We start from the raw sequence: 57,671 nt of genomic DNA on the forward strand, positions 1-57,671 counted from the left end.
GCTCGCCCGCGTCCCGCGCTTGCACCGCCGAGCGCACCTGGCGCTGGAGGCGCACGACCTCGGCGAAGGCGGCCTGATGGGCCGGGCTTTGGGCGCGCCAGACCTGGAACCGGCCAGCTTCGTCCTCGGTCACCGCGCCGGACAAGAGCCGATTCAGCCACGTCAGCGCTTCAAGCGCCAGCGCGTCAGAGGCGGCGCTTTCGTTCAGATCGCTCATAAGCGGCATGACCCAGGCAAGGAAGCTCGGCCCCAAGGGAGTGGACGACACTCTAGAGACAATCAACGGTGGGAATCGCGACGCGAAGAGCGATCTTTTTCTTTGCAGAACCGCCGAACATGTTCGGCGGCCAGTTCCAGTTCCCGCTGGATGGTCCGCAAGTGGACATTGTGGGTCGCCGCCAGGGCCGCATGCGGCACGCCGCCGCCCCAAGACGCCTCGAAGATCGCCCGGCGACGTGGCGGCAGTTCCTCGAGCGCTCGGATGAGCAGGGCGACCTCAGACCGACTTTCGGCCACCCGCGCCGGATCCGGCGCGTCGTCCGGAATGCCGATCAGCGCTTCGGTCTCCGAGAAGGTCAGGTAGCGGCTTTCGACCTTCCGCCTGTTCTTGGCGATATTGATCGCCGTGCGAAACAGATAGGCGTCGAGGTTGCGAACGGGTTCGGAGGGGTCGGTGCGCTGCAGGCGCAGGAACGTCTCGTGCACGGCCTCGCGCGCGAGATCCGCCGATCCCAGGCGGCGGGTGAGCCTGCGAACGAAATCGTCATACCGGTCGAGCAAGTGCTCTCGCAGACCGGTCCAGCTCGAGTCGGACATCGAACATCGCCCCAACGCATCGGCTCGGCGGAATTCATCCGCCCGCCAAACTGCAACACCGCCCGAAGGCGGCCCCCTATGGATCAGTCCGCACCTTCATGATGGGTTGAATGAAACCGGAAGCTGCACCGCCAACGGCGACGGCAGACCGGCGGGCACATGCGGCATGGGCTGAGCCCGCAACACCGTCGCGACGGCTTCGTTGTCCAGGGCCTCGAAGCCTGAGCTGGCCTTGACCCAGACGCCGATGACCTTGCCGTCCTGGTCGACCATGAACAGGATCTGCGCAACGCCCTTGGCGCCGAGGCCCTGAGCTTGCGCGGGATAGCGCCGGAAGGGCTGGATGTGGGCCAGCAACTGCGCGCGATAGTCCGAGCCCGCCGCCGAAGCGATCGAGGCCGCTGGCCGGGCCTGGACGTCTCCGACGTCCGTGGCGGCGTTCCGGCGATCTCCGTCCTCGCCGCCTTCGACCCGCGGCGAGATCTCCTGGACGGACGTCGCTTGCCAGCTGTCGGGAGACTTCGTCGCGGCCGGGCCGGCGATCGACGCCGCCTCGGCCGCCGACGCGGGAACTTCGGAGACCAAGCTGACCAGGATCGCTCCGGAGTCGTCCGCCTCCATTGCCGGCAAGGCCCGTCCTTCCCACGCGTGCGAAAGAAGGACGGCGGCGAAAAAACCGTGCAGGATCACGGCTCCAGCAAAACCCAAGACATTGAAATGCTGGGGGTAAACACGCAACCGCGACACCAATCCAATTGCTGCCGCGACCGCACGACGGCCAGGCGTTGACGATCAGTCCCATGCCCGCGAGAGAAACGGACTACGACTTCCGCGGCAATCTAGGGCGCCACCGTAAAGGTAGCGTGACAGCCGACCACGCCTAATCCGTGTGGAAATGATGATGAACCCAGGCGACTTCGATGACAGCGTGCCCTCTGCCCACGATCTGAGCCCAGCCTAGCCCGCCGGCCGCGAGGTGATCGTCAGAACCACGGGCTGCGGCAGCCCTTCGGGCGGAGGCGCGCTGATTGTCACGCCCCGGACGGCCTCGGCGATGGCGAGGTCGCGGCGCGCGTCGCCGGACGAGTCGGCCGCGACCATCTCGGTCACCTGGCCGGTCGCGCTGATCCACAACCTCAGTGTCACCCGGTATGAGCCGCCCGTGGTGGAGCGGTGGCTCACCAAGGCCTGGTGCACGGCGCTCCGGACCAGGCCCCCATAGAGCCTGAGGTCGAGCCGCGCCGCCTCTTCGCCGATCGTCGCGGCGCCGCGCACGTCCAGCGTGTCGAGGGGAAGCACCGCCATGCCGACGGGCGGCGGACCGAACGAGGGCGGCGCGGCGACCGGCTTGCGCGGTCGCAGCACGACGCTGTGGCGGCTGGTGAACTCCGGCTCCAGTCCGGTTTCCGCCAGCAGGATGCGCAGGGCGGCCTCGGGCGTGTACAGGCCCGAAACGCCTTGGGATCGCAGCGCCTCGCTGCTCGGCCGGTCGTACAGAACCTGCATGCCGGTGGCGAGCGCATAGGCCTCTATGGCCTCGCTGAGCGTACGGGACGGGATGTCGAAGCGCAGGAGCGACGGTTGCGCCGTCGCCTGGGGTTGGACCTGAACCGCCCCCGCCGGGCAGATCGTCAGGAGCCAGAGGCCCGCCGCCAGCGCGCCACACGCCACGCCGTCGCCACGCGACGTCCGGCGCCGCAAACCTAGCGCGAGCGATCGCATGATAATCGTCGACAGCTCCCCACCCGGACGACCATGACCCCATCGTCTCGCGTCGTACGTATCAGCTTCGCGTCCGTTCAGTCCACGGCGCGGATCCAGAAGGGCGCGGTCCGGTCCCCGGTGAGTTCGGCCACGACGGTTCGCCGAAAGACCCTGCCCCGCCCTTCCCTGGCCGTCAGCCGCACGGTCAGCGCCCGACCGACGTGGCTGGCCGTGGAGGCTTCCAGCGCCGTCCGCTGTCCGGCGATCTCCCGCGCCCGCGCTATGGCGTCCGGCGAATCCGCGCCGACGGCCGTCATGGCCGCGAGGGCCAGGGGATGGGCCGTGCGCGGGCTGAAGGGTCCATCGCCAAAGAACAGCGTGACGGCGGGCCGGATCTCGTCCAGCAGCGTCTGATCCATGCCCTCGATCTCGGCCAGCTCGTCCACCGACCGGATCGGCCCCAGACGGGGGCGAACACCGCGCTGGGCGTTGCGCAGCGACTGTCCGGCCACGCGATCGCCGTTGTCGCGCCAGTCCAGCACGCCATCGACCAGTCGGCTCAGGCGGGGCTCCGGCACGCCGGCCGCCTCGAACAGGCGGCGCAGCTCGGCTTCGCCCATCAGGTTGAGCGGCGCCTTTCCATGCTCGTCCTCGACCGTCACGACGACCTCCACGCCCTGCACATCGAGGCGATGGGGGCGCCCGTCGAGGGACCAACGGCTCGCCGCGTCGCGGGCCGCCAGCCTATGGATCGCCGTCGCCAGGCCGGCGTCGGCCGCGGCCTCCAGGCGCGCGGTCGAGATCTGGGCGTCGAAACTGGCCGTCGCGCCGCGGTCGGCCGCCAGGACGGCGTAGGCGAGATAGGAAAAAATCAGCACACTGATCATGACCGGGACCAGGGCGGATCCCTTCCGCCTCTCCCGGTCTGGACGGTGGGTCACGGCCGGAACTTCGCGGGCTCGGGCGCGATCGAACGGATCTTCTCGCGCAGTTCGTCCGTCACCGCCTGGATCTCGACGCTGTTGCGCAGCACCCGCGGCGTCAGCATCACGAGAAGCTCGGTGCGCTCGCGCCGGTTGTTGCGCGAGCCCGCCAGGGCGCCCAGGACCGGCACCGCGCTTATGAACGGCACGCCGTCGCGCGTCTTGCTGTTTCGGTCGCGGATCAGTCCGCCCAGGGCGACAGTCTGGCCATCCTGCACGGCGATCGAGGTGGCGATCTTCCTGACCGAGATGGTCGGCGAGTCGATCGTCGAGCTCGAGGTCTGAGAGACGTCGCTGACCTCCTGGACGATGTCCAGAAGGACCAGGCCGCCGCTGTTCACGCGGGGCGTCACCTTCAGCAGCACGCCGGTGTCGCGGTAGTCGATGGAGTTGATCACCGAGTCGTTGTTGAGGGCCGACCCGGTCGAAATCGGCACCTGGTCGCCGACCTCCAGCGAGGCCGTGTGATTGTTGAGCACCATCAGGTTGGGCGCCGACAGCACCTCGACGTCCGTGACGCTGGACAGGGCCGTGAGCGTGGCGGCTACCGAGCCGCTGTTGAGCAGATAGGCGAAGCCCGGGAAATTGGGCGCGACGGCCTCGGTCTTGCCCTGGGTGAGGATCGCCTGATCGTTGCCCGACCGGATGAACCACTGGCTGCCGTAGCGCAGCGCGTTGTTGAGGGCGATCTCGGTGATCACCGCTTCGACCACCACCTGCATCGGCGCCACGTCCAGCTTGCGCAGCGCATCCTCGATCAGGGCGTACTCGCGGGGCGTGGCGTAGGCGATCACGGCGTTGTTGGTGTCGTCGCCGGTCAGGACCAACCCGTCGGCGACGCCTCCGCCGCCGGGCGAAACCGGCGCGGGAGACTGCCCCGGCAGCGTCGTCCCAACGGGCGGCGCCAGCAGCGGCGAGGACGATGGCCGCACGCCGGTGCGGTCCTCCGGGCCACCGTCCGCCCCTCGCGCGCCTGACGCCGCGCCCTGACCCCGTCCGAACGCGGCGCTCAACACCTTGGAGAGGTCCGAGGCCCGCCCGTTCTGAACGCGGTAGACGAAGAGACGCCGCTCGCCGGATTGTCCCTCGCGGTCCAGGACCTCCACCCACCGGCGGACGTCGTCCAGGTATTGCGCCTGGGACGATACGGCCAAAACGCCGTTCAGCTTCTCCATGGCGATCAGCCTGACCCGTCCCGCCATCGGCGACTCCGGCGCGTTGATCAGGCGATCGAGTTCCGGCGCGATCAGCCGCGCATCGGTGTTCTTGGGCACGTAGAGGCCAAAGCTCATGCCCTTCAGCCAGTCGACGTCGAACTGCTCGACGAGATCGCGCACCCCGCGCCTCTGGCCGGAGACGCCCGAGAGCACGATCGTGTTGGTGACCGGATCCGCGGCCGCGATCACCCCCGGCGCGATGGGATCGATCAGGGTTTTCAGGGCTGTGGGACTGGCGAATTTCAGCTGGATCGTCTCGGTCCCGAAGCCGGCCTGATCGCCCGTGACGGCTCCGCCCTGGGCGCGGGCCTCGGCCAGGCCGACGACGGTCTGCACGCCGTCGCGGACGACCAGCGCCAGGCCGGCGTTGCGCAAGGCTTCCTCCGCCACGGGCAGCACGTCGGCCCGCGCGATCGGCTGGGGCGTGACCAGGGTCACCACCCCGGCAGCCGAGGGCGCGACGGCGTAGGGCATGCGCAGGATGTCGCCGAACACGGCCTTGGCGAACTCGTTCACCCTCACGCCGGGAAGGTTCAGGGCGATCGGACCCGGACGCGGCCGCCATGGCGAGCGCGGCGCCGAGGATGCTGGATAGGTTTCGGCGCCGCGCAGGATGGTCGAACGCACCCGATCATCGGACAACGGTCGCTCCGGCGCCGGCGGCGCCTCGACCCTTGGCGCCGCGCTCCGCTGCGGGCGCAGCGTCGGCGCGGGAGGAGATGCGCAGCCGGCCAGCGCCAGACCGGCGCAGGAGACGGACAGGAAGGCGCGAACGCGGCGGGTCATGGGCGAACTTCCTGGATGGGCGATGGGGGAATGGAGGTCGATCCGGACGGACCGGTGTCGCCGATCGTGGCGTTGACGCGACCGCCGGGCCCCTCGAAGACGGCGCTCCTTCGGCCGACGGACAGCAGCCGCCAACCCCGCCAGCCTTCGCCCACCCGTACGACCCGCGCCGCGCCGTCGCCGCCGCGGACCACGGCGCTGCCCGCGCGCTGATCGCTGACGACGCCGATCAGGATCGGCCTCTGGGCGTCGGGCGAGGTCGCCTCGCCGACGGCGCCGACCGTGCGACGGTCGGGCGAGAACAGCGGCCTGGCCGTGAGGGCGGCGTAGTTGGGGATGGGCGAGGCCATCGGCGATCGCGGGGCCGGCGCCGAGCCGCGCTCCCGCGGGCGAAAAGCCGTCTCGACCGGCCACGCGACCTGCGCCGCCAGACCGGCGAGCAGGACCGCGCACAACAGCGCCGGCGTGAACGCGCCGCTACCGGGTCTGGGGAGGAAGGACATGGAAGGCCGAGATCTGGAGCCGAACGGCGAGCGGTCCGGGCTGTCCGGTGCGGGCCGCCTGCTCGGCGTTGATGGAGACATAGTCGACGACGACATAGGGCGCCTCGTTCTCGATCCGCCTGAGGCCGGCGTTCAGCTGGTTCAGCGTCAGCGTGGCGTCGGCGCGCACGCTGACCCACCCCGCGGGCGTTGCGGTCCGAACCTCCTCGGCGGCGCCGACCACGGCGCCTTCCTGGGCAAGGCTGCCGGTCAGCCTCTGCTTCAGGGCCTCGATCGCCAGGCCCCGGCTGGGTGCGGTGATCTGGAATGCGCGACTGGTGCGCTTCTGTTCGACCAGGGCGGCGCGCAGGGCGGGCAGGCTCGTCAGCAGCCGCTGGTCGCGCGCGTGGCGGTCCAGCGCCTCTTGCCGCCGCTCATCACGCGCCTGGAAGCCTCCCAGGACGGGGCCGGCCACGGCCAGCCAGGCCAGGCCGACCAGCCCGGCTAACACGCCCAGGGCCAAGATGCGTCGTTCCCGGGCCGTCAGCGTCCTCATTGGCTCCCCTTCGCCGCCGAGTCCGCGATGACGTCGAAGGGCTCGACGCCGCTGGCCGTCTTGACGGGCATGTCCGACAGCAGCGAGCGCGGATTAGTCAGGGCCGGGGTCCGACGGAGGGCCGCAGGGACGTCGAACCCCTGCGTCTTGAAGCCGGCGACACGCACCGCGCGTCCGTTCCATTCCAGCCGATGGACCCACTGGCCGTCCGGCAGGACCTTGCTGACGGCGTCGATGATCCGCAGGGGTTCGTTGCGCGAGCGCCGGGTCAGGAGATCCAGACGCGTCCGCTGGCCTTCCGCGACCGCCTGGCGGAGCCTGGAAGCCGCCATAACCTTGGGCTGCTCGGCCGCGACCGCCGCTTCCAGGCGCCGCACGTCCCGCAGGTCCATGAAGACGGCCATCGCCACGTTGAGCGCCACGAGACCGGCGCAGGCCGACCACCAGAGGGTTCGCCGACGATCATGCGCGTCCCCCTGCCCGGCCCTGATGGCGGCCATGAAGTCGATGTCGACGCCGCCATTCTCGGCCTCGACGCCGAGCCGCTCGACCTCCAGGCCGAGGATCCTCGCCTGTTCCAGAGCGGCCAGGGCCCGCTCCCGCGGGACCACGGCCAGACGCAGCCGCCGGCGCCCGCCGCGATCGGTCGCCTCTTCGGCGAGCGCGTCGAAATAGACCCGATCCGCCGGGAACGGCGTCAGACGGTCCATGTTCTCGGTCAGCATCCGGCGCAGGTCGCGGGAAGACAGGGGCGGAAGATCGATCCGGCGCACCAGCACGGCCTGGGCCGGAAGCAGGATGTCCGCCCGCCGTGCGACCGAGGTCGGCGGAGGCGCGGGCTGGACCAGGCGTCCGTCGCGCCAGAGCTGGATCGCGCCGTCGTCGCCGATCCGCGCCGTCCAGGGCGCATGCCGCCGGCTTCCGGAACGCCACCGGGCGGGGATCACGTCGGCCAGTTCGTCGATCCACCAGACGACGCCGTCGCGGCACCAGCGCGCGATCGTGGCGAGGTCGGCGTTGAGGACCTGCTGAAGAGTCATCGCGCCCTGCATCCGCCGGTCTGCTCGACCAGCACGCATTCGGTGTCGATATCGGCCAGAGGATGAACCACGAGGTCGGGCCAGCGTCGCTGGTTGGGGTCGGCGGGCTCGAGCCGGATCCTCACCAGCGACGGCATCCGGGGCCGTTGCCGCCAGTTGGAGCGCCAGTGCGGATTGGGATCCGGATCCACACGGCCGAAATAGCTGATGTCCAGCGCCCCGACCCCGCGCAGAAGGACGTCGCGCCTGTCCGGCCGGGTTGGGTCCAGGGCCACGTCGCTGACGGACTCCAGGACCAGATCCCCGCCGGCGTCGAGCATCAGGCGATAGCGGCGCAGGGCTCCGGGGCCATGGCGCTGGGCGGACGGAGCCAGGAATGTGAGGCGCGCCGCCTCGCCGTCGAAGTCGGGGCCCGCCGGCCGCATGTCGTAGCGCGTCGCCGGCACCGCCTGCTGCAGCCGCGTGCGCAGCAGGCCGAAGGCGGCCTCGACCGCCTCTCCGCGGCTGGTGGCGCGGTCCATCCGCGTCCAGGCGCTCCCCCGACCCGAAAGCCCGGACAAGAGCAGCGCGCTCACCAGGGCCAACACGCCCAGCGCGACCAACAGCTCGATCAGGGTGTAGCCGGAGCGCTGCATGGTTCAGCCCTCGGGCGCCAGGCGACGGCTGGCCAGCACCACCACGGGCCGCGCGGCGTCCTGGGGCTGCACGGTGACCGTCACGCAGTAAAGCGCGCCGGCGGCGCTGTCCCCGCTCGCGTCGGGGCAAGGGTCGGCGTCGATGCGCCATGCGAAGCCGTCCTGCTCGCCCGTGACCGCGCCGCCGGCCAGCCGCGTGGCGAAGCCCAGGCTGGCAAGCTGCGAGCGCGCCACCATCAGGGCTGCGCGGCGGGTCTCGATGTCGCGATGCCGCGCCCGGCTGTCGCGCGTCACCTGGGCGACGCCGACCAGGACCAGGGCCAGGATCGCCAGGGCGACCAGGGCGTCGATCAGGACCGAACCCGCGCGCGACCGTCGCATCACAGGGCGTCCACGACGCCGGTGGCGGGATCGACCACGATGCCGAGGCCTTGCCGTTCCGCCGTCAGCCGCAGCCGTCCCCCTTCAACTGAGCCGTCGGGAAAGAAGCTGGTCGAAGATCCAGCGGGCGTCAGGCGTAGCCCGCCGACCAACGCCCGGCGCGGACCCGGCGTCCAGCCGTAGCCGGCCCCGTCCCCAGCGACGACCAGACTGACCCGCGCGCCGCTGGTCAGAGCCTGGGCCCGGGCGATGCGAAGATCCGCGCGCAGGCCCGCCGCGGCCTGCTGAACGCGCGCCCACGCCAGTCCGGCCCTCATCTGGGGAAAGGCGATCATGGCGATCATGGCGGCGATGGCGACCACGACCATGGCCTCGATGAGCGCGACGCCGGCCCGACGGTCACCAGTTGCCGACATCTTTGGCCTCTTTCGAACCGCCTTCGGCGTTGTCCGAACCGAGGGTGTAGATGTCGACGGCCCCCTTCTGCCCCGGGCTGCGGTAGAGATACGGCCTCGACCACGGATCCTGCAGCGCATCCGCCTTCTTGAGATACGGACCATCCCAGCCGATGGCGGAAGCCGGCGCGGTGACCAGGGCGGCCAGCCCTTCCTCCTGCGTGGGGTATCGGCCGACGCTGATCTGGAACAGGTCCAGCGCCGCCTCGATGTTCTGGATCTGCACCTTGGCGGTCTGGCTGCGCGATGAGCCCAGGTACTTGAGGACCTGGGGCGCCACGATGGCCGCCAGCAGGGCCATGATCGCCAGCACCACCAGCAACTCCAGCAGGGAGAACCCCGCGCGGCGGCGTAGTCGGGCGACCGACATCGGTCGGCGATCCTGGCGACGGAAGATGTTCCTGAGAGGGGTCATGATGCGAGGGCCATATCGTTGAAGCCGAGGATGGCGGACATGATGGCGGCGATGATGCCGCCGACGGCGATGCCCATCACGATGGTGATCGCGGGCGTCAGCAGAGCCACGAACCGCTCCAGCGCCGTGCGCACGTCGCGGTCGAGAACGTCGGCCAGCCGGCCCAGCATCTGCGGAAGCTGGGCGGTCTCCTCGCCCGTCCTCAGGAAGCTGATGGCCACGGTCGGGAACAGGCCGGTGGCGGCCAGCGGGCGCGTGAGCCCCCCGCCCTCCTTCAATCCCGCGACCACGCGCTCGACGGCTAAGGCCACATGGCTGTTGACCAGCGACCGGCGCGCGATCGCCAAGGCAGTGGGCAGGGGCACGCCGCCCTCAACCAGACTGCCCAGGACGCGAGCCAGGCGGGCGGTCTCGGCGGCCTTGATCAGCGGTCCCAGGCGCGGGAGGCCGAGCAGCAGCCTGTCCAGGGCCAGGCGCATCGCCGGCTGCCTCAGCCAGCGCCAGACCACCGCCCCCGCCACGATCGACGCCAGCAGCACGGCCAGTCCGTAGGCGCGGACCAGGTGGCTGGCGGCCATCACGACCCGTGTGGCCACGGGCAGTTGCGCGGCGTTGTCGGAGAACAGCCCCTCGAACTGCGGCACCACGAACAGCAGCATCATCAGGATCACGCCGCCGGTGACCACGGTCAGCAGGGTTGGATAGACCATGGACGAGACGATGGTCTGTCGCAGGGCCTCGGCCCTTTCGAGGGTGTGGGCAAGGCGCGAGAGAGCCAGGGCCAGGCGGCCGTCGGCCTCGCCCGCCTCGACCATGGCGCAGGCCATCGGGGAGAAAAGTCCGCCGGCGCCGGCCATGGCGCGCGACAGCGACGCGCCCTCCTTGACCTGCTTCTGCAATTGGACGAGCGCGGCCTTCAGCACCGGCTCGGCGGCGTTCTCGACGGAGATCGACAGCGCCCGGTCCAGCGACAGGCCGGCCGTCAGCAGGACCGACAGCTCGCTCATGGCATTGACCACGGCCCGTCGCGCGGCCGCGCCCGGCGTCTTGATCCTGGCCGTGCGGGCGGCGGTCTCGATCGCGTCGATCGGCGTCAGGCCCGACCGGCGCAGGCTTTCCATCGCCTCGCGGCGCGAGGCCACCAGCAGTACGCCCGACCTGACCTCGCCGGTGGGCGAAAGGGCCCGATAGCTGAACGTGGCCATGACGCTCATTCCTCCCGGGTGACGCGGAGGATTTCGTCGATGGTGGTCTGGCCGGCGAGCGCCTTGGCCATGCCGTCCTGCAGCATGGTGCGCATCCCCGCCGCGACGGCGGCGCGCTCGATCTCGCGCGCCTCGGCCCGGGCCAGCACCAGGCGGGCGATCTCATCGTCGACGGGCAGCAATTCCAGGATGGCCAGCCGCCCCTTGAAGCCGCTGCCGCCGCACGCTTCGCAGCCCCGCGGCGCCCAGAGCGTCGGCGAAGGGCCAAGGCCCTGAGCGGCCGCGCCGAGCGCCGACAGCTCCTTGAGGCCCGGATGATGCGGAACGCGGCAAGCAGGGCAGAGCCGGCGCACCAGGCGCTGGGCCAGCACGGCGTTGACGGTCGAGCTGATCAGGAAGGGCTCCATGCCCATATCGACCAGGCGGGTCACCGCGGCGGCGGCGCTGTTGGTGTGCAGCGTCGAAAGGATCGTGTGGCCGGTCAGGGCCGACTGCACCGCCACCTGGGCGGTTTCCAGGTCGCGGATCTCCCCGACCATCATCACGTCCGGATCCTGGCGCAGGAACGATCGCAAGGCCGCGGCGAAGGACAGGCCGATCGTGGGGCTGACCTGAGTCTGGTTCACGCCGGCCAGGCGGTACTCGATCGGGTCCTCGATGGTCAGGATCTTGCGCGTGGGCGCATTCAGCGCGGCCAAGGCCGCATAGAGCGTCGTGGTCTTGCCGCTGCCGGTCGGCCCCGTGACCAATACGATGCCGTGCGGTCGCGCCAGCATCTCCAGGAACGGCGGCAATATGGTCGCGTCGAAGCCCAGGTCGCCGAAATCGAGCGTCAGGTTCGAGCGGTCCAGCAGGCGCAGGACCACGCTTTCGCCGTACAGCGTCGGCGAGGTGGCGACGCGCAGGTCGATCTCGTGCCCGCGCACGGCCAGGCGCATGCGTCCGTCCTGCGGCAGGCGCCGCTCGGCGATGTTGAGATTGGCCAGCACCTTCACGCGCGACACGAAGGCCGCCTTGACCTGAGGCGGCAGGGTTTCCTGGTCCTGCAGCACCCCGTCGATGCGAAAGCGCACCTTCAGTCCGTCCTCGCTCGGCTCGGCATGGATGTCGGAGGCGCGCAGCTCGGCGGCGCGCGAGATCAGGGCGTTGACCACGCGCACCACCGGCGCGTCGCTGGCCAGATCCTTGAGGCGCTCCAGATCGGCCTCGTCCGCTCCATCCTCGACCGCCGCGGCCTCGCCCTGGACCGCGCCGTACAGGCGGTCGAGGGCGGCGTCGACGTCGCCGGCCTTGGCCACCACGGCTTGGACGGGCAGCCCGAAAGCATAGCCGAGCGCGCGCGACACATAGTCGTCGAACGGATCCACCAGGGCCACCCGCACGCGATCGTCGTGCAGGGCGATCGGCACCGCGCTCACCTCTCTCAGGAAGCGCGGCGACACCAGATCGCCACCGATCGGCTCCGGCGGAAAGTCTTCGGGCGCGGCCTGGTCCAGCCCCGTGGCCCCGGCCAGGGCGTCGGCCAGGGCGCGCTCGGAGACCAGGCCCAGGCGCGTAAGCACCGCGTCCAGTCGATCCCCGCTTTCGCCCTGCACCGCCTTGGCGCGAGACAAGCCTTCAGCCGCGACGATGCCGCTGTCGGCGATAAACTGTTGAAACGAAATCTGCTCCACACTCGACATGTTTAAAAACTCTATCAGAGCACATCCGCATATAATTCATCTATATAGAACCCAACTCTTGATGTAATCAGTAAATTGATGACAATCTAAAGACTACAAACAAGTCATAACCGCACAGCTAAGGCTCTATAAGCTTTAGCTGCAAGGCAATGACCACCGCGCGAAGCTTGTTGGTCGCGCCAAGTTTACGCGTGGCGTTGCCGAGGTGAAATTCGACGGTCCGTTCGGCGACCTTGATGCATTGCGCCGTCTCGCTGGTGGTCAGCCCCTGGGCGGCGAACCGAATGCACTCGATCTCCCGCGCCGTGAGGACGGGGATTTCCGACCGGGGCGCGTCCGGTTCGGCGCTCATGTCGCCGCCGCGATCTTCGGCGACGGGGACGTAGCGGCCGGCGGCGGCGCCACGCGGAGGCGCAGCCGTATCGGCAGCCGCAAACCGGCCGGCGGCGGCTCCGACAGCCTCCGCCCCTCGAAGACCGCCCGCAGGTCGGCGTTCGGCTCGGCCTGGGCGAAGACGGGCGCCGCGACGCGGGAAACCAGACCGTCCGGCGCGATCCACACGCTCATGGGCAGGTCCACAGCCTCGCCGCCCCGCTCGTCCCGAAGACCGTCGAGATAGTCCCGCAGGCGGGTCGCGGCCGGCGTCGGCTCGTCCAGCCAGGTCGGAAAGGTTCTTCCAGCCAGTTCGGCATAGCGCGTCCAAGCCTCGGGCGGCGGATCGGCGGGCGGCGCGGCCAGGGCCGGTCCGCCACCGAGCAGGCCCAGTCCCAGCAAAGCGATGAGCTTGCGGATCATCACCATCACGGAGCCTTGGGCGCCGCGGCCGACTCTGCCGGCAGGGTTTCGCGTGGAAAGGTGATGGTGGTGATCCTGGCGTCCAGCCCCTGCACCACCGCGGCCGTCAGGTCCGCGGCGGGATTGCCGCCCATCATCGCATCCCGAGTCAGCAGAAGACCGCACTTGCGGCTCGCATAGACCTGGACGATGACCGGCTGGGCCTGGTTGGCGATGCCGCCCAGCGCCTTGATCCGCGTCGCCTCGATCTCGCGCTCGCGCAGCGCGGCCTTGCGCTGGAGGGCGTCCCAGCGCGCGGCCAACGGCTTGCCGCGCTCTTCGAGTTGAGCCGGCGTCAGGGTCGCCTTCTGAGCTTCGAGCGTCTTGAGATCGGCTTCGATCGGCGCACGCTCGCTCTCGATCTCGGCCTGGACCTGCCTGGACAGTTCGAGCAGGCGCGCATTGGCGGCCTGGCCCACCTTGGCGTTGGCCAGGACCGCGTCACGGCTCAGCACGCAGACCCCCGGCACCACCGGGCCGACCAGGGCCTCGCCGGACGAGCCCGTCGCCGCCTGGCCGAGCGCGGAAGACCCCAGGAGGCTCAGGCCGACGGCGGAAACAACGGCGATCGAATGTCGGATCATCGGCCCAACCCCGGAGAAGCGGCTCGCTCGTCGGTCCGGCGGCCAAGGCTGCTCGGTACGAAAAACGCATCTGTTCCTAGAGCCTCTCCAGACCCGGTGAACCTGTGGGTTTCAACAGGCCACCAGGATCGCGCCGACCTGTGGGAACCCACAGGGTCTGGCGGAGGGGACTTGTGGCATTGACCACCACCGCTTCCCTCCGCGTCGTGAAATCCGTGATGCCGTCCGCGCCCGATCGCTCCTCCGATCGAACCAACGTGATGTCCGAAGAGCCGCCCATCGTCGTCTGCGCGGGCGTCGCGGGCTGGAAGCGCAAGGCCGTCGGCCAACTGATCGCGGGCGCCGACGCCGGTCGTACTCCACGCTTCGCCCGCGATGCGGCTTCGGCGATCAGGCTGGCCCGTTCCAGGAGCGGCGCGGTCGGCGTATGGCCCTCGCGCGCGCCGCATGGCCTGACCGCGCGCGCCGAGGCCGCCGGCGTTCCCCTGGTACGGATCGAGGACGGCTTCATTCGCTCGTCCGGACTGGGCGCGCAGTGCCACCCTCCCGCCTCGATCGTGCTCGACCGAACCGGCGTCCATTTCGATCCGAGCCGCCCCAGCGACCTGGAGACCCTGCTGGCGCACGGGCGCTTCAGCCCCGCGCTGGTGGAACGCGCCGATCGCCTGATCCGGCGGATCGTCGATCTGGGCGTCACCAAGTACAATCTGCCCGGCGCCCCGCCATGCGCGCCCTCTGACATCGGCCAAAGTCGCCGCACCATCCTGGTCGTGGGCCAGGTGGAGGACGACCTGTCGGTGCGCCTGGGCGGCGCGGGCGTCGCCGGCAACCTCGACCTGCTGCGCCGCGCGCGGGCGGCCGAGCCAGGCGCGCTGATCCTCTACCGCCCCCACCCCGACGTCGAGGCCGGCCACAGGAAGGGCCTGGTCTGCGACGACCTGATCCTGCGCCAGGCCGACCATGTGGTTCGCGGCCAAGCGCTGCCGGCCTTGCTGTCCAGCGTGGACGCCGTGCACGTGCTGACGTCCCTGACCGGCTTCGAGGCGCTCCTGCGAGGGCGCGAGGTGGTCGTGCACGGCCAGCCCTTCTACGCCGGATGGGGCCTCACCCGCGACCTGGCGCCGCCGCCGCGCCGTGGCCGCAGGCTCTCGCTCGCCGAACTGGCCGCGGCCGCGCTGATCCTCTATCCGCGCTATATCGATCCCCGCAGCGGCGAGCCCTGTTCGCCCGAAACCCTGGCGACCTGCCTGGGCCAACGGACCGCGCCACGCCCCGCCCTTCTGCCCACGTTCCGGCGCCTGCTGGGCGAGGGCCGGCGCCGCGTCGCCCTTGGCCGACTCGCGCGCAGCCGAGCCCCAGCCGCATGAACAGCCTGGCCCCTCACAGCCACGCCTTCGGCGCGGCTACGCCACTCGGCCGCGCAATCGCCGATGGACCCGAGATCGTGCTGGACCTGTCGCGGCTGCTGTCGCGCGTGCTGCGCCCCACCCCCACGGGCGTCGACAGGGTCGAGATGGCCTACGCCCGGACCCTGCTTCAGCGGATTCCCGATCGCCTCCGGCTCGCCGCGACCCACCCCCTCGGCTGGCACGGCCGCCTGCCCGCGGGGGCCGCCCGGCAATTCCTGGAGGTCACGGCGCGCCGCTGGTCGGGAGAAGACCGCCGCGAGCCCGACTGGCTCCGCTGGCGACATGCGCTCGACGCGGGTTTGCGGCTGGCGCCCCGTCCCCATCGATCGCGACCACGGACAGAACCGGCCGTCTACCTCCACCTGTCTTCGAGGGGCCTGGAACGCACCGATCTGTTCAAGGCGATCCTGCGACGCGAGCGCGCGCGTTTCGTACCCTTCGTCCACGACCTGATACCGCTCGACTATCCCGAATACTGCCGTCCGGGCGGCGCGGCGCTGTACGAGCGCAAGATGGCCACCGTGAAGGCCCTGGCCTCGGCCGTCCTCGTCAATTCCGAAGCCACAGCCGAGCGCCTCGCGCCGCATCTGCATGCCGCGGGGCGGGCGATACCGCTGCACGTGGCTCCGCTTGCGCCGACGTTCGCGCCTTCACCGCCCTGCCCGTCGACCGGCGCGCCCTATTTCGTGATGGTCGGCACCCTGGAGCCACGCAAGAACCACCTGCTGCTGCTGAAGGTCTGGCGGCGAATGATCGAGACCTGCGCGGCGGGAACGGTTCCGCGGCTGGTGCTCGCGGGCCGGCGCGGCTGGGAGAACGAGAACCTGCTCGACATGCTCGAACGCTGCCCCGCCCTGGAGGCCGTGGTCGTCGAGCGCAACGGCCTGACCGATCGTCAGGTCCGCGACCTGATCGCCGGCGCGCGCGCCCTGCTGCTGCCCTCCTTCGCCGAGGGCTTCGGCCTGCCGGTGGTCGAGGCCCTGGCCCTGGGCACGCCGGTGATCGTCAGCGACCTGCCGGCCTTGCGCGAAGCGGGCGGCGGCGTCGCCGAGCACCTGGATCCGCTGGACGGTCCCGGCTGGATGGAGGCGGTCCTCGACTATGCGGCGCCGCCTTCACCGCGCCGCGAGGCTCAACTGACCCGGATGCGCGACTGGCGCGCGCCCACCTGGCGGTCGAGGATCGACGGCGTGCTCGACTTCCTGGCGGCGCTGCCATGACCGCCCGCCGCACCGGACGCAACGACGGCCTGACCGAACTGCTGCGGGGACTGGATGTGCAAAGGCACGTCGTCGGCGCGCTGATCATGCGCGAGCTTCATACCCGCTACGGCCGCGAGAACATCGGCTATCTGTGGATGATCGTCGAGCCGATGCTGCTGGCGATCGCCGTCGCCCTGCTGCACGGCAACAGCGGGCTTCACGCCAAGGATCTGCAGCCGGTCCCGTTCGCCCTGGGCGGCTACTGCGTCTTCATGGTCTTCCGGTCGGTGATCGGGCGCGCTGAATCGACGCTCGAAGCCAACAAGCCGCTGCTGTTCCATCGGTCGGTGACGATCTTCGACATGCTGCTGGCGCGAGCGGTCCTGGAGGGCGTGGCCACCTTCGCCGCCCTGGCGATCCTTCTGGCCGGCGCCTGGGCCCTGGGACTGGCCCAGCCCCCGGCTCGTCCGCTGGTCTTCCTCGCGGCCTACATGCTGATGCTGTGGTTCGCCTTCGCGCTGTCGCTGTCGATCTGCGCCGCATCCTACCTGAGCAAGGCGGTCAGCAAGTTCGTCCACCCCCTTACCTACATCGCCATGCCGATCTCGGGCGCGTTCTTCACCCTGAGTTGGATCCCCGAGCCGTTCCGCGGCTGGCTCGCCTGGTCGCCGCTCAACCAGATCTTCGAAATGCTCCATGTGGGGCAGTTCCTCAGCATCGACGGCGGCTACCTGAACCCGTTCTACGTCGTGGAATGGTGCCTGGCCCTGACCCTGGCGGGCCTCCTGGCCCTGCGCGCCGTCCGGCCGCGCGTGCATCTGGGCTGACAGATGCCGGCCCTCCCCTCTCTCCAGCGCGAGACCTCATGATGGACGGTTACGCCCCCACGGCCGAGCCCGCCGCCTCGCCCCCGCCGGATCGGCCCACCGGATCGGTCGGCCGCGCCTGGGCCCCGGAGCGCCCCGCCGAGCTCCTCCGGGCGCCCTGGCGCGAACGCCTCAAGCCCTGGCGCGCCCTTCTGCTCCTGGTCGCCCTGCCCACGATCCTGGTCGCCGGATTTCAATACCTGGTCGTCGCCGACCAATATCGGTCGGAGGCGCACTTCATCCTCCGCGGCGCCCAGCCCAGCAACGGCGGCGGGGGGCTTGGCCAGTTGCTCGGCCTGGGCGGCGGCGCCCCCAACGCGAGCGAGGCGTACAGCGTCGGCGACTATCTGCTGTCCCACGACGCCGTCGCGGCCGCCCGGCGCACGCTGGATCTGCCGGTCCTGTTCAGGCGACCGGAGGCCGATCCGGTCACGCGCCTGTGGTCGGCTCGCCCGCAGCCGGAGACGCTGCTCAAATACTATCGCCGGCAGGTGGATGTCCGGTTCGACGCCGACACCGGCATCACCACGCTCAGCGTGAGGGCGTTCCGCCCAGCCGACGCCCGCGACCTGGCCGAAACCCTGCTGCGCCTTGGCGAGGCTCGGGTAAACACGCTCAATCAGCGCTCGCTCGACAACAGCCTGTCGGTGGCGCGCCGCCAGTTGGCCGAGGCCGAGGTCGCGGTGGCCGCTTCCCAGGCGACGCTCACCGGCTTCCGGCAAAGCGGCCGCGACATAGATCCCGAGCGAACGGGAGCGACCCAGATCGCGCTGGTGTCGGGGCTGACGCAGCAACTGGCCCAGGCCCGCGCCCAGTTGGCCGGCATGGGACGCTCCGTCTCTCCGGGCAGCCCGCAATACGTGGCCCTCGACGCCCAGGTGCGCGGGCTGGAAGCTCAGGTGGCCGCCGCTCAGGGCCGCCTGGCCGGAACGACCAGTTCGATCGCGCCGGGGCTAGGCGTCTACGAAGGCCTCAGGCTCAAGCAGCAGTTCGCGGCCAAGCGCTATGAAGCCGCGGCCCAGGCCCTGGAGACGGCGCGAGAGCGCTCGCTGACCCAGCAGATATTCCTGGTGCGCGTCGTCGAGCCGAACCTGCCCGGCAAGGCCCTTTACCCGCAACGGCTGAAGACCGTCGCCACGGTCTTCTTCTCGCTTCTTCTCACCTATGCGGTGGGCTGGCTGATCCTGGCCGGCGTCCGCGAGCATGCAGGCTGACGATGTCCCTCGCCCTGAAGCTGCACAAATCCGCCGGCGTTCCGGTGACCGCCGGCGTTCACCGGCTGCTCGTCCAGGCCAATGACGCCCGCGACGCAAGGCAGTGGGCGCAGGCGGCGCGCGCCTATGCCGACGCCCTGGCGCAAGCCCCCAATCTCGCCCACATCCATATCCAGCACGGCCACGCGCTCAAGGAACTGGGCGATCTTCCCGCGGCCCGGGCGGCCTACCTGCAGGCGCTGGCGCTGCAGCCTGATACAGCCGAGCCGCATCTTCACCTGGGCCACCTGCACAAGCTGAACGGCGATCTCACGGCGGCCGCCCGCAGCTATCTGAGCGCGGCCAGGATCGATCCGGAACATCCCGACGCCCTCGTCGAGTTGAGCGACCTTACCGCCCTGGACGCCGACATGAAGCCCGGGGACCTGATGTCGATCCTGCACCTGCGGGACCAGAAGACCCGCTCCGGCGACGCCTGGGACTGGTTCGCACCGCAATCGGAGGCCCCTTACGCCGATCCGCCCGGCCAGGCCGAAGAAGAGGCGGCGGTCGGCCCGGCGCTGGTTTTCGACGTATCCGACCTGATCTCCTATTTCCGCAACGCCCGCCTGCCGACGGGCATCCAGCGGGTGCAGATCGAGACCATCGCCAGCGCCCTGCGATCCGAAACCCGCCGCGTCCAGGTCTGCGTCTTCGCCGAACAGCGCGACGAATGGCTGGAGATCACGCCGGCGGCCTTCCTCGAGCTTTGCCGGCTCAGCCTGGCCAGCGGCGACCGTCAGGCGCCCGAGTGGAGCATGGCCGTCACCCGCATGCGGTTGATGATGAACCTCGCCGAGCCGATGATCTTTCCCGAAGGCGCCTTCCTGATCAATCTGGGCACGTCGTGGTGGCTGCAGAACTATTTCCTGTTCGTTCGCCAGGCCAAGGCGCGGTTCGGCATCCGCTACGTGCCCTTCGTCCACGACCTGATCCCGATCGTGGCGGGCGAACATTGCACCAAGGCCCTGACCCAGGACTTCATCAGCTGGGCCATCGGCGCCGTGGAGCATGCCGACTTCTTCCTGGTGAACTCGGAAGCGACGAAGCGCGACCTGCTGGCCATGTTCCAGACGCTGGGCCAGACGGTGGACGCCGACGCGATCGCCGTCGTTCATCTGGACGCGGACTTCCGCAAGACCGACACCCCGCCCGCGCCCAAGGCCAGTCTGGCCGACTGGGGCCTGGGCCGCGAGCCGTTCGTGCTGTTCGTGTCGACCATCGAGTCGAGGAAGAACCACCTGGGCGCCTTCGAAGCCTGGGTCGCCCTGATCCGGCGTCACGGCATACGCAAGGTTCCCAAGCTGGTGTGCGTCGGCAATCGCGGCTGGCTCAACGACGCCGTCTACGCCCAGCTCGACGCGCACGAGGGGCTACGCGAACGGGTGGTGATGCTGTCGGGACTGTCCGACGCCCAGCTGGCGCGCCTCTACCAGTCCTGCCTCTTCACCCTCTACCCCAGCACGTACGAGGGCTGGGGCCTGCCGGTCACCGAGTCGCTCTGCTACGGCAAGGTGCCTCTGACGTCCGATGCGTCCTCCTTGCCGGAAGCGGGAGGCCCCTTCGCCGTGAGGTTCAAGGCCGGCAGCACGCCACGGCTGATCGAGGCCCTGGAAGCGCTGATGTTCGACGCCGGATTTCGCGCCGCCTGCGAACGCAGTATCGCCGAGGCGTTTCGTCCGCGCGCCTGGAGCGAGATCGCCGGTCAGATGGCCGATCAGATCAGCCAGTGGTCCGGGCAGGATCCGCCGCGGCGCATCCGCCCCCCGGCCCAACTGGGCTTCTATCACCCTATCGTCCGCAATTTCGAAACCCGCATCTGGCGTGGCATGCGATCGGCCGAAACCTTCCGCGCGGGCGGCGGATGGTGGGCGCCCGACGACTGGGGCTGCTGGACCAAGCCCCGCGGTGGACGGCTGGAGATCGCCCTGCCTTCGAACCCTGAACCGCTGCGCCTCTATCTGCGCCTGCACGGCCTGCCGACCCGCTCCAGCGGCTACGAGGTGCGGGTTTCGGGCGCCAGCCGGGTGATGTCGGGCGTCCTTGCCTCGGGGGAGTTCAAGTGGCTGGCCTTCGATGTCGCGGCCTCCCCCGACCATATGCTGCACCTGGCGCTGAAGGGCGGCGAGACCGAGAACCTGGCCAATGTCACGGGCGGCCTGGATCCGCGCGTCGTCAGCGTCGGCCTGAGCGGCTTCTTCCTTTGCGCCGCCAACGACACGAACGCCCGTGCGTCCTTCCTCGAAGCCGTCACGCTCGGCCAGATGGACGACCTGTCCTTCGGCCGGGAATTCAACGACTAGCCCCCGTCGCCCTGGTGAGAGTTTCCGTGCAAGACCTGAACGGCGTCCCATTCCTCGAAGACCGCCCGGCCACCCTTTTCGATGTCGAGGCATGCTATCGGACGTTTCTGGGACGTGAGTGCGAGGCCCCGGAGGTCGCCGAGGCGCACTTGGCGGGCGCTCCGTCCGTGTGGGGCCTGATCGAACGCTTCCAGGCCTCGCCCGAGGCCCGCCGACAGCGGATCCACGCCGCCGCCCGGGACATCTGCCGGGACCAGGACGGACGCGACGTCGATCTGGCGCTCGACGAGGCCCAGGCCCAGGCCCTGTCCGCCCAGGTCGAAACCGTCTGGTCGCGCTACGGGCGCGAGGAGGCGTTCTTTTCGGTGCTGACCAATCCGCGCTACCTCTCCGGAGCCATCCAGGAAGAGCACATCGAGGAATTCTACGCGACCGGAACGGCGGAGGTCGATCGGTTCGTCGAAGTCTGTCGTCGCAACGGCGTGGAGCCTCCAGCCGCCTGGTCCGTGCTGGAGCTGGGATGCGGCGTGGCGCGCATGGGCGAGGCCTTCGCCCAGCGGTTCGCCACCTATGCCGGCGTCGACATCAGCGCGGGACACCTGGCGCTCGCCCGGGATCGCCTGAACGAACGCGGCGTGCGCAACGCCACCCTGAGGCTGCTGACCGAATTCCTCGCCGCCGACGACGGCTACGACGTCTTCTATTCGGTGATCGTCCTGCAGCACAATCCGCCCCCCATCATCCACAAGCTGCTCGACATCGGCCTGCGCCGGCTCAACCCGGGCGGATACGCCTGCTTCCAGGTTCCCTGTTTTCTCTACGGCTATCAGTTTGAAACGGGCCGCTACCTGGCCGAGGCCGACCGATCGGAAACCATGGAGATGCACGCCCTGCCCCAGCGCTACGTCTTCGACCTGCTGGCCCGCCACGGATTGCGCCTCATCGAGGTCGTTCCGGACGACCGGATCGGTGCGATCGGCGTCTCCTACAGCTTCCTGGCCCGCAAGGCCGACTGAACCCGGCGCCCGCTGCCGATCATTGGCCGATCATTGGGCGATCACCTTGGCCGTGTAGATCGGCGTGAAGAACTGGTTGAGGATCTGGATCAGCTTGGCGGACTGGTTCGTGCGCGCGTTGGCGACATAGATCACGTCGCGCGGACGCATTTCGAAGTTCTGGGCCAGGAAGTAGCTCTGCGCCTTCAGCAGGTTCAGGCGATAGGCCACGGGCCTGGCGCCGGGAGCGGGCGCGCCATCGGCCGCGCCGGGCTGGTAGCGGAACACGAAGACGGCGGACGCGTCAGCCTGCTGGTCGCTGGGACCGCCGGCCCTGGCGATGGCCTCGGCCAGCGATACGCGGGGGGTCTGGAAGGGCGTCTCCGAGACCTTGCCCGTGGCGCCGAAGATCGTGAAGGTTCGGGGCAAGTAGGTCACGACGATGCGGTCGCGCGGCCGCAACGGCACATCCTCAGCCGAGCCCGCGACGAGCGTCGCCAGCGGCGCCGAGACGGTCCGCCCGTCCCGGCTGAGCTGCACGATGCTGTCCTGGACGGTGTTCGCGGGACCGCCGGCCAGGGCCACGGCGTCCGAGAGCCGCTCGCCCGCAAGGCTCAGGGGAATGCGTCCGGGCTTCTTGACCTCGCCCATGACCATCACGGTGTTGGCGACGTTGTCGCGCACGCTGACCACCACCTGCGGGTCCTGCGACTTGCCGCGCAGGGCCTGCACGATCAGGGCGGCGAGCGCGTCCGGCGTCTGGCCGGCCGCCTGCAGGCGACCGATCCACGGCAGGTTCACCGCGCCGTCATGGCCGACCACGACGGGCGGAAGAATCTCGGCGGCGCCCGATGGCGACGACAGGCCGCCACCGAGGGCGGGAGCCGAGCGTGCGGCGAACAGCGCCGCGCCGATTTCGTAGACGGAGATCTGCAGGACGTCGCCGGGTCCCAGCAGGTCGGTCGCGGCGGCGGGATCCGATCTCAGGAGGCTCGGCGTCCCAGCGGCAGGCTGCGAGGCCAGCGAGGCCAGGACCGCCGGATCGATGTCGACGATCTCGAAATCACCCGCGCGGCGTTGCTCGGCGTCGATGGCGTCGGCGGTCGGCCCGCTTGCCGGCAGGCTGGCGCAGGCGCCCAGCATCAGGAGCACCGAGGTCGCGCCGATCATCGAGGCGGCGCAAGAGCGCGGTCGGGAGAATAGGGTCACGCTGTATCTCCGAAACGCTCGCTTCGCGGCGAGATCAAGGGGTCGTCGCCAAGCAGCCGGGCATGGAGCGACCAAAGGCGTCGCCGATAGACGGACATCGAAAAGGCCGCCGCCCGCTCGCGTCCGGCGGCGCTCAGCTCCGCCCGGAAGGCGTCCTCACCGTCCAGCCGGCGAAGCGCCTGGGTCATGTCCGCGACGTCGTAGGGATCGACCAGGCAAGCCGCCTCGCCGACCACTTCGGCCAGCGCACCGAAGGCCGATGTCATCACCGGCGCGCCAAGCGTCATGGCTTCCAGCACCGGCAGGCCGAAGCCTTCGTATAGGGATGGGAACGCGACGGCGCGCGCTCCCCTTATCAGGGTCCGCAGGTGGTCGGCCGGCAGGTAGTCGATCCTGCGGATCCGCTCGGCGCCCGGCAGCCGCATGCCATGGGCGCCCTCCAGCAGCCTCAGTTCGTCATCCGCCAGCCAGGCGCGCGGCCCCACCAGCACCAGCGGCGTCTCCAGTTCGGCGGCCAGATAGGCCTCGATCAGCCGGCCGACATTCTTCTTCGGCTCGATCGCGCCGACGAACAGGAAGTAGCCTTCGGGCGTCAGGTCGAACAACGCCCGAAGGCGAGCCGCGAGCGCTGCCATGTCGGGTCCGGCCCCTGGCGGCAGCACGGCCTGATAGGTGTTGGTCACCCGCCCTGGATCGACCGGGAAGAAATCCAGGATGTCGCGGCGCGACGCCTCGGAGACGGTGACGATGTGGTCGCCCCTGGCCAGGCATTCGCGAAGCAGCCTGTCGTGGTAGACCTTGTCGTCGAGCGTTGTGAACGGCAGCCGCAGCGGCACCAGATCGTGCACCGTGTAGACGTTCAGCGCGCCCTCCAGCCGGAGCGGCAGCGGGTAGGTCCAGTGCATGATCGCCGGCGGGTCGGGCAGGCGCACGGCGAGGAAGCGGCCGTAGCGCCGAAAATGGCGAGCGGCCAGGGAGTACAGGCCGCCGAGGGTGAACAGGCGGTCGAAGGCCGGCAACCTGGGAGCCCCTTCGCGGACCACCCGCCCGGTGACCGCCACCTCGCGCGGTTCGCGCACGCCGGGCAGCAGGAAGGCGCGGCGCATCGCCTGGCGAAGGGTGACGCGGCCCGCCCCCTGCCCGCGCCGCTCGGCCAGACGCTCGAAGAACAGGGTTTCACGCAGCGTCTCCGGCGCGGCTCTGGGCACGTCGAGGCCGTAGACGACGTCGATCGACCGGCCCAGCCCGCGCAACGCCTCGCTCAGGACGTGTCCGTATGTGGCCACCCCCGTGCCCTGCGGCAGGGCGAGATTGAAGCCGTCGAGGCCCACGCGATCACGGCGTCGGGCGCCCACGCCATCAGCAAACATGCCGCGCACCCGAATATCTATAAATTGGAAATACCAATACATAGCGGTCGGTCAATATTGCAAATATTGATGCTAAATATATTGACGATACTTGACTAACACGCAATGCAAAAACAATTATGCAGTCGAACTCGGAGCGATAAGCGCCATGATTACGTTCGATCGCATCAGTAAAACCTATCACGGCCGCAACCTGACCCGGCGCGTCCTGGAGGATGTGAGTTTCCAGATACGCCCCGGCGAGGCGCTGGGGCTGTGCGGCGCGAACGGCGCGGGCAAGTCGACGCTGCTGAGGCTGATCGCCGGGGTCGAGCACCCCTCCTCGGGCCGGGTGACGCGCGACATGTCGGTGTCCTGGCCCATCGGCTACAGCAGCTGCTTCCAGAGCAGCCTCACGGGCGCGGACAACGCGCGCTTCATCGCCCGCATCTACCGCCAGCCCATCGAGCCCCTCCTCGCCTTCGTCGAGGACTTCGCGCAGCTGGGCCCCTATTTCCGTCAGCCGGTGAAGACCTACTCCGCGGGCATGGCCGCGCGCCTGGCGTTCGCGGTCTCCCTGGCGATCGACTTCGACTGCTACCTGATCGACGAGGTGACGGGGGCCGGCGACGAGCGCTTCCGCCAGCGCTGCCACGAGGCTCTTTCGCATCGCCGCGCCACGGGCGCCCTGGTGATGGTGTCCCACCACCCCGACACCCTGAAAACCTACTGCGACCGCGGCGCGGTGCTGCAGGACGGACAGCTGCGCTTCTACGACACGATCGGCGAGGCGATCGAGGTCCACCATGCCGCCCAGCGCGCCGACGCCTGACGCCGGGCTCATCGCCGCAGCACCAGCATCTGGTCCTTGACCGCCGGCGCGGCGAGCACCTCGGCCCGACTGACCGGCCGGAGCCCGAGACGCGGATCGGCCAGTTCGAGGGAAAAGCCCGCCCCCGTCAGCTCGTCCAGGAAATCGCCGGGATCCGGATAGCGCGCCGCCGCGAATTCCAGCAGCACGCACAGCGGCCGCCCCTGCTCGATCAGCCCCTTCATGCCGCGCCAGATCGCCTGCTCGGAGCCTTCGGCGTCGATCTTGACGATATCGACCCTGGGCATTTCGGCGAAACCGTCCAGGCGCCGGGTGTGGAGGACGGCCAAGCCCGTACGGAGTTCCGAGGTTTCAGCCGGCCGAATATGCCCCCCGCCCGGCCGCCCAGGCGGCACCACCAGGCGCACGGCGGCGCCGTCACGATCGGAGAGCGGCCAGGGATGGACCTGAGTGATCGCGTCGAAACCGTTGATGGCGACCGATCGCGCCAGACGCCCCCTCAGGGCGGCGTTGGGCTCGAAGGCATGGACCTGTCCGTCCGGGCCGGTCAGGTCCGCCATCAGCAGGCTGAAATAGCCCAGGTGCGCGCCTACATCGACGCAGACCATGCCGGGCCTGACCAGGCCGACGAGCACCCGGGTGACCCAAAGCTCCCAATAGCCGTCGAGCAGCAGGTGAGCCGAAACGTCGTCGTCACGGGTGTCGACCAGCATCTTGTAGCGGCCCAGCACCCGGCAGAGCGCGGCGCCGTCGCCCAGATAGGCGTTGGCGCAAAGCCCCCGGATCGTCGCTTCGACCGTGGCCTGGGGTGCGCCCCCGAGGCGTCGCAAGGCCAGGCGCGACGCCGGTGCGCGCGCTCCCTGATCCAGGCGCGCACGAATTTGTTCGATGACCCGCACCACGTCGAAACCGTTCAACCCCAGGACCTGCGAGGGCTTCACAGCCCAGCCGACAAGGCCCCTTGTGAAGACGTGGCGCACCTGTGGATTTCCACAGGATCGGACGAACATCGCATCGCGCCTGGCGACCAGGATCAAGGCCCGCCCCCGACGCCGCGTCGTGCGCCTGGAAGGCCAGATCGGCGACGCTATCCCGCAGCGGAGCAATTGCTGCGCGCCCGCGCCCTGTTCGGCTGACCCGGGAGTCTAACCGCGTCGCCGCCGCGGCCCTAGAAGCCCGATCGACGCGAGCCTGGCCGTGCGACGGCGGGAGCGTCGGGCTTGGTCGGGGTCGGTTCGGCGGGCTCCAGTTGCACCGACAGGCGCAGCGGCAACAGGATGTCCTTGGGCGGCGGCGGCAGCCGGCGGCCGACGAGCGCGGCCCGCAGATCGCCGCTGACCTGCTCGTCCGCCAAGGCGACGAAGGCAACCTGGGAAACCACGCCGTCGGGCGCGACCCAGACCTTCAGCACCAGGGGCGGCGTCGGCTGGTCCTCGGCCGGGCGCGTGGCGTCCATGTGGGCCCGGACGCGGGTCGCGGCCTCGTCCTCGGCCTGCAGCCAGCCAAGGAGGCTCTGGGTCGCCCCCTCGGCATAGCGCACCCAGGCCACGGGAGCCTGTTCGGGCGACACGCCCTGCGCCTGGGCGGCCACGCCCGGGCCCAGGCCCAGGACGCCTGTCGCCAGCGCGGCCAACAGGCGGGAGGTTCGCGCCAGCAGCCCTGGACGATGGTCGAGATCCCGACGGCCCATGGCGCTACTTCGCCGCCGGCGTGGCGGGCAGGCGCTCGCGCTCGAAGGTGATCATGCGCAGCTTGCCGTTCAGGCTCTGCACCACGGCCGGGGTCAGGTCGTTGGCGAAGTTGCCGCCCAGCGCCGAATTGCGGTCGAGCAGCAGGCCACAGCCGTGGCTGGCATAGGCCTGGGCGATCAACGGCTGGGCCTCGGTGGCGATGCGGTCCATGGCCTTGATGCGGGTGGCCTCGATCTCGCGACCATTGTGGGCGGCCTTCAGCTGCAAGGCCTGCCAGCGCTGCGCCAAGGCGTCCTGGCGCTGGGCGTTGGCCGGCTGGCCCAGCAACGCCTTGGCCTCGGTTTCCATCGGCGCGCGCTCGGCGTCGATCTCGGCCTGGGCCGCCTTGGTCAGCTCCTGCAGCCGGGCGCTGGCGGCCTTGCCTACCTCGGCGTTGGCGAAAATCGCCTCGCGCGACAGCAGGCAGACCCCGGCGATCACGGGGCCGCCCAGGGGCTGGGCGGCGGCAGGCGCGGCGGCGGGCTTGGCGGCTTGGGCGATGGCGACCGTGGAGATCATGGTCGACAGGGTCGCAGCGATGGCGAGCGAAGCGGCGAAGGCGCGCGAAGTCATGGATCAGGCTTTCTTGGTGCGATCGGCGGCGGACGCCACCGGCTTGGAAACAGAAACTGATGTCGGCGTCGTGACGGCGGCCCGCGCGCCGTGCCTGTTCAGCAGCGCCGAGAAGCGCTCCAGCGAGGCCAGGTGGTGGTGGACCAGCGCCAGCCAGCCCTTGCGATGCCAGTCCAGCACGACACTCTCGTCCAAGGCCGCGAAGGCGGCCGCATCGACGATCTGGAAGCCGTTCAGGCCCAGCGTGCGGCCGTCCGGCAGGGTGGCGTCGGCCCGGCGCTCGATCAGCACGCCCTGGGCTTCCAGCGCCGCGCAGAAGGCCTGGGTCGCGGCGACCTCGCCCTGGAAGGCGTCGCAGAACGCCAAGGCCTGCCGCGTCAGGTCCGACGGCAGGCCGTCCACGAACAGCGGCGCGCCCTCCTCCCCGTCCCGGACGACGCGCTCGGAGCCCGCGTCGATGGCCAGGGCGAAGCCGTCGGGGCTGACCGTGGCGACGAACCCGAACGGATAGCGGCGGACATAGGCCGGCACATAGGCGTCCGGCGCCCACCGTCCGTCCTCGACGAACAGGTTGTCATGCTCCAGGCCCAGCAGCGCCACGGGGGCGATGTCGCCGGCCGCGAACACCACGGGATAGCTGCGGGCCGCCGCGACCAGCTCTCCGGCGACGATCGGCACGAAGGGCGCGGCGGCGGCGAAGGACGCGTCGCCGTCCTTCAGCCGCCAATCGGCGTGCAACGCCGCGTTCAATGGCTGGGGCTGGCGATAGAACAGCGGCAAGGCCGGCGTCGGAACGGGCGCGGAACTGGCTTCCGCTTCTGGGTGGCGCGTCATGGCGACGATCTCCGGTCGATCAGTGAAATGGGGGGAGACGCCCGGTCTCCCCCGGTGTTGGTCTTGGATCAGGCCCCGTCGCCGAAGCCGAGCAACCGGCCGGTGATGACGGAGGGGACGTCCCGCATCGGCGCGGGCCGGGCCTGCTCGGCGGCGCGGGCGGCCTGCGCCACGACCGCGCTGCTGGCCGAGGACGCCGCCGTCAGGGCGCCGGTGTTGACGACGGCCGCCATAGGTATGCCCTGGGCGTCGCCCTGGACCTGGATGTTGGCGGCGTTGATGACCTGCAGCGCGGCCAGGTTGACGTTGCCCGACACCCGGATGCCCGCCTCGCCCGCGTCGATCGTGCCCAGGGGCGCGATCAGGTCGATGTCGCCGGGCGTCACCTCGGGGATCGGGTTCAGCGTGGCGATGCCGGCCCCCGACGACGGCGCCTGCGGCGACAGCGTCACATTGCCGTAGGCGTCATAGGCGCGCCGGGGCGGCGTGAAGACGATCGTCGACTTGGCGCCGCGGCCGGCGTTGATGTCGCCCGTCTCCGACCAGGCGAAGACGTCGCCGCCGAAGGTGGTCATCACCCGCGACAGGCCCAGCAACAACGACTTCTCGCTGAACAGGCTGATGTCGCCCTGCCCCTGCGTGACCACCCCCGCCGTCGAGGGCGGAACCGCGCCCAGGACGCCCAGCACGATCTGTCCGCCAGGCGCCATCATCTGGATGTCGCCGCCGAACTGGCTGCGCACGCCCGAGCCGCCGAACATCACGATATCGCCGGCGCGCACGATGTCCTTGCCCGCCGCGTCCGTGTGGGGGAACAGGGTCGCGATCATCTCGCGGCCGCGCAGGTAGCTGGAGAAGCGGCTGCTGGCGGGGTTGTTGTACTCCCGGCCGCCTTCGCGCAGTTCGGCGTAGTAGACCTCGCGCAGGAAGACGCGCTGCTGCTCGGGCGGCAGGGCCTTGAAGTAGGCGCCCGCCTGCTCGGCCGTGCCGGTAAAGCCGAAGCGGTCGGCCAGCCACTGGCGCATCTCGCCGTCATAGGTCTTGGCGACCTTGCCGGCCTGCTCGGCCAGGGGACGCGCCGGATCGGCCAGGTTCGCCGGATCAAGGTAGCGATCGGCGACGGCCGAAAGGTCCGGGCCGTTCGGGCCGGTTCCGGCCATCATCGCGATGCCGGTGCCCAGGCGCGTGTCGCCTTCCAGCAACGGGCCGAGGCTGACCACGCTGGCGCGATCCTCCTGGGTGATGTTGCGGCCGGCGCTGATCTCCAGCACGCCCGGTCCGGCGACCTTGACATCGGCGTAGAGGATGTCGCGGCCGGCCTGGATGAACGACACGTCGTCGGCGTCGTTGTTGAGGATGACCGCCTGGGTCCCGACGATGTCGCGCCCCGCCCGGGCCCGCAGCGGCAGGGCCGCGTCGTACCAGGTGGAGATCGCGCGGCCCGTGATCGGCGCGAAGGTGGTGATCGCGCCGGTGTTGAGGCCCAGGATGTCGCCGTCGACCGCGTAGAACAGCGCCGACGACTTGCCCCCCGCGTGCAGGTCGCGCGCGCCTAGCGTATCGGGTCCGAAGGCGAACAGCGGGAAGTAGCCCACTTGTCCCAGCAGACCCCGGCCCGAGGCGTCGGTCAGCGACCCTTCCAGGCTGGTGTTGGACAGCATCAGCGTCAGGCGCGGCCCCACCAGTCCAAAGCCGGTGAAGGCCGGATTGAACGGGGTCGGCAAAGGCGTGTCCGAGCCCGACATGCTGATCGGATAGCCGCCGCCGAAGATCGACGCGCCGGCCAGGAACTCCAGGGCGCCGGACGCCGACGGGGCCAGGACCAGCGGATTGTTCACGGTCAGGCCGGGCCCCGTCGACAGGCCGTAGAACAGGCTGCCCGAGGCGGCGGTGGCCCTCAGGATCGACGGGTAGATCACCCGCGGGTCGCCATCCAGGCCCTGTCCGTAGTTCCAGACGCTGTTGGCCTCGTCGGTTCCGGGGGTCAGGTCGCCGCCGGCGCTGAACAGGTTGATCGCGGTGTGATCGGTCCACAGGCTGAACCAGCTCTGGCCCCCGCCGGCGTAGCGGACGCCGTTGGCCGTGAACGGCGTGGTGTTCAGGGCGTAGGCCCGGCCGGGATCGGCGACGGTGGTCAGCACCAGGTCGCCGGGGGCGTCCAGATAGACCGCCGAGTCGCCGGGAGCCAGGACTAGGCCGGCGTTGCTGACGCCGATCGTGGCCGTGAACGGATCGATCGGTCGCGTGTCGGCCTTGTCGCCGCCCAGGCCCGGCCTGTCGGCGGCCTCCTGGCGGTACTTCAGGTCGATCCCGCCGATCGCTCCGGCGCTGACCGCCGTCAGGCCGCGCAGGTTGACCAGGACGCCGTTCAGGTCGGCGTCCTGCGTGTTGCCCTGGCCGGCCGTGGCGCGCTGGGTGGCCGCGAGATTGGGATTGATGGCGCCGGAGACCCGGATCGTCAGGTCGCCGCCGCCGGTCAGGACGAGGTCGCCGTTGGCGTCGACGCGGCCAGTGCCGCCGACCGCCGCCACCAGACCCTGGCTGCGCGGAACGCTGTCGGCCAACCCAAGGGCGTCGATGATCCCAGCATCACCGCCCGCCCGGATGGTCAGGTCGCCGCCGCCCAGCGTGCCCAGGCCGGTGAAGCCCACCATGTAGGGGTCGGCCTGCGGGCTCAGCGGCTGGAACGGCTGCAGGGCGTAGGTCCCGAAATTGATCCACCACGCGGTGGCCACCCCGTCGGCGCCCGTCGCCGCGCTGCCCGTGCCCTGACGCCACAGCCAGCTGCCGACATTGGTGCTGGGAACGTTGGTGCGGCTGGTGGGCGAGGAGAAGTCGCCCCAGATGTTGCCCACCACGTCGCCGCCGACGACGATGTCCAGATTGCCGCCGTGGTCGGGATACCAGGCCTGGTAGGCCGCCAGGGCCGCGTCGTAGTCCTTGGTCTGGGCGCCGATCACCGAGCCGTTGATGGTGGCGCCGCGCGGCAGGTTGAAGGGATCCGAGCCGTCCGCCAGGGTCATGGCGGCCGAGCGGCTGCCGGCGGTGTAGACACCGAACGCCGAGCGCATCCGGAAATCGCCGGCCGCGGCCAGGGTCAGGTCGCCCTCGCCGGTCCGCACCACGCTGAACATCGGCGACAGGTAGGTGGTCTTGATCACGTCCTTGACCGGCGCGATGACCTGCGCGCAGCCGTCGGGCACGCCCCAGTCGCAGACGCCGGCGTCCATCAGGTAGTCGGGGATCGGGTCGCCGGGGATGAAGCTGGGGTCCAGGGCTTCGCTGTTGGGGCCCCAGACGTTCTTGATCCGCACCGGGTCGGTGAAGCAGGTGATGAAGGTGCAGTAGCCCCAGTCCAGCTCGTCCTGCGGCACCGCGTCGCCGGGATTGTATCCGTAGTCCGCCGCGTCGGCGCCCCAGACCAGACCCGTGCCGCCCGGACGGACGTTCATCTCCATCATCGAATGCAGGTCGGCCAGGATGATCGAGCCTTTCGCCCCCGGAACCACCGCCCGGCGGTCGGCCGAAGCGAGGTCCGCGCCGGCGGTCAGTTGCAGGTCCCAGCTGGTGGAGCCCTCGCCCAGCATCGGCGCCACCGCCCAGTTCCGGCCCTGCACGCCGTCGACGACGGGGCGCAGGTCGAAGGGCTTGTCGTCAGGCAGCTCGACCTTGGTCATCGACGGGATCAGCGACCCGCGCGCCAGGGCGATCTGGCCGCTGGTCTTCATCTGGGTCGGCAGCTTGACGCCCTTGGGCCAGGTCAGGGCCTCGACGCTGGCGTTGGCTCGCAGGAAGGTCCCCGCGCCCAGCCGCGCGCCGGCCTCCAGCACCACGGCGTCGGTCAGGACCGAGCCGGCCGGCATCAGCAAGGCGCCGCCGGCGTCGTAGACATTGGCGCCCAGCACCGTGCCGGCCGGCAGGGTGTAGCGATCGGTCAGGGTCACGTCGACCGACAGGACCGTGCCGCGCGGCAGGGTCAGGGCGTCGGTGGGCAGGTCGTAGTTCAGGGTCGCGCCGCTGGGGAACAGCGTGCCGATATCCAGGACCACGCCGTCCACCGGGATGACGATGTCGTCGCCATAGGGCGTCTTGCCCAGGTCGCCGAAGTCGGTCCGGCCCTCGGTCAGGTACCAGCCGGTGTCGTCGGGCGTGGCCGGCGGCGGCGCGAAGCCGTCGTTGATGCTGCCATAGACGTTGAGGTCGCCGGCCGCCCGGATCACCAGCACGCCCGGCTGGCCGAACCCGCGCAGGGCCGGGTCCAGCCGGTTCGAGCCGGGGCCATAGCGATAGCCCGACAGGTCGATGTCGCCCAGGATCGTCAGGTCGCCGTTCGGATTGGTGGCCGTGTTGCTGATGAGTTCGACGCCCGGGCGCAGGTGATAGTCGCCCAGTCGCGCCAGGCGCGCCGTTAGGTCGGCGTTGCCCAGGGCCGCGTCGACAAAGGCGGTGCTGTCGAGGTCGATGGCGTCCAGATAGGCCTGGGTGATCAGCTGGGGCGCGTGGCCCGAAACGTCAGGCAGCGCCGCCAGGGGCGCGTCGTCATAGGTGCGGAAGCCGTTGACCGCGACGGTTCTGGCGCCGCGGATCGTGGTGCGGCCCAGGATGTCGATCGCCACGTCGTCGCCGCCCAGGCGCGGGGCGTTCAGATCCAGCGTGCCGCGCGAAACCCCGTCCTGGCCGGTCTTGGCCTCGGTCCCGGCCCGCAGGTCGACCGTCGCCGCCGCGCCCAGGGTCAGGGTCCCGTCGCGCGCCGTCAGGTCGACGATCGCGCGGTTGGGGCTGTCGATGATCTTGCCGTAGCTGTCGACCCGCAGGCCGGTCCCGTGGGCGTCGAGGGTTCCGTTGACGGTCAGGTCGCCGGCGGCGGCCAGGCGGATGGCGCCGACCTCGAAGCCGCTGGCGTCGATCCGGCCGTTGACGGTCAGGTCGCCGCCGTCCAGCACCACCTCGACCTGCTGGGCCTTGACCCCGTCGCCGATCGTCAGGTCGCCCTGCTTGATCTGGAAGCGGCGGGCGCCGAACACGCCGCCGGTGTTCAGGCGATCGTTCAGGCCGGCGAAGTCGGCCAGGGACTGGGTGCGGATGGTGAGCTCGCCGGCCTCGAAAGGCACGTAGGTTCCGCCCGCGTCGTACTGGCCGCTGGCCGAGCCAAGGATCGAGCCCGCCAGGTCGACATGGCCCGCCGTCGCGCCCAGCGCGGTGGCCTGCACGCTGCCCGCGCGATTGTTGACGGCGGAGACGTTGATGACCCCGCCGGCCGCCTGGACGATGTCGCCGGCCTGGCTGGCCAGCAGCAGATCGCCGCCGCGGCTGTAGCGGGTCTCCTCGAAGAACTTCACCGCGCGGCCCGACAGGTCGATCCGCGAGGCCGCGCCGAGGGTCACGTCATCGACCGCCTCGACGTTCAGCTTGCCCGAAGCCAGGGCGATCACGCCGTCCAGGACGACGTTGCGGCCCGACAGGGACAACTGAGCGCCCAGGGCGTCGTCGGCGGTCGGAGCCGGCGCGGTTCCCGACGCCTTGAAGACCATGTCGCCGCCCGTCGTGATCTTGGTCACCGAGCCGGCCACGCCCGTCAGCACCGGCGCGGTCAGGTTCAGGTCGCCGCCGGTATAGTCGTAGCCCTTGCCGGACACATAGGCGCCCTGGTCGCGATAGACCTTCAGAGTCCCCACGCCGTTGGCGGTGATCGCATGGCTGGCGCTGAGGTCGACCGAGGCGAAGCCGACGGTCAGGCGGTCGGCCGGCAGGCCGTTGGGCTGGCTGCGCGGCGCATAGCCCAGGACGATGTCGCGCGCGGCGATGCTCAGCACGCCGTCACCCAGCAGGCCGCCGATCGCGCCGCCCGGCGGATTGGGAATCTGGGCCGGATCGCGGTTCGACGGCGGCGTGTCGGTGGCGCCGGTCCAGACGAACTCGCCGGTGGTGATCACCGCCTTGTCGCCGGCCTTGCCGTAGCCGTAGATCGCCGGGGTCCCCAGGACCAGGCGCTCGATCGAGGACACGCCGGTGACGGGATTGAGCGTGTCCAGCTCGACCGAACCGTAGATGTTCACCGACTCCCGGGCGTTCAGCACCAGGGTCTTGACCGCCGGCGCGCCGATGCCCTTGTTGCCCGCCAGCAGGCCTTCCAGAACGGTCTGGTTCAACGCCAGGCCGGCCGGCAGCTGGCCGTTGACCGCCGCCTGCTGCAGCGCCTCGGCGCTGCCCAGATTGACCGCCGATATCGCCAGCAGCAGGTTCTCCGCGCCGTAGCGGACGTTGTCGGACAGGGTGAAGGCCTTGTCGGTGGCGACGGCGATCGTGCCCTTGCCATAGACCGTGGTCTCGCCCGCGCAGCCGCCCTGCGGGCAGTCGCCCAGGTGAATCTGGCCGGCCGACACCCCGACGGCCCCGCCGGGCAGCAGGTTGATCCAGCCGTTGGAGACCGCCAGCACCGCGGAGTCGCCCGCCGAGAAGGTCACGCCGTCGCCGCTGTCATAGGCCGGGTCGCCGCCGGCCAGGGTGTTGATCGACGCCCCCTGCTCGACCAGGACCCGACCCGAGGGCGAGGACGACAGCAGGAAGATCTCCGAGCCGGTCAGGCTCGCGCCGCTGCGGACGATCACGTTGCTGGCCGTGCCGTCGAACACGGCGAAGTTGTCGCCGTAGGCCAGGCCCAGGCGCCCGCCCAGGATCAGGCGCGGCGTGGCCAGGGCGTTCAGGTCGCTGGCCTGGACCGAGAAGCCGCTGAAGCCTTCGGTGCGCGTCTTCCCGTCGGTCAGCACCTCGATGTCGAAGGCGTCGACCAGGGTCGTGCCGCCAAAGCCGATGCTGTCCTTGACCGGCGTGAACCGCGTCTCGCCGTCGAAGCGCAGCATCGGCAGGTCGTCGCGCGGGGTGGAGTAGCCGAAATCCAGCTTCAGGGTGCGGGCGTCGACCGTCAGCTCGCCCCGGATGCCGCCGCGTCGCGTCGAATCCGCCAGGACGAAGTCGTCATAGCCCATGGTGTTGTAGGAGGTATGGCTGCGCACGGCGGCCGCCGGCGTGATCACCAGGGCGCTGGCGACGGACGACCGGATGGCGGTGTTGGCCACGCCCAGGAAGCCGCTGGCGACATACGAGCCCGAGCCGGCCTCGACGACGCCGCCGGTCAGCGGCATGTCGCCCCCCACCTCGACGCGGAACGCGCCGGGCAGCAGGGCGTAGGTCGAGGGCATCAGGGTGTAGGTCCCGGCCTTCAGCCCGCCGACGTCCTCGGTCAGGGTGATCTGCTGGCCGACCATCGGCTGGCCCGCGCCCGCATCGGGCGAGACCGGCGCGTAGCCGCCCGCGTAGTCCGGCACGATGGCGTAGACGCCCGCGCCGGCGGCGCTGTAGCGGTTGGCGGGATTGGCGTTGACCAGCGGCGTGCGGATGATGTCCACCGAACCGCCGCGACCGCTGACGAAGCCCGCTCCGACCAGCGTGCCGCCGCCGGACAGGTCCAGCACCGAGCCCTTGTCGCCGATCACCGCGTCGCCGGTCATGGTGATGCTGCTGGCGCCCAGGGCCAGCGGCGAGATCTTCACGCCGTTATAGGTGTAGGTCAGCCCGTCGACCGTCCCGCCATAGGGCATGACGACGCCCGCGCCGCTGATCGAGGTGATGCTGCCGGCCAGCAGCTGGACCAGGCTGGAATGGAATTGGTAGGTGGACTGCCAGCCTCGCCCGATGACCAGGCTGCCCATCGGCGCGCGGACGATCCCGCCCTGGCGCACCGTGTCGCCGCCCAGGTACAGGGTCCCGAACACCGACTGCGGCGCGGCGACCGCGCCCGAGCCGTAGCGGCGGATGTCCAGCACCCTGCCCTCGCCGTAGCCGGCCTGGATCAGCGCGCTGACCCCGGTGGCCGGATAGATCTGCGCGGCGGTCAGGGTCAGGTCGCCGACATTGTTGAGCTCGGTGGTGATGCCTGCGCTCACCCCCGCCCCGCCGCCGACGCCGCCCAGCAGCCGCAGGTCGCCTCGGCTGGTCAGGTCGACCATGTCGAAGCCCCGGCGGTCCATGTCCAGGATGATGCCCGTGCCCGTGACCGGTCCGCCGGTGACGCCGAAACCGACGCGGTCGCGGATGTCGATCAGGTCGGCGCTGGCCTGGAACAGCGCGTCGCTGGAGCGCTTGGAGGGATTGTCACGCCACACGACGGTCGGGATGAACTGCTTGTCGGCATAGGTGCGGGTGGCCGCGGCCAGGCGCAGGTACGAGGTGTTCAGCGTCACCTTGGCGTCGCTGTCGGCGTTCTCGCTCAGGCCATAGGCGCCGGCATAGAACCGCAGGCTCTGGGCGGTCGACAGGGTGACGTCGCCATCGAAGCTGAGGACGCCGTTGACGAGCAGCGACAGGTTGCCGAAGCCGCCGTCGGTGATCTGATCGACGCCCATCCGGCCAACGCCGTAAACGAGGCCCGGACCGGCTTCGCCGGGGCGGAGATCCGCGTCCAGGCCGCTGCCTGCATGGACCTGAGACAGGATGAACTCGCGCGGCTTGACGACCGCCGCGTCGGGCTTGGACAGCGGCGCGGTGGAGAACACCGGCGTCTCCAGCGCCACCGCCAGGGTCCCGCCGGCCGCGTCGGCGCCGCCGGCCTTGGCCACCAGGGTTCCGTCCAGATACAGGCTGTGGGCCGACTGCAGGACGATCGTACCGCCGTCGCCGGCGACCTCGACCGGAACGGTCGCGCCGTTGCGAGTGATGTCCAGCGTCGTGGCGGTCGCGCCCGAGGCGTCCAGCACCGCGCCCTGGCGAACGACCACGGCCACGTCCGGCGCCTCGGCCACGCCCTTGTCCTCCCAGTCATGGGCGCCGCCGATCGCGATCACGCCGCCGTCCTGGACGACGCCGTAGCGGCGTCCCTGCCGGTCCACGGCGACGCTCGCCCGGCCGGCCACGTCGATCCTGGCGTGCTCGCCGATCCAGATCGACCGGTTGTGGGCGTGGATGTCGGCGCCGCCGGCTCCCGGCTCCTGGATCGAGCCGCTGTCGACGTCGATGGTCACCTTGCCGCCCCAGGCGTTGAGCGCGCCGTCGACGGTGATCTGCGAACCGCGTCCGCCCAGCAGGGTGATGCTTCGGCCCGGATCAACGGTGACGTTCGCGCCCTCGCCGATGGTGATCGCGCCGCCGTCCAGGCCGACCTGCGAACTCAGGGTGAGATTGGCCCCGGCGCGCTGCACCAGCCGGCCGGCCTTGTCGTCGGCCTGGTAGGTCGGCGGCATCCACAGGACCAGGCCCTCGCCCGCCTCGCCCGTCGGGATCGAAAGGCTGGCGTCGGTGAACCGGTACACCGGCGTGGCGACGTCCAGCTTGACGCCGGCCGCCACCGAGACGCCCTGGTGGCCATTGACCGCATAGTCCGAGAAACCGCTCTGGAACAGGGCGGTGTCCAGCACCAGGTCGCTCGCGTTGGAACGCCCGGCGGACGCCTTGCCGATGACGATCGCCGGCCCCGACTCGATGGTCAGCTTGCCGCCGCCGACCACGCCATGGCCTCGAATGTCGCCGTCCAGCACCACGGCCCCGCCCAGTGACGGCTCGCCCGTGACGCCGGTCAGATCGGCGACCAGGGTGACGTCGCCGCCACGCCCGCCCTTGGTGGTCAGGTCCGACAGCACCGCGCCGCCCGACGAGACGTCGATCCGGCCGCCGGCCTCCACGACCACGTCGCCCGAGGTCTGCAGCAAGACCTTGCCGCCGTCGACATGGCCGACCAGCGGAGCGCTCGCCGGATCCAGGCCGGCGTTCACCCAGAGACCACGCAGGTCTAGCGCGGCGCCGTCCCGCACGGTGATCGACGACTTCCCGTCCAGCAACAGGGTCTCGCCCTGCGGCGTGACGGTCGCCGCCGTGAACAGGTTGGTGGCGCGCACCGCGCCGCCGCGAGCGGTGACCTTGGCGTTGATGTCGATCACCGGCGCGGTGAGGTCCAGCACGCCGCCGTTTGCCAGGGCCAGGTCGGCGTCGATCGTGATCGCGCCGCGCGTTCCCAGCTCAAGTCCGCCCAGCCCCTGCTGGCTGAGGCGTTCGGCGTCGAGCCAGACCGTGCCCTCGCGGTCGGCCGGCAAGGTCGCCCCCGCGGCCTGGCCCGTGGTGATGTCGGCGATGTCGCCGACCCGAATATCGCTGGTGAACAGACTGGCGCGGCCCAGCGCGCCATAGCCGCCGACGGCCAGGGTCCCGGCCTGGGCGATGGTGTGCTGCGACAGGGCGTAGCCGTCCTTGACCGCGTCGGGACGGGCCAGGGTCTGGCGCTCGCCGTTGACGACGCCGGCCAGGATGTCGGCTTCCATGACGACGGTGGGCGCCGACAGGATCAGGCGGCCGGCGTCGCGGCCGACGGTGTAGCCGTCCTCCCAGCGGGCGGAGGTGGCGCGGCTGAACAGCGGATCGGAATAGACCTCGCCATAGGCTTCGCCCCAGCGGTCGTGCTGGACCCTGAAGGCGTTGCCGACCGCCAGCATCTTCATGCCGGCCGGAGCGTTGCGGATGTCGTACATCCGGCCGTCCTGGCCCATGACCCGGGTCGAGCGGACCAGTCCGGCGCGGTAGTCCAGGCTGCCCCCGGAGATGTCGAAGATCGCGCCCTGCTGGGCCACGACCTCCTTGGCCGACAGGGTGATCGTCCCGCCGACCGCGGCCCACTCGCCCACGCCGTGGGCGGTGTTGGCCAGGTAGCCGCCGACCTCGAGCAGGCCGCCGGGGGTGTACCAGCGATCGCCGTCGTAGCCGCCGGTCCCGCTGGGCAGCAGGACCAGATCGCGCACGTCGATCCAGACGTCCTTGCTCTTGAGATCGGCCTCGTCGCGGTTGCCTGGGCTGTCGCGCAGCTCGTTGCCCTGGATGTTCACCTTGATGGCGTTGGAAGCCATGTCCAGGCCCACGCCCTGGACGCCCGAGACGTCGACCGACGCGCCCTTGGCGACGGTGACCCGGCCGGCGGCCTGGACGGCCACCTGGCCGCCCTGAGCCATGGTCTGGGAGCCGCCCTCGAAGACCACATCGCCGCCGGTGACGATCTCGACACGTCCCTGGTCGAGGCGATCGGCCAGCAGGGACCGGTCGTCGAAGCCGCCGGTGACGGTGTTGGCGCGGTTGAGGTTGGCGGTGTCGGAGGCCTTGATCAGGGCGTCGCGCTGGCTGTTCAGCGCCGTCTCCTTGCTGTCCAGTTCGGGCAGGATCAGGGTCAGGCTGTCCTTGCCGAGGGTCACCGAGCCCTTGGCGTCGCTCGCCGAATTCAGCAGGTGGATCGTGCCGCGGGTGTTGACGCCGGTGGTGGCCACCAGCACGCCGTCCTGGCGGATGGTCCGGCCGGCCAGGGTGATGTCGCCCTGCGCGGCCTCGATCTGGCCGCTGTTGCGCACCGCGCCGCTCAGCGAGCCGGCGTCGATCAGGCCGCGCACCTCGTTGCCGCGCGTGGTGGAATAGGGGTTCTCGGCGGTGCCGTAGCCACGACGGATGATGAAGTCGTCGCCGGCCGACAGGGTCGCCTGGCCGCGCGGGGTGGTGATCGAACCGGCGTTCTCGACGCTGGTCCCCATCAGCAGCACGAAGCCGCCGCCGGCCGTCACCGAGGTCGGGGCCTGGGTGCTGATCCGCGCGCCGGCCTGGACGACCACCGCTCCGCCGGCGTCAGTGAAGCTGGGGGCGTAGTTGGTCCCGGCAAGGCTGGAATAGAGGCCCTTGTCCAGGAACTGGGCGTTGGTGATCCCGGCGGTCGAGGCCACGAGGTTCCGGACATTGACCTGCGAGGCGCCGCCGAAGATCACGCCGTTGCGGTTGATGATGTAGACCGAGCCGTCGGCCTTGATGGCGCCCAGGATCCGGGTCGGATCGGCGCTGGCGTCGGTGAGGCGGTTCAGCGCCACCCAGTCGGCATGGCCCTTCTGGTCGAACACCAGGTCGGTCTCGCGGCCGACATTGAAGCTGTCCCAGGTGAGGATGGCCTTCTGGTCGGTCTGGCCGACGGTGACGACGGTGCGGCCGTCCGCGCCCGTCGCCTGGGTCGGCCCCTTGGCGCCCAGCCACAGGTTGGGGTCCAGGCTGACGCCGTTGGCGACCTGCAGGCCGCCCTGCCCCAGGCCGTTGGGAACCTGGCTGTGGGCGGCGAGCGCGGCGGCCCGGGCGGCGGCCTGGGCCTGTGTCATCGCCTGGCGCGAGGCGGCGGCGCGGGCGAACGCGGCGACGGCCCGCTGACTGGCCGAGGACGCCTGGGCCTGGGCCTCGCCCTGGGCCTGGGCCGCGCGGGCGGCGGCGGCGGCGGGATCGGAGCCGCCGCGGCCGTTGGTGATGCGGCCGCTCTGGGCCAGGGCCGGCGAGACCGGGGCGACCCCGGTCAGCAGCAGCGCGCCCAGCGACGCGCCGATCAGCAGTCGATGACGAAGGGCTTGGCTTTTGACGGTCGTCTTCAGGGCGGTCATCGGACGGACTCCAGGATACGGACAGCCAGGACGCGGGCGGCCGACGGCGCGGGCGCGAAACAGGCGTGGAATGGCGAAAGGGCGGGCCGGCGCGCGGCTCGGCGGGCGGAAGGCGTCATGGCCGTGGGACCGGCGGCGGGATGGTCGGACGCTGCGGATGCACCGAGACGCCCAGGGCGGCGCCCATCCGAAGACGGGTGGCGGTCTGGTTGACCACGCCCGTGCGCACGTCCGGCGAACCGGCGCCGAGCACCGGAACCGCGTGTCCCGCGCTCGCTTGCGCTTGGGCTTGGGCTTGGGCCTGGCGCGCGGCGGCCTCCAGGGCCTGGCTGGCGCAGGCCAGGTTTCCGGCGCGATGGCCGGCGATGTCGATGCTGACGCAGGGCGGATTGACCGTCACCGGCGCCACCGAGGTCTCGGCGGACTGGGCGCCGGCCGGCTGGCCCGCGGTCAGAGCCGCCAGCGCCAGCAGGGCCGGCGCGAGGCGGGTCCGTCGGCGAGGGGAGAAAACCAACGGACCCGCGGGCGTCGCCGCCGCTTGGGACGAGCAAGCTTGCGTGGCGACGATGCGCGGCGTGATGAGGACGGCCGTCCGCGAAGCCGCGCTCCGGAGAACGCGGCCGGCGTCGCGGCCAGGATGCGGGACGGCCGTCTTCATCGATCAGAACCGGGTGTTCAGGTCGATCAGCAGGCGATCGACCGACAGCGGCGCGTCGGCGATCTCGTCGGCCGACAGCCAGCGCGCGCCGATGCTGGTGTTCTTGCCGAAGGCGTAGGCCCCGCCGATCATCCAACCCTTGTTGTTGGTGCCGCCAAAGCCGAAGTCGCTGTCGGTGAAGGCGTCCAGCACCGCGTCGGACTCCAGGCGGCGATAGCCGACGTGCAGGTTCCAGTCGCCGCGCTCGACCAGGTCGAACCGGCCGATCGTCAGCTTGGTCGACCAGCCGGTGTCGCCGCCGTCATAGCCGCCGTCGACCAGGATGGTCTTGGTGGGGTCGGCCGGATCGGGGATACGCCACTGCGGACCCAGGTTATTGACCGCCCTGGCGCGCAGGAGGTCGCGCTCGAAGCCCAGGTTCTTGACGAAGTCGCCTTCCAGCCGGATGGCGATCGGATCGAACATCGCCAGATCGATGGCGGCGCGCACGTTGAGCACCTGGTACTTGGTGGCCAGGCCGAAATACTGGTTCTCCGGGCTGCCGACCGGGTCCAGCGGGTTGGCGATGATGTTCCGGATCGGGAACATCGTGTTGCCCAGCTGCTGGAACTGGGGCCGGGTCGGATCGGTGTCGCAGACCACCTCGTAGTAATAGCAGGGGCTGGAGGTCTCGCCCTCGACGCCCTCGAACCGGAAGTAGCCGGCCGCCGCGCGCAGGCGGATGTCGTCGTTCAGCGCGTAGTCAAAGCCGGCCTGGACCGCGCCCAGGTACTTGTCCTTGCTCTTGTAGGGCCCGCCCGCGCCCTCGGGCGCGTTGCGCGAGCCGAAATTGAAGTCGGTGTTGAACACCGGGAAGACGCCGGCTGCGCCGAACACCTTCAGTTGCTCGGTCAGGGGCGCGACGCCCGAGACGGCCAGGCCGTCCAGGTTCAGGTCGTCGTCGAACAGCAGCTCGCTGGTCCAGAACGGGTTGGCGAAGCGGCCGACATCGACATCGAGGCCGGCGACCGGCGTCAGGCGAATGTTGGCCCGGTCCAGCCACAGGGCGTACTTGCTGAGCGAGCCGTTGGCGCCCAGGGTCTGGTTGGTCGAGACCGGCGAGCTGTCGTTGCCGGTGGCGATGCGGACCTCGGCGCTGATCCAGCTGTCGATCTGGGCCTTGATCCCGATGCGCGCGCGGATGCGGGCCCGGCGGCGATCCTCCAGGGTGTTGAGGTACGGCGGGGCGACGTAGCCCGGCGTCAGGTCGTTAATGTTCTGGCCCGCACCGGCGTTGATCGCGCCGAAGTCCTCGAAGATGTCGCCATTGCCCTCGCCCCTGAAGGCGCTTTCGCCCCGGGCGCGGATATCGCCGGAGACGGTGATGCGACGCGTCCAGTCGGGGGTTTGGCCAGGCTTGGCCCAGCCCTCGGCCTGCGCCTGCTGGCCCAGCTCCGTCCGCAGCTCGGACTTGATCTGATCACGGACGACCTGGGGCACGTAGGGGATGGTCTGGACGTCGCCGGAGACGCCGCCCGCAGGTATGGCCGCCGGTGTGGTCGCCGGCGGCGCGACGGTGGCCTGGGCGATCAGGGCGTCGGCCTCCGCGCGGGTGACCAGGCCCTTGGCGACCATCAGCTCCAGCAGCTTGGTGGAGTCGACGGACTGGGCCAGGGCCGGAGAGGCCAGGAGACTGGCGCCGGCGGCGCAGGCCAGCAGGACCGGCTTGAGGCCGAGGCGGCGGGAAGAAACGAAGGGCATGGGGTGTTCCCTGGAAGCTTTGGGGGCGAAGGCTCGGACGGCCACGGTCAGGCTCCCGATCTCGCGTTGAGTTCGATGCGCAGGGTCGGAAGACCCGCGGGTGGGCGCTGGGACAGCTGCAGCCCTGTCAGGGCCTCGACCAGACGAGCGTCGCGGCGCGGATCGCCGGTGCTGCTGATCAGCCGCACGCCGATGATCTTGCCCTCGGGCGAGACCTGGACGGCCAGGGCGACGGTGTAGCGACCACGCGACAGGGCCGGATCGGTCTGAGCCGCCTGGCGAATGCTGGCCAGCGCTATGCCGGCATAGGCGGCGAAGCCGTCGCCGCCTCCGGCCTTGCCGCCAATCCGGGTCCCGCCGCCGTCGCCGACGGCCAGGCCGTAGTTGGACGGTCCCGCGCCCTCGCGGGCGCTGAGCGCGTTGTCGCCGGCCGTCGGCTGGGCCTGCGGGGTCGGCGGCGGCGGGGCGTCGGTCGGCTGCTCCAGCGGCGTGGGCTTGGGCTCCGGAGGCTTCTCCTGCGGCTTGACCTCCGGCGGCGGCGGCTGGGGTGGCGGCGGCAGAACCACCCGGGTGGTCTTCATGTCGCTGCGCCGCTGGCTGACGGTCTCGCCGCGCAGCAGGCTCAGGGCCGCCAGGCCCGCCAGGACCACGGCGACGACCAGGACGATCGCCCCGAAGTTCCGCGACGAGCGCCGTCTCGGCGGCGGCGGATCCTCCGCCATGAACGCATAGCTCATGAGCGTCAGGCCCCGCCGCCGGCCGGCGGCCGGGTAGCGGCCATGCCCAGGCTGGCCACCCCGACCTTGGAGCACAGGTCCAGCACCTGCATGATCTGGTCGTACTGCACGGCCCGGTCGCCGCGCAGGATGATCGGGGTGTCGGGCTGGGCGGCGATCACGCCGCGCAGCTGCGTCTCCAGCTCGGTCATCGAGACGGGGACGGCGTCGATCGACACCGTGCCGTCGTTGGCCACCGCGATCACCCGGGCCTTGGGGGCGTCCAGCACCTTGGCCGAGGAGGCGCTGGGCAGGTCGACCTTGACCCCCTGCACCGCCGCCGTGGTCAGCAGGATGAAGATGATCAGCAGCACGAAGGTCAGGTCGACCAGCGGCGTGATGTTGATCTCGTTGTAGGGCTTCTTGCCTTGGACTTGCATGGTCGCCCCCTACTCGCCCGGATAGGCGACAGGGACGTCCTGCCAGGTCTCGGCGATGCGCTTTTCCAGCTCATCCACGAAGATCTGGTTGTCTGCCGAGATCTCCTCCACCCGGCTGAGCAGGTAGTTGTAGCCAAACAGGGCCGGGATCGCGACGGCCAGGCCCGCCACCGTCGCCAGCAGGGCCGCGGCGATGCCGGGCGCGATGGCGTTGATGTTGACCTCGCCGGCCGCGGCCACGCTGGCGAAAGTGATCATCACCCCCAGCACCGTGCCCAGCAGGCCGATGAACGGACCGCCCGAGATGGCGATGGTCAGCAGCACCATCGACTTGTTGAGCTTCTGGCCTTCACGCACCTGGCCAGCGTCCAGGGCCGAGCGGATGGCGGCGATCGACTGGCTGCGCAGGGCGAAGCGGCTGCCCGAGACCCGGGTCTCGGCCAGGCGCAGCTTCAGTTCCTGCTGGCCGATGCGATAGAGCCGGGCCAGGGTCGAGCCCTCGTCGCCGGCCGGCAGGTCGCCCAGGCCGTCATGGCCGGTCGAGCCGCGGGCCGCGCGGCGGTAGGCGTCCAGGAAGTCCTCGTTGGCCCGCGCGGCATGGCCCAGCAGCAGGCCCTTGGAGATCATCACCCAGATCGCCAGGGCCAGCATCACGGCCAGCACGCCGATCACCACCCAGGCGTCGACCGTCAGGGCCTTGAACAGGATCCCGAAATAGTTGTGGCCGCCGCCGTCGGTCTGTTCGGCGGTGTCGAACACCGCCAGGCGCGCCCCCTGCCCTTCGCTGGCCGCGGCCAGCTGGAAGGCCGCCTGCGGCAGGGCCGCGCCCGCGACGCGGAACTCGTCGATCTCGCCCGCCAGGCCGCCGCCCAGAGTGGCCGGACCGGCCGCCAGGGCCCCGGCCACTTCACCGGCCGGCTGGCCGTTGAGGTAGAGGGTGGACTTCTTGCCGTCATTGACCAGGGCCACATGGGCCCAGGTCCCGGCCGGCAGGGCCGCGCCGGCGCTCTTGACGCCGCCGGCTTCGGCGACCAGCGAGCCGCCCTCCGAAGCCAGGGTCAGGCCAGGCAGGGCCAGCAGTTGGCCGTCGGCGGTCGGCTTGACCCAGAAGCTGATGCTGGCGGGGCCGCCGCTGAAGGCTGCTGCCGGGATCGACACGCCGGACGCGCCGTCCAGCTTCAGGCCCTGGCCGATCAGGCCGGCGCTGCGGGTTTCGCCGCCCGTCCCGTCGAGCCCGTTGGCGGTGGCGTCCTTGGGCGCGCCGGCGCCGTCGAAGTGCCAGACCAGCTTGTCGTCCGGGCCGAAGGTCCCGGCCACGTCCTGGCCGGGCTTGGCCTTCTCGTTGCCGTAGTAGGCATAGATCGCCGCCGGCGCGCCGGGCTTGAGGCCCGTCACATCCACCCAGACCAGGGCCTGCTGCTCGGCCGGCGACCACGTCTCGATGTGGAACTTCAGGGGCGTGCGGTCATCGCCCGCCACGAACCGCAGGTCCGAGCCGTCGGCCTTGACGTCATCGAAGTTGAAATTGCCGGTGTGCAGGCGGATCAGCACCGGCGCGCGGGCCACCTCGCCGGTCAGCCCGGCGGCGCCGGCGTTCAGATTGATCTTGGTGCGGTAGGCGTAGTCGGGCTGCCACCAGGCCGCGGCCGGCGTGGCGACGGCGACCAGCGCGGCGGCGGCCAGCAGACCGGCCAGCACGCCCTTGTCGGCAAGCTTGGATCGAAACATCTAGAATTCCCCCCAGATACGGAAGCGAGCGAAAACCGAGCCGGACGTGCTGTCCGAGCTGGAGACGAGCGGCGCGCCGACATCGACGGCGCCGTTGAGGTAGTTGAGCAGCCGCACCTGGGCGCCGGCCCCGGCGCTCATCAGGAAGAAGTCGTTCTTCTGGCCGGCCAGCGGGTCGTGGATGGCGGCGAAGCCCCCGTCCCAGAAGACGTGGAAGCGCAGCTGATCCAGCGGCGCGCCGCCCAGCCGCGACGCCAGGTCCGGCGAGGCGATTTGGGTCTGGATCGCCAGCCCGTAGTCGCCCAGGGCCTCGGACTCGTAGTAGCCTCGGACGGTCGACATGCCCCCCAGCGAGAAGCCCTCGTTGGAGATCAGCGGGCTGGGCGACCATTGGCCGGTCAGCCGCGTGGTGATCTGAAGATCGTGGACCACGTCCTCGGTATGCGAGGCGTCCAGCTTGACGGCGAAGAAGTTGGGCCGGGCCTGGTAGCGCTTGGCGTCGAACGCCCCCCGGCCGGCTCCCAGCCCCCGGAAGCCGAACACCGTCGATAGGGTCAGGTCGCTGCGCCGCCGCTCGGCCGTCCAGTCGCCGCGCCAGGAGGCGGTCATCGGCCAGTACTCGATCGGCGCCGAGGCCCGATCCGCGCCCAGGATCACGTCCTCTGCGAAATCCTTCCAGTCCAGCCCGACGGTCAGCGAGTGATAGAAGCCCTCGCGCGCGCCTAGCGAGCGGATCAGCCGCAGGCCGACCATGTCGCCCTTGCCGATCACGCTGGTGCCGCCGACCACGGCGATGTCGCTGTCGGAATGCACCGCATAGGCCAGCAGCTGCGCGCCCTGGCCCAGCCGGGTCATGGAATTGGCCGACAGCACCGTGCCGTCGTCCGGTCGGCGCGGCGCGGTCTGCACCGAGACCGAAAGGCTGTCGCCCCGGCCCCACAGGTTGTCGTATCGCGCCGAGGCGGAGGCCCGCAGGTCGCTGGTCGCGCCGCTGGAGAAGTTGTTCAGTTCCAGGCCGCCATGAGCCGCCGAGCTCTCCTCGACGGTCAGCACCACGTCCAGCTCGCCCGGCGTCGCACTGGCCCGCAGTTCCGGCGTCACCTTGCGGCTGGGGCTCTGGTTGAGCGCCACGACGTCGCGCTGGAAGGCCGGCAGGTTGGGCGTCTGGCCAGGCTTCAACGACGGGGCAAGAGCCCGCACCGCCTCGGGCTTCCTGGCGCCTTCGACGATCACCTGGTTGATCGCCTGCTGCTGGACCTCCAGCATCAGCACGCCCCGCTCCACCGACTGCTCGGGGATGAACACCGAGACCGCGACGTAGCCCTTGTCCTCGAACGCCTTCTGCAGCGCCGCGCGGGCGCGCTCGACGTCGTCGGCCGTCCGCCCCGGTCCCATGAACGGATACACCGCCCGTTCGACCTGGTCGGTCGTCAGGACGCTGTTGCCCCGGACCTGAAACGCCAGGATGTCGAACCGCGCGGCCGCCTCGGCGGGCGCCGGCGCGTCAGCCTGCGTCTCGGTCAAGGCCCCGGCGAGGGTCCGGGCCGACGCCGCGCCGCCCCATCCCAAGGCCAAGCTCAGCGCCGCGAGACTGGCTGCGCCGCGCCAACGATCCTGTCCGACCATAAAACCCATGCCCCTGCTGTCACGACCGTCGCGGCGCGAAGCCGGAGGCGGGACGGAAACCCGAACTTGGAAAGGCAACCGCGCGACTCGTGCGGTTCAGCCTCCCGATTGACGGCCCGTCCCTTCGCAGGAGAGAAAATGATCATCAAGACAATGATGAAACACAACGACACATTACGCATCAAAAGGCATGTACAATGTCAGTTGTGTGACAGCCTTAATCGGCAAATCATTGGTATTCGGAAATTTGATCTATCAATTTTTCAAGCATAGATAATCGCGCCGACCAACAAGGTCGGAGCTCATGCCAATTCAGAAGAATTGAAACCTTAAAAGGTCTGAAATCTCAGCGAGCGCCGGCTTGCCGGACACCGCGCGCCCGAGTTTCGGTGGGGGCCTCTCGGAAGGCCCTCACATAGGCTCGCGTGAATGAACTGGCGGACCTGAAACCCGTCTCACGCGCCACATCCTGCATCGCCCGAACATCATGTCCGCTGCAGAGCCTCGCCCGCGCGCGCTCAAGGCGCGCGTTCTGGATGAAGACGGAAATGGACACGCCCAGGCAGGCGCGAAAACCGTCGCGCAGGGTTCGGAGGGTCACTCCGGCGGCGGCGGCGATAACGGCCGGATCGATGTCGGCGTCCGCCTCGAGGCGCGCCTGGATATGACGCATCGCCCGGGCGACGGACCCGGCGGGAAGAAGGATCGCGTCGGCCTCGGGTCGCGTCGCCATGAGCCGGGCCAATCCATCGTGGAGACGCCGCCCCAGGTCCAGCCCGTGTTCGGCGATGATGGCTTTGGGACCCTGCACCAGACGCGCGACCTCGTCGACGAGCGCGCCCACGGGCGTGTCGCGCGAGAGGTCGGCGAGCACGACCTGACCCGCGCCGATACGGACCGGCGCTCCCAGGTCTTGCCCAACCAGGATCTGGCACCGCGTCTTGGAAAGCTGAACGACGACGCAGCCCGCCGTCGGCCGCCAGGTGATCGAGAACGGCTCGGCCTTGGCCAGCACCGCCGCCTGACCGGGCGCGATGGCGACCACCGCTCCGTCGGCCAGGAGCCTCACAGGCCGCTCACCGGCGAAGACGACGGCGAGCATGCCGGGCTTCACCACGATCGACGCCGGCGCATGCCCGTCCCGGATCGCGACGTCGACGGCGACGGCGACGTCTCCCAGCGCCAAGCGGCGGAGCGGGGCCTGGAAAGCGGCCACGCCTTGCCGGTCGCCCTCGTCGAGGGGGCGCGAGATCCGATACGTCGAAGCTGGCGTGGCGATCATGCGTGGGGCCTCCAGAACAGGGACCCTGCGACCCGCGCAAACGCGAAGCCGCGATGCGAGATTTTTTCAGGTCAGCTGAGCACCACGATGCCGCCGGGCAGCCGGGTGGCGTGCGCGCCCGTGATCTGCTGGACCTGGATGACGGCCGCATCGACATCGGCGATGTGGAAGATGCCGTTGATCGGGCGGCGGCCGACCGCGGCGTTGGCGATGACCACCTTGCCCCGGCGATAGCGGTTCACCTCCCGGATGACGTCGACCAGCGGCGTCTGGTGGAAGACCATCTGGCCATTGCGCCATGCGACGACCTCGGTCAGGTCGACCATGCCGGGGCGCCCGACACCGGCGTCGGAATAGAGCAGTTGCTGGCGCGCCCGCAGGGGAACGGCGCTTCCGGCATAATCGACCTGGAGGTCGCCCTCCAGGCAGGTGACGCAGGAGCGTTCGCCGTCCAGCCGCACATCGAAACGGGCGTCACGCGCCGTGACCTGGCCGCGTCCCGCGACCAGCCGCAAGGCCTCGGCGCCTCCCAGGCGGGCCAGCACCATGGCGCGCCCGGCCAGCAGTTCGACACGATGGCCGCCGGCGTCGCGATCGACGACAACGCGGGTCTGCGCGTCCAGGTCCAGGGCCAGCCCCGGCGCCAGGGCCACCTGACGCCGCTCGCCCGTGCCGGTTTCGAAGTCCGGAGCCCGCCCGCCGGCGAAATTGAAGGCGCGCCCGACCCCGACCGCCGCGACGGCGGATGCGGCTATGGCGCCGCCGATCAAGGCCCGTCGATGCACCGTCATGCGCGGCTTGAAGGGCGTGACCACGCCCGCCGACCGCCGCTCGTCCGACAGTTCGCGGCTCACCTCGCGCCCCACCTCGCGCAACGCCAGGCCCAGGGCCGAGGCTTCGCGCCACGCCGCGTCATGATCGGCGCTGAGGGCGCGCCACTGCATCAGGGCCACGCGGTCTTCCTGGGTCGCCGAACCGGACCCCAGGCGCACCACCCAGTCGATACCTTCGCGCAGCAAGGGACGCAGCTGCCCGGCTTGATCGGGATCAGTCATGATCGCCCCCCTGGCCAGACATCAATGACGTCCCCTTTCCCGCTTTCCGTCGCCCGTGAATGGACAGCTTCTCCCTATGGACGTTGCGAGCGTCGATAATCCGAAATGGACGGGTCATCGATTCACGAACTCCGCCGCGCAATGCTCGAGCGCGCGCTTGATTTCGATCTGGATGGTCCTGACCGTGACGCCGTGGCGGACCGCCAGCTCAGCATAGGGCGTCTCTTCCACCCAGGCGGCGAGAAAGATGGCCTGAGTGCGCTCCGGCAGACTTTTCAGCGCGACCTTGAGGGCCGCCCATTGCGAGCGCGCGATCGCGACGCGCTCCGGATCGGGGGCCTCATCGGTCGCAATGCGCAATGCCGCGTCGTCCGGACCGGTCTTGCGGTTGTGCTCCAGGGTCCGGCGACTGCTGGCCAGGTTCGAGGCGATGCGGATCAGATAGGCGAAGGGATCGCGCACCGGCTCCAGCTCGCCGCCGCGCTCCAGCTTGACATAGGTGTCGTGCAAGACGTCGTCGGCCAGCTCCGCCGATCCCAGGCGCTGCGCCAGCTTGCGCGCCAGCATGTCGTAGCGCGTCACCAGGACCCGGCGCAGTTCGTCGCGGACCCGATCCGAGGCGCCGGAGGTGCGAGACTCATCCGACATCTCAGTCTGGAGCCCGCTTGCGGGCATGGCGGCGCGCACGGCCAGGATCATCCCGCCGCAAGCTGGGCTCGCGGGGGAATGAAATCCAGGGGCAGAAGGATTTCCATCTCGCCAGGCAAGTCCGCGGGAATGGCCGGCAGGGGCTCGGCCCGTCGGATCGCGCCCAGCGCCGCGGCGTCCAGCACGCTGGACCCTGAACTCTGCTTGACCCACACCGCCATCACGCGGCCGTCGCGGGACATGGCGAATTGAACGCGCGCCACGCCGCGCAGCCGGTCCGCGCGCGCCTCGTCGGGATAGTACCGATACTTCAGCACATGGGCGAACAGCTCGGCTTGATAGCGCGCGCGAGACGCGCCCTCGGCCCGTATCGCTTCGGCCGATCGCACCCGCCCGGACTCCACGGCCACCGCCATCGCGGCCGGTCCGATTTGACCGTTCTGCGGCGCGGCCTCCCGCGACGCCATGGGCGGCGGCGGGCCCGCGCTCGCGATAGAGGCGATCTCGGGATCGATCCTGGCGGGCTCGGTCGAGAAGACCGCGTCCGGCGCTCCCCCGCCGGGCAGGTCGCCGGAGGAGACGAGCGAAATTTCCAGTGGCATGGAGACGGGCGCCGTCGTCGGCCTGGCGTCCCGCGGGAGATCGGCCCGATAGGTGAGCGCGCCGAACAGCGCGCCATGCAACGTCACGGACAAGGCCGCGCCCCAGATCTTCGAAGCGCCTCCGACCCGCAACGCCACGCCCCCAACCAACTTCGAAGAACTCAGCCCGCCTATGGCGCGAGTTTGTGACAGTTGGATGATCGTCAGCGCATCGCGCGCGCCTGGAACCGGAACGAGACGGGCTGGAGCATGCCCGCCGGCGGGGCCTGGCCGGCGTGAACGCCTCGCAGCACATCGACGATCGCGCCGTCAAAGGCCGCGTCGCCCGTCGGCGCCGCCAGCGCCGTCCGCTCGACCGCGCCGTCGGCCGAAAGCCAGACGCGCAGGGTCACCTCGTAGTCGCCCAGGCTGGTGCGGCGGTCGCGACGCAGCGCGTCGAGGATGGCCTCCTGCAGCGCCAAGCCATACGCATTGAAGCGCCGGGAATCCCCGAGCATCGGCGCGGCCTGCACGGACATCACGTCAAGGGCCAGGACCTCGCGCGTCGGCTCGGCGATCGACGACAGGGTTATGGCGCTGGCGCTGGCGTAGCGCGCCCGCAGTCCGGTTCCCTGAAGCAGGATCTCCAGGGCCTGGGCCGCCGCGTATCGCCCCTGAACGGCGGTCGACTGTTTGCCCGCCACGAGGCTGGCGTCATAGAGCACCTGGATATTGGCCGCCCGCCCGTAGGCCACCAGCGCGCGCTCCAGAGGCTGCCTGGGCAACAGGAAAGCGATCGGCGCATCGGCTCGCGCCTCTGGCGCCGGAGCGGCCAGGGCCGGGATCGCGACCACGACAAGCGCCGACGCGACGACAAGGCCTGAAAGGACGGAAATATGTCGACGCATGATCTGCCCGGCGGTCCCGCGCCTTCTACACAGGAACCGCAACAAACGCATCATGGGACCGACTTCAACCCTGGCCGGCTAGAGCGCTGAAATCCCTCACGCCAACTTGTCGTTCAACGACGCACGCCATCCGACCCAAAGCCCCGAACCGGCCTTATCGAGACCCGAGGAGAGTCAGAGCCTCCCTCCAGCCACCAGGCCTTCAACACGGATGTTGACGGCCCGAAGTCGTGCGCAGCGTGAAAACCGCCAGGCGCTCCGATCAGGCCGCCCTTCCATCAGAACCTCCAGCTGATCTGGGCGCGAGCGCCGTGGTCGGTCGAGCGGTCGCCGTAGTCGCCGGAGTAGCTCACGCCCAGCACGGCGGCCCGGCCGAGATCGGCTTCCAGGCCCAGATTGACGGCGAGGCTGTCCTTGTCGATCGGGGCGCCGACGATCCTGAACGACGGCGCGCCGCTGAAGGCCAGGTCGATGGTCGGTGCGCGATCGCCGAACGCATGGCGCAGCGCGGCCGAACCGGCGAGGCGCAGGTGAAGCTCCCCGGCGGCCAGGTCGCTCTTCAGACGCACGCCGACCGAACCATAGGTCAGGTGCTCGTCGCCGCCGCCCTGCAGCGCGGCGGCGCCGCCCTGCTCGCTGACATCAGAGTCGGTCAGCGCGACATAGGCCAGGCCGGCGAACGGCTGCAGCGTCGTGCCGGCCACCTCGCGCTTCAAGGCGACTTCGCCGAAGGCCTGATAGGTGCGGGCCGAATAGTCGCTCGACAGGGTCTCGCCGAACGTTCCGAACGCGACCCGGCGCGAGGCCTCGACCTCGTGCCACGCATAGGCGCCGCCGAGCTGGAACGACACCCCGCCGCGCTCCGCCAGGACATAGCCGCCAAGGTGATAGGTCTCGACGTCGTGTTTGGCGCGCGTGGTCTTCAGGTCGCTGGTGCTGTAGCCCGCGGCGACGCCGGCGCGGATATCCCGGCCAAGCGAGCCGTCGTAGCCCGTCAGCAGCCCCTGGATGTCGCGGTCGTAGCTCTGCGCGTTGCCATCGCCCTTCATGGAGCCCCAGCCGCCGAAGACCTGCCCCCACGCCGAGGTTCCGTCGACGCCGGCCAGGTCGCCCCGCGCCAGGATCGCGTCGCGCACGAAGCGGCTGTCCTGGATCAGCGAGCCGCGCAGGCTGGCATGGTCCGAACCGGCCAGCTGGTCGAAGGCGTCGCGCGCCTGTTCGGCCGAGAGATTGACCACGGCGTCGAAGACCGGGTTGTCCCAGCCCAGGTGCTCGGCGCCCGCCCCCGCCGCGACCTGGTTGGGGGTCACGCCGATGTCGGTGAAGCTGATGTCGTTACGGCGCAGGCGCAGATAGACGTTCGAGCCGTCATAGCTGAGCGAGGGGTCGAGGAAGGCCAGGTTCGAGGTGACGCCGTCGAACTTGCCGCCGGCCGTCAGGCCGCCGTCGGCATGCAGGATCAGGTAGCTGGTCTGGGGCTTGTAGGTTCCCGCGCCCGCCAGGACCTTGACGGTCCCGCCCTGGATCGTGGCCGCGCCGGAGGCGAGGATCTTGTCCGACTGACCCGCCGCGTTCGCCTCGACCTCGAAGACCGAGCCCGGCTTGAAGGTGACGCCGCCGGCGACGGTCAGCGTGCCGATCGAGTTGCCGGGCGCGATCGTGCCCGACACGACGGTGGTCCCCACCGTGCCCACGCCTTGCAGGCGGGCGCCGGACCAGACGTCCAGCGTTCCGCCGAGCAGCCCGTTCACCGCCAGCGTGCCCCGCTCGACCGTGGTCGAACCGGTGAAGCCGCTGGAGGCGCCGGTCAGTTCGATCTTGCCCGCGCCGACCTGGCGAAGGGCGCCTGCGCCGCTGATGGCGCCGGCGAAGGTCAGGCTGTCGGACCGGTCGAACACCAGCGCGCCGTTGGCGACGACGTCGCCGGCGATCGAGCCGGTCGTGCCGCCGGCGCCGAGCTTCAGCTGCGCGCCAGAGACGATGGTCGTGCCGCCGGCATAGGTGTTGTTGGCGGTGAAGGTGACGCCGCCATCCAGGATGCGCACCGCGCCCGAACCCGAGATCAGCCCGCCGAAGGTGATGGCGTCCGAGCGGTCGAAAGCCAGCACGCCGCTGTTGGCGACGTCGCCGACGATCGAACCGGAAGTCCCGCCATCACCGATCTGGAACGTACCCGCCTGGATGGAGGTGCCGCCGGCATAGGTGTTGGTCCCGGTCAGGACCAGCGTGCCGGCCTCGGTCTTGACGACCTTGCCCACGCCGGTGATCGCCGCGCCGATCTTGGCGATGTCGGCCAGCACACGGATCTCGCTGCCCGTCGCGACAGTGGTCAGCTGGCCGCTCCCGTTCAGTTCATAGCCTTCGTCGACGAATTGCAGGCCCAGGAAGCTCTGCGCGCCCTGCACCGTGATCTCGCCGCCAGCGAAGGCGCCGGCGTCCTTGAAGACGGCGTAGTTGCCCGCCCAGCTCGCCGGCGTATTGCCGCCCTGGTTCAGCCATTGGGTGCTGGCGGCGCTCCAGACGCCGTCGCCGCCCTGCCAGTGCTGCAGGGTGTCGTCGCCGGGAATGAGCGTGCTGCTGATGAGCAGGTCGACCCGCCCGCCGCCCGCCTGCAGCGTGTAGTCCACATTGCTCAGCGACAGAGTGGAGTTGATCGTCGCCGTATTGGCGGTCAGGGCGCCGCCGTAGGTGATGAGGCGATAGTATCCCAGGCCCGCCGCCATGGCGGGGCTCTGCGAGAGATTGACCACGCCGTTCAGCGCCAGGTCGCCGCTGACGACCAGACGGTCGCTGACTCCGGGCGAGGCCGACGATGCGCCCGGCGCGACCAACTCGATGTCCAGGTTCGAGCCGGACGCCAGGGTCAGGTCACCCGCGATCGATAGGGTTGCGACAGATCCGATAGATCCGTCGGAGCCGGGAGCCAGATGGCCGCCGCTCTGGATGATGGTGTCGCCTACGGCGCCCTTGCCGCCCAGCGTCGCACCGGAAGCGACGGTGACCGTCGAACCGGCCAGGGAGCCATTGACCGTCAGGGTTCCCGCCTCGACGGACGTCGCACCGGTGAACGCCGAAGAGTCGCTAGTCAGGACCAGCTTGCCCGAACCGACCTGGCGGACCACGCCCGAGCCGCTGATCAGGCCGTCGAAGTTGAAGCTGTCGGAGCGGTCGAACAGCAAGGCGCCGTTGACGACGGCGTCGCCGATCAAGCCGCTCGCGCCGCCGGCGCCTAGGTTCAGCTGCGCGCCCGAGGCGATGGTCGTGCCACCGGCATAGATGTTGTCGGCGGTGAAGGTCACGCCGCCGTCCAGGATGCGCACCGCGCCCGAGCCGGAGATCCGACCAGCGAAGGTGATGGCGTCGGAACGGTTGAAGACCAGCACGCCGCGGTTGCCGACATTGCCGACGATCGAGCCCGAAGTCCCGCCGTCGCCGATCTGCAGCGTGCCCGCATCGATCAACGTCCCGCCGGTATAGGTGTTGGCGCCCGTCAGGATCAGCGTGCCCGCCTGGGTCTTGGTGACGAGGCCCGCGCCGGTGATCGCCGCGCCGATCTTGGCGACGTCGGCCAGGACGCGGATCTCGCTGCCCGTCGCGACGGTGGCCAACTGGCCGGTTCCGGTCAGCTCATAGCCCTCATCGACGAACTGCAGGCCGATGAAGCTCTGCGCGCCGTCCACCGTGACCGTGCCGCCCGTGAAGGCGCCGGCGTCCTTGAAGATCGCGTACTTGCTCGCCCAGGCCGCCGGGGCGTTGCCGCCGTCGTTCAGCCATTGCGTGCTCGTCGCGCTCCAGACGCCGTCGCCGCCCTGCCAGTGCTGCAAAGTGTTATCGCCGGGAATGAGGGCGTTGCTGATGTACAGGTCGACCCGGCCGCTGCCGGCCTGCAGCGCGTAGTTCACGTTGCTCAGCGACAGCGTGGAGTTGATCGTCGCGGTATTGGCGGTCAGGGCCCCGCCATAGGTGATCAGGCGATAGTAGCCGATGCTGGCGACGCCGTCGGCCGAGGCGGCGCTCTGCGAGAGATTGACCACGCCGTTCAGCGCCAGGTCGCCGCTGACGACCAGGCGGTCGCTGACGCCGGGCGAGGCCGAAGACGCGCCCGGCGCGCCCAGCTCGATGTCGAGATTGGAGCCGGAGGCCAGGGTCAGGTCGCCGGCGATCGACAGCGTTCCAACGGAGTTGCCGGCCGCCAGATGGCCGCCGCTCTGGACCAGGGTCTCGCCCACCGTGCCCGTGCCGCCCAGCGTCGCGCCGGAGGCGATGGTGACCGTCGAACCTGCCAGGGAGCCGTTGACTGACAGGATCCCGGCGCCGACCGTGGTGGCGCCGGTGAAGGTCGAAGAGTCTTCGGTCAGGACCAACCTGCCCGAGCCGGCCTTGCGGAACTCGCCGGCGCCCGAGAGCACGAAGCCATAGGTTCCGTCCGTGCTCTGATCGAGGGTCAGAAACGCGCCGGCGTCGATCGTCGCATCGTTGCCGAACAGACCGGCCTGGGCGATCACCCCGCCGCCCGAGATCGTCCAGTTCGAGGCGGACTCGCCGGTCAGCGTCAGGATTCCGGCGCCCGTCTTGGTCACCGCGCCGCCGCTGGACATCTGGCCGCGGTAGACCCCGTCGAACGCCTGGTCGAAGACGACGCCCCGGCTGCCGGCGCCGTTGCCGAAGACCACGCTGCCGGCCAGGCTGTTGCTGTCGCCCTTCAACACGCCTTCCAGCAGCGACCAGGTCTGGTCGCCCGTACCCGTGAGGGTCCAGGTGCTGGCGCCCAGCTTCTCGAAGGTGTCGAAGCCCATGTAGCCGTAGCCGTCATAGGACCCGTCCGACCCGATATGCGTGGCGTCGAACGTGTCGTCGTCGGCGCCGCCCAGGGCCAGCACGTTGTTGGAGCCGCCGCCGGTCACCGCCACGATGTCACGGATCCACGAGCCGGCGTGAAGCTCCAGGCGGTTGTCGCTGCCGAACAGTTCGATCGCATAGGCGCGCTGGGAGCTTACGCTGACGCCGCCGATGATCGTGCCCGAATTGATGATGGTGGTGGAGCCGGTGCTGGCGCCGACCACGCCCCTGCCGCCGGCGCCCCGCCGGATCGCGTTGGAGGCCGCGCCGCCCGCTCCGCCCTGGATCGTTCCGGCGTTGACCAGCAGCCCCGGCTGGCCGCCGGTGAAGACGATGCCCGCCCCGCCGGCGCCGGAATACATCCCGCTGAAGTTGCCGTTCCCTTGCCCGCCGACGCCGCCGGCGATGACGCCGGTCGCGCTGTTCTCGATCGTGCCGCCCCAGGCAATCACGCCGATGCCGGCCGCCCCGCCGTTCGAGTAGCCGTAGCCGCCCTCGCCGCCGGTGATCGTCCCCGCGTTGACGATGGTTCCAAGATTGCTGAGCACGCCGGCCGCGCCGGCCCCGCCCCAACTGGCGAAAGTGCCCCCGGCCCCGCCTGTGATCGTGCCGCTTTGGACGTTCAGCGAACCGCCGTTGTAGAGGAAGAGGCCCGCGCCGCCGTTGCCGAGCGAGCTGCCCGCGCC

Annotated in this window: 44 protein-coding genes and 1 pseudogene (2 of these 45 only partly in view); 7 read left to right on the forward strand and 38 right to left on the reverse strand. The window is 70.3% G+C overall.

What is annotated here, in order from left to right; translation table 11 throughout:
- The 19 genes and pseudogenes from AC07N1_RS00725 to AC07N1_RS00815 all read right to left on the reverse strand — a co-directional run.
- A protein-coding gene (locus AC07N1_RS00725) for a FecR family protein (protein WP_494670019.1) crosses the window boundary here: on the reverse strand, positions 1-217 show its 5' end (the start). The gene continues 788 nt to the left of window position 1, outside the view; the window shows 217 of its 1,005 coding nt (coding positions 1-217); its start codon is at positions 215-217; its stop codon lies beyond the left edge, outside the window.
- A gap of 62 nt (positions 218-279) precedes the next feature.
- On the reverse strand, positions 280-816 hold the full coding sequence (locus AC07N1_RS00730) for an RNA polymerase sigma factor (RefSeq protein ID WP_494670020.1): 537 nt from the start codon (positions 814-816) through the stop codon (positions 280-282).
- 96 nt (positions 817-912) lie between these two features.
- Entirely contained in the window at positions 913-1,506 is a 594-nt protein-coding gene (locus tag AC07N1_RS00735; protein WP_494670021.1) for an energy transducer TonB family protein, read from the reverse strand.
- A 267-nt stretch (positions 1,507-1,773) separates the two neighbouring features.
- Positions 1,774-2,538 (reverse strand): TonB family protein, encoded by a 765-nt coding sequence (locus tag AC07N1_RS00740; RefSeq protein ID WP_494670022.1) that lies wholly within the window; start codon positions 2,536-2,538, stop codon positions 1,774-1,776.
- A gap of 77 nt (positions 2,539-2,615) precedes the next feature.
- Entirely contained in the window at positions 2,616-3,407 is a 792-nt protein-coding gene (locus AC07N1_RS00745) for a hypothetical protein (protein WP_494670023.1), read from the reverse strand.
- Between the two features lie 50 nt (positions 3,408-3,457).
- Positions 3,458-5,506: a type II secretion system secretin GspD gene (gspD, locus tag AC07N1_RS00750; protein ID WP_494670024.1), complete on the reverse strand. Its 2,049-nt coding sequence runs from the start codon at positions 5,504-5,506 to the stop codon at positions 3,458-3,460.
- Positions 5,503-6,090 carry a type II secretion system protein, XpsN-like gene (locus tag AC07N1_RS00755; RefSeq protein WP_494670066.1) on the reverse strand — a complete coding sequence of 196 codons (588 nt, stop codon included), beginning with the start codon at positions 6,088-6,090 and terminating at the stop codon, positions 5,503-5,505. Before AC07N1_RS00755 ends, gspD begins: the two co-directional genes overlap by 4 nt.
- Positions 5,984-6,544: a type II secretion system protein GspM gene (gene gspM / locus AC07N1_RS00760; protein WP_494670025.1), complete on the reverse strand. Its 561-nt coding sequence runs from the start codon at positions 6,542-6,544 to the stop codon at positions 5,984-5,986. Before gspM ends, AC07N1_RS00755 begins: the two co-directional genes overlap by 107 nt.
- A complete protein-coding gene (locus tag AC07N1_RS00765) occupies positions 6,541-7,596 on the reverse strand; it encodes a hypothetical protein (RefSeq protein WP_494670026.1) in 1,056 nt (351 codons plus the stop codon). The genes gspM and AC07N1_RS00765 overlap by 4 nt, the downstream gene beginning before the upstream one ends.
- Complete coding sequence (locus AC07N1_RS00770; protein ID WP_494670067.1) at positions 7,581-8,105, reverse strand: type II secretion system protein GspJ; 525 nt, start codon at positions 8,103-8,105, stop codon at positions 7,581-7,583. The genes AC07N1_RS00765 and AC07N1_RS00770 overlap by 16 nt, the downstream gene beginning before the upstream one ends.
- A gap of 45 nt (positions 8,106-8,150) precedes the next feature.
- A pseudogene (locus tag AC07N1_RS00775) lies at positions 8,151-8,219 on the reverse strand (prepilin-type N-terminal cleavage/methylation domain-containing protein); the annotation flags it as partial.
- Between the two features lie 3 nt (positions 8,220-8,222).
- A complete protein-coding gene (locus tag AC07N1_RS00780) occupies positions 8,223-8,600 on the reverse strand; it encodes a hypothetical protein (RefSeq protein ID WP_494670027.1) in 378 nt (125 codons plus the stop codon).
- Positions 8,600-9,016: a GspH/FimT family pseudopilin gene (locus tag AC07N1_RS00785; protein ID WP_494670028.1), complete on the reverse strand. Its 417-nt coding sequence runs from the start codon at positions 9,014-9,016 to the stop codon at positions 8,600-8,602. The genes AC07N1_RS00780 and AC07N1_RS00785 overlap by 1 nt, the downstream gene beginning before the upstream one ends.
- The gene (gene gspG, locus AC07N1_RS00790) at positions 9,000-9,425 is read right to left on the reverse strand and encodes a type II secretion system major pseudopilin GspG (RefSeq protein WP_494670029.1); all 426 of its coding nucleotides are present in this window, start codon (positions 9,423-9,425) and stop codon (positions 9,000-9,002) included. The genes AC07N1_RS00785 and gspG overlap by 17 nt, the downstream gene beginning before the upstream one ends.
- Before the next feature lie 41 nt (positions 9,426-9,466).
- Positions 9,467-10,675, reverse strand: coding sequence for a type II secretion system F family protein (locus tag AC07N1_RS00795; protein ID WP_494670030.1), 1,209 nt, complete (start codon positions 10,673-10,675; stop codon positions 9,467-9,469).
- Positions 10,676-10,680: 5 nt separating this feature from the next.
- Entirely contained in the window at positions 10,681-12,357 is a 1,677-nt protein-coding gene (locus tag AC07N1_RS00800) for a GspE/PulE family protein (protein ID WP_494670031.1), read from the reverse strand.
- A gap of 118 nt (positions 12,358-12,475) precedes the next feature.
- Positions 12,476-12,709 carry a response regulator transcription factor gene (locus tag AC07N1_RS00805; RefSeq protein ID WP_494670032.1) on the reverse strand — a complete coding sequence of 78 codons (234 nt, stop codon included), beginning with the start codon at positions 12,707-12,709 and terminating at the stop codon, positions 12,476-12,478.
- Complete coding sequence (locus AC07N1_RS00810) at positions 12,706-13,152, reverse strand: hypothetical protein (RefSeq protein WP_494670033.1); 447 nt, start codon at positions 13,150-13,152, stop codon at positions 12,706-12,708. The genes AC07N1_RS00805 and AC07N1_RS00810 overlap by 4 nt, the downstream gene beginning before the upstream one ends.
- A 5-nt stretch (positions 13,153-13,157) precedes the next feature.
- Positions 13,158-13,775 (reverse strand): OmpH/Skp family outer membrane protein, encoded by a 618-nt coding sequence (locus tag AC07N1_RS00815; RefSeq protein WP_494670034.1) that lies wholly within the window; start codon positions 13,773-13,775, stop codon positions 13,158-13,160.
- A 260-nt stretch (positions 13,776-14,035) separates the two neighbouring features.
- On the opposite strand from AC07N1_RS00815, the gene AC07N1_RS00820 reads away from it, so the two are divergent.
- From AC07N1_RS00820 to AC07N1_RS00845, 6 genes are all read left to right on the forward strand, one after another.
- Positions 14,036-15,142 carry a capsular polysaccharide export protein, LipB/KpsS family gene (locus tag AC07N1_RS00820; protein WP_494670035.1) on the forward strand — a complete coding sequence of 369 codons (1,107 nt, stop codon included), beginning with the start codon at positions 14,036-14,038 and terminating at the stop codon, positions 15,140-15,142.
- Complete coding sequence (locus tag AC07N1_RS00825) at positions 15,139-16,404, forward strand: glycosyltransferase family 4 protein (protein WP_494670036.1); 1,266 nt, start codon at positions 15,139-15,141, stop codon at positions 16,402-16,404. Before AC07N1_RS00820 ends, AC07N1_RS00825 begins: the two co-directional genes overlap by 4 nt.
- Positions 16,401-17,213 carry an ABC transporter permease gene (locus tag AC07N1_RS00830; RefSeq protein ID WP_494670037.1) on the forward strand — a complete coding sequence of 271 codons (813 nt, stop codon included), beginning with the start codon at positions 16,401-16,403 and terminating at the stop codon, positions 17,211-17,213. The genes AC07N1_RS00825 and AC07N1_RS00830 overlap by 4 nt, the downstream gene beginning before the upstream one ends.
- A gap of 38 nt (positions 17,214-17,251) precedes the next feature.
- On the forward strand, positions 17,252-18,466 hold the full coding sequence (locus AC07N1_RS00835) for a KpsE/RkpR family capsule polysaccharide export protein (RefSeq protein ID WP_494670038.1): 1,215 nt from the start codon (positions 17,252-17,254) through the stop codon (positions 18,464-18,466).
- Positions 18,467-18,468: 2 nt separating this feature from the next.
- Complete coding sequence (locus AC07N1_RS00840) at positions 18,469-20,808, forward strand: glycosyltransferase family 4 protein (protein WP_494670039.1); 2,340 nt, start codon at positions 18,469-18,471, stop codon at positions 20,806-20,808.
- 149 nt (positions 20,809-20,957) lie between these two features.
- Positions 20,958-21,824, forward strand: coding sequence for a class I SAM-dependent DNA methyltransferase (locus tag AC07N1_RS00845; protein WP_494670040.1), 867 nt, complete (start codon positions 20,958-20,960; stop codon positions 21,822-21,824).
- 30 nt (positions 21,825-21,854) lie between these two features.
- Here the strand turns inward: AC07N1_RS00845 and AC07N1_RS00850 are convergent, their stop codons facing one another.
- Both AC07N1_RS00850 and AC07N1_RS00855 read right to left on the reverse strand, forming a co-directional pair.
- Positions 21,855-23,012, reverse strand: a complete 1,158-nt coding sequence (locus AC07N1_RS00850) for a polysaccharide biosynthesis/export family protein (RefSeq protein ID WP_494670041.1) — start codon at positions 23,010-23,012, stop codon at positions 21,855-21,857.
- Positions 23,009-24,424, reverse strand: a complete 1,416-nt coding sequence (locus AC07N1_RS00855; RefSeq protein WP_494670042.1) for a glycosyltransferase family 4 protein — start codon at positions 24,422-24,424, stop codon at positions 23,009-23,011. Before AC07N1_RS00855 ends, AC07N1_RS00850 begins: the two co-directional genes overlap by 4 nt.
- Positions 24,425-24,530: 106 nt before the next feature.
- Here AC07N1_RS00855 and AC07N1_RS00860 point away from each other — a divergent pair, with 106 nt between their 5' ends.
- On the forward strand, positions 24,531-25,193 hold the full coding sequence (locus AC07N1_RS00860; RefSeq protein ID WP_494670043.1) for an ABC transporter ATP-binding protein: 663 nt from the start codon (positions 24,531-24,533) through the stop codon (positions 25,191-25,193).
- A gap of 8 nt (positions 25,194-25,201) precedes the next feature.
- Here AC07N1_RS00860 and AC07N1_RS00865 read toward each other — a convergent pair whose 3' ends face one another.
- From AC07N1_RS00865 to AC07N1_RS00945, 17 genes are all read right to left on the reverse strand, one after another.
- The gene (locus AC07N1_RS00865) at positions 25,202-26,230 is read right to left on the reverse strand and encodes an FkbM family methyltransferase (RefSeq protein ID WP_494670044.1); all 1,029 of its coding nucleotides are present in this window, start codon (positions 26,228-26,230) and stop codon (positions 25,202-25,204) included.
- Between the two features lie 131 nt (positions 26,231-26,361).
- Positions 26,362-26,883, reverse strand: coding sequence for a hypothetical protein (locus AC07N1_RS00870; RefSeq protein ID WP_494670045.1), 522 nt, complete (start codon positions 26,881-26,883; stop codon positions 26,362-26,364).
- Between the two features lie 4 nt (positions 26,884-26,887).
- The gene (locus tag AC07N1_RS00875; protein WP_494670046.1) at positions 26,888-27,496 is read right to left on the reverse strand and encodes an OmpH/Skp family outer membrane protein; all 609 of its coding nucleotides are present in this window, start codon (positions 27,494-27,496) and stop codon (positions 26,888-26,890) included.
- A 3-nt stretch (positions 27,497-27,499) separates the two neighbouring features.
- The gene (locus AC07N1_RS00880; protein WP_494670047.1) at positions 27,500-28,330 is read right to left on the reverse strand and encodes a SapC family protein; all 831 of its coding nucleotides are present in this window, start codon (positions 28,328-28,330) and stop codon (positions 27,500-27,502) included.
- 68 nt (positions 28,331-28,398) lie between these two features.
- Entirely contained in the window at positions 28,399-40,764 is a 12,366-nt protein-coding gene (locus AC07N1_RS00885; protein ID WP_494670048.1) for a filamentous hemagglutinin family protein, read from the reverse strand.
- A gap of 115 nt (positions 40,765-40,879) precedes the next feature.
- A complete protein-coding gene (locus AC07N1_RS00890; RefSeq protein WP_494670049.1) occupies positions 40,880-41,278 on the reverse strand; it encodes a hypothetical protein in 399 nt (132 codons plus the stop codon).
- A 147-nt stretch (positions 41,279-41,425) separates the two neighbouring features.
- The gene (locus AC07N1_RS00895; protein ID WP_494670050.1) at positions 41,426-43,162 is read right to left on the reverse strand and encodes a putative porin; all 1,737 of its coding nucleotides are present in this window, start codon (positions 43,160-43,162) and stop codon (positions 41,426-41,428) included.
- Between the two features lie 47 nt (positions 43,163-43,209).
- Positions 43,210-43,899, reverse strand: a complete 690-nt coding sequence (locus AC07N1_RS00900) for an energy transducer TonB family protein (protein ID WP_494670051.1) — start codon at positions 43,897-43,899, stop codon at positions 43,210-43,212.
- Positions 43,900-43,904: 5 nt separating this feature from the next.
- On the reverse strand, positions 43,905-44,318 hold the full coding sequence (locus AC07N1_RS00905) for an ExbD/TolR family protein (protein WP_494670052.1): 414 nt from the start codon (positions 44,316-44,318) through the stop codon (positions 43,905-43,907).
- A gap of 9 nt (positions 44,319-44,327) precedes the next feature.
- The gene (locus AC07N1_RS00910) at positions 44,328-46,046 is read right to left on the reverse strand and encodes a DUF2341 domain-containing protein (RefSeq protein WP_494670053.1); all 1,719 of its coding nucleotides are present in this window, start codon (positions 46,044-46,046) and stop codon (positions 44,328-44,330) included.
- Positions 46,047-47,621: a ShlB/FhaC/HecB family hemolysin secretion/activation protein gene (locus AC07N1_RS00915; protein ID WP_494670054.1), complete on the reverse strand. Its 1,575-nt coding sequence runs from the start codon at positions 47,619-47,621 to the stop codon at positions 46,047-46,049. It abuts the gene before it with no gap.
- 397 nt (positions 47,622-48,018) lie between these two features.
- A complete protein-coding gene (locus AC07N1_RS00920; RefSeq protein WP_494670055.1) occupies positions 48,019-48,954 on the reverse strand; it encodes an AraC family transcriptional regulator in 936 nt (311 codons plus the stop codon).
- 71 nt (positions 48,955-49,025) lie between these two features.
- Entirely contained in the window at positions 49,026-50,009 is a 984-nt protein-coding gene (locus tag AC07N1_RS00925) for a FecR family protein (protein ID WP_494670056.1), read from the reverse strand.
- Between the two features lie 114 nt (positions 50,010-50,123).
- Positions 50,124-50,708, reverse strand: coding sequence for an RNA polymerase sigma factor (locus AC07N1_RS00930; protein ID WP_494670057.1), 585 nt, complete (start codon positions 50,706-50,708; stop codon positions 50,124-50,126).
- Positions 50,705-51,346, reverse strand: coding sequence for a cell envelope integrity TolA family protein (locus AC07N1_RS00935; RefSeq protein WP_494670068.1), 642 nt, complete (start codon positions 51,344-51,346; stop codon positions 50,705-50,707). Before AC07N1_RS00935 ends, AC07N1_RS00930 begins: the two co-directional genes overlap by 4 nt.
- 116 nt (positions 51,347-51,462) lie before the next feature.
- Positions 51,463-52,200 carry a secretin and TonB N-terminal domain-containing protein gene (locus AC07N1_RS00940; RefSeq protein ID WP_494670058.1) on the reverse strand — a complete coding sequence of 246 codons (738 nt, stop codon included), beginning with the start codon at positions 52,198-52,200 and terminating at the stop codon, positions 51,463-51,465.
- A gap of 224 nt (positions 52,201-52,424) precedes the next feature.
- On the reverse strand, positions 52,425-57,671 hold the 3' portion of the coding sequence (locus tag AC07N1_RS00945) for an autotransporter domain-containing protein (protein WP_494670059.1). The gene runs 648 nt beyond the window's last position; only the last 5,247 of its 5,895 coding nucleotides appear in the window; its start codon lies off the right edge, out of view; it ends in the stop codon at positions 52,425-52,427.

This window comes from Caulobacter sp. GW821-FHT09B11, assembly GCF_059418205.1.

What these genes read in the sequence shown, in the direction of transcription:
- AC07N1_RS00730 (WP_494670020.1), bottom strand. Translation starts at nt 816, where the DNA reads ATGTCCGACTCGAGCTGGACCGGTCTGCGAGAGCACTTGCTCGACCGG.
- AC07N1_RS00740 (WP_494670022.1), bottom strand. Translation starts at nt 2,538, where the DNA reads ATGCGATCGCTCGCGCTAGGTTTGCGGCGCCGGACGTCGCGTGGCGAC.
- AC07N1_RS00745 (WP_494670023.1), bottom strand. Translation starts at nt 3,407, where the DNA reads ATGATCAGTGTGCTGATTTTTTCCTATCTCGCCTACGCCGTCCTGGCG.
- gspD (WP_494670024.1), bottom strand. Translation starts at nt 5,506, where the DNA reads ATGACCCGCCGCGTTCGCGCCTTCCTGTCCGTCTCCTGCGCCGGTCTG.
- AC07N1_RS00755 (WP_494670066.1), bottom strand. Translation starts at nt 6,090, where the DNA reads ATGTCTCCATCAACGCCGAGCAGGCGGCCCGCACCGGACAGCCCGGAC.
- gspM (WP_494670025.1), bottom strand. Translation starts at nt 6,544, where the DNA reads ATGAGGACGCTGACGGCCCGGGAACGACGCATCTTGGCCCTGGGCGTG.
- AC07N1_RS00765 (WP_494670026.1), bottom strand. Translation starts at nt 7,596, where the DNA reads ATGCAGGGCGCGATGACTCTTCAGCAGGTCCTCAACGCCGACCTCGCC.
- AC07N1_RS00770 (WP_494670067.1), bottom strand. Translation starts at nt 8,105, where the DNA reads ATGGACCGCGCCACCAGCCGCGGAGAGGCGGTCGAGGCCGCCTTCGGC.
- AC07N1_RS00780 (WP_494670027.1), bottom strand. Translation starts at nt 8,600, where the DNA reads ATGCGACGGTCGCGCGCGGGTTCGGTCCTGATCGACGCCCTGGTCGCC.
- AC07N1_RS00785 (WP_494670028.1), bottom strand. Translation starts at nt 9,016, where the DNA reads ATGTCGGCAACTGGTGACCGTCGGGCCGGCGTCGCGCTCATCGAGGCC.
- gspG (WP_494670029.1), bottom strand. Translation starts at nt 9,425, where the DNA reads ATGTCGGTCGCCCGACTACGCCGCCGCGCGGGGTTCTCCCTGCTGGAG.
- AC07N1_RS00795 (WP_494670030.1), bottom strand. Translation starts at nt 10,675, where the DNA reads ATGGCCACGTTCAGCTATCGGGCCCTTTCGCCCACCGGCGAGGTCAGG.
- AC07N1_RS00800 (WP_494670031.1), bottom strand. Translation starts at nt 12,357, where the DNA reads ATGTCGAGTGTGGAGCAGATTTCGTTTCAACAGTTTATCGCCGACAGC.
- AC07N1_RS00805 (WP_494670032.1), bottom strand. Translation starts at nt 12,709, where the DNA reads ATGAGCGCCGAACCGGACGCGCCCCGGTCGGAAATCCCCGTCCTCACG.
- AC07N1_RS00810 (WP_494670033.1), bottom strand. Translation starts at nt 13,152, where the DNA reads ATGATCCGCAAGCTCATCGCTTTGCTGGGACTGGGCCTGCTCGGTGGC.
- AC07N1_RS00815 (WP_494670034.1), bottom strand. Translation starts at nt 13,775, where the DNA reads ATGATCCGACATTCGATCGCCGTTGTTTCCGCCGTCGGCCTGAGCCTC.
- AC07N1_RS00820 (WP_494670035.1), top strand. Translation starts at nt 14,036, where the DNA reads ATGTCCGAAGAGCCGCCCATCGTCGTCTGCGCGGGCGTCGCGGGCTGG.
- AC07N1_RS00825 (WP_494670036.1), top strand. Translation starts at nt 15,139, where the DNA reads ATGAACAGCCTGGCCCCTCACAGCCACGCCTTCGGCGCGGCTACGCCA.
- AC07N1_RS00830 (WP_494670037.1), top strand. Translation starts at nt 16,401, where the DNA reads ATGACCGCCCGCCGCACCGGACGCAACGACGGCCTGACCGAACTGCTG.
- AC07N1_RS00835 (WP_494670038.1), top strand. Translation starts at nt 17,252, where the DNA reads ATGATGGACGGTTACGCCCCCACGGCCGAGCCCGCCGCCTCGCCCCCG.
- AC07N1_RS00840 (WP_494670039.1), top strand. Translation starts at nt 18,469, where the DNA reads ATGTCCCTCGCCCTGAAGCTGCACAAATCCGCCGGCGTTCCGGTGACC.
- AC07N1_RS00855 (WP_494670042.1), bottom strand. Translation starts at nt 24,424, where the DNA reads ATGTATTGGTATTTCCAATTTATAGATATTCGGGTGCGCGGCATGTTT.
- AC07N1_RS00860 (WP_494670043.1), top strand. Translation starts at nt 24,531, where the DNA reads ATGATTACGTTCGATCGCATCAGTAAAACCTATCACGGCCGCAACCTG.
- AC07N1_RS00870 (WP_494670045.1), bottom strand. Translation starts at nt 26,883, where the DNA reads ATGGGCCGTCGGGATCTCGACCATCGTCCAGGGCTGCTGGCGCGAACC.
- AC07N1_RS00875 (WP_494670046.1), bottom strand. Translation starts at nt 27,496, where the DNA reads ATGACTTCGCGCGCCTTCGCCGCTTCGCTCGCCATCGCTGCGACCCTG.
- AC07N1_RS00880 (WP_494670047.1), bottom strand. Translation starts at nt 28,330, where the DNA reads ATGACGCGCCACCCAGAAGCGGAAGCCAGTTCCGCGCCCGTTCCGACG.
- AC07N1_RS00885 (WP_494670048.1), bottom strand. Translation starts at nt 40,764, where the DNA reads ATGACCGCCCTGAAGACGACCGTCAAAAGCCAAGCCCTTCGTCATCGA.
- AC07N1_RS00895 (WP_494670050.1), bottom strand. Translation starts at nt 43,162, where the DNA reads ATGCCCTTCGTTTCTTCCCGCCGCCTCGGCCTCAAGCCGGTCCTGCTG.
- AC07N1_RS00900 (WP_494670051.1), bottom strand. Translation starts at nt 43,899, where the DNA reads ATGAGCTATGCGTTCATGGCGGAGGATCCGCCGCCGCCGAGACGGCGC.
- AC07N1_RS00905 (WP_494670052.1), bottom strand. Translation starts at nt 44,318, where the DNA reads ATGCAAGTCCAAGGCAAGAAGCCCTACAACGAGATCAACATCACGCCG.
- AC07N1_RS00910 (WP_494670053.1), bottom strand. Translation starts at nt 46,046, where the DNA reads ATGTTTCGATCCAAGCTTGCCGACAAGGGCGTGCTGGCCGGTCTGCTG.
- AC07N1_RS00920 (WP_494670055.1), bottom strand. Translation starts at nt 48,954, where the DNA reads ATGATCGCCACGCCAGCTTCGACGTATCGGATCTCGCGCCCCCTCGAC.
- AC07N1_RS00925 (WP_494670056.1), bottom strand. Translation starts at nt 50,009, where the DNA reads ATGACTGATCCCGATCAAGCCGGGCAGCTGCGTCCCTTGCTGCGCGAA.
- AC07N1_RS00930 (WP_494670057.1), bottom strand. Translation starts at nt 50,708, where the DNA reads ATGATCCTGGCCGTGCGCGCCGCCATGCCCGCAAGCGGGCTCCAGACT.
- AC07N1_RS00940 (WP_494670058.1), bottom strand. Translation starts at nt 52,200, where the DNA reads ATGATGCGTTTGTTGCGGTTCCTGTGTAGAAGGCGCGGGACCGCCGGG.